At 40.8% G+C, this 45,988-nt stretch carries 46 protein-coding genes and 1 pseudogene; 19 read left to right on the top strand and 28 right to left on the bottom strand.

What is annotated here, in order from left to right; all coding sequences use genetic code 11:
• The coding region (locus tag BP621_RS01205) for a formylglycine-generating enzyme family protein (protein WP_292387469.1) at window positions 1-288 on the top strand (288 nt) is incomplete at its 5' end.
• Window positions 289-499: 211 nt separating this feature from the next.
• Here the strand turns inward: BP621_RS01205 and BP621_RS01200 are convergent.
• From BP621_RS01200 to BP621_RS01155, 10 genes are all read right to left on the bottom strand, one after another.
• Entirely contained in the window at window positions 500-1,492 is a 993-nt protein-coding gene (locus BP621_RS01200; RefSeq protein ID WP_292387466.1) for a radical SAM protein, read from the bottom strand.
• A gap of 296 nt (window positions 1,493-1,788) precedes the next feature.
• A complete protein-coding gene (gene rpl12p / locus BP621_RS01195; RefSeq protein ID WP_292387465.1) occupies window positions 1,789-2,109 on the bottom strand; it encodes a 50S ribosomal protein P1 in 321 nt (106 codons plus the stop codon).
• A 36-nt stretch (window positions 2,110-2,145) separates the two neighbouring features.
• Window positions 2,146-3,183 (bottom strand): 50S ribosomal protein L10, encoded by a 1,038-nt coding sequence (locus tag BP621_RS01190; protein ID WP_292387463.1) that lies wholly within the window; start codon window positions 3,181-3,183, stop codon window positions 2,146-2,148.
• Complete coding sequence (locus BP621_RS01185) at window positions 3,184-3,825, bottom strand: 50S ribosomal protein L1 (RefSeq protein ID WP_292387461.1); 642 nt, start codon at window positions 3,823-3,825, stop codon at window positions 3,184-3,186.
• Window positions 3,826-4,067: 242 nt separating this feature from the next.
• The gene (locus BP621_RS01180) at window positions 4,068-4,553 is read right to left on the bottom strand and encodes a 50S ribosomal protein L11 (RefSeq protein ID WP_292387459.1); all 486 of its coding nucleotides are present in this window, start codon (window positions 4,551-4,553) and stop codon (window positions 4,068-4,070) included.
• Between the two features lie 123 nt (window positions 4,554-4,676).
• Window positions 4,677-5,135, bottom strand: coding sequence for a transcription elongation factor Spt5 (locus BP621_RS01175; RefSeq protein ID WP_011305647.1), 459 nt, complete (start codon window positions 5,133-5,135; stop codon window positions 4,677-4,679).
• Window positions 5,132-5,347 (bottom strand): protein translocase SEC61 complex subunit gamma, encoded by a 216-nt coding sequence (locus BP621_RS01170; protein ID WP_292387454.1) that lies wholly within the window; start codon window positions 5,345-5,347, stop codon window positions 5,132-5,134. Before BP621_RS01170 ends, BP621_RS01175 begins: the two co-directional genes overlap by 4 nt.
• A 417-nt stretch (window positions 5,348-5,764) precedes the next feature.
• Entirely contained in the window at window positions 5,765-6,892 is a 1,128-nt protein-coding gene (gene ftsZ / locus BP621_RS01165; RefSeq protein ID WP_292387453.1) for a cell division protein FtsZ, read from the bottom strand.
• 349 nt (window positions 6,893-7,241) lie between these two features.
• Window positions 7,242-7,826: a DUF99 family protein gene (locus BP621_RS01160; protein ID WP_292387450.1), complete on the bottom strand. Its 585-nt coding sequence runs from the start codon at window positions 7,824-7,826 to the stop codon at window positions 7,242-7,244.
• 178 nt (window positions 7,827-8,004) lie between these two features.
• Window positions 8,005-9,303, bottom strand: coding sequence for a proteasome-activating nucleotidase (locus BP621_RS01155; RefSeq protein ID WP_292387449.1), 1,299 nt, complete (start codon window positions 9,301-9,303; stop codon window positions 8,005-8,007).
• Window positions 9,304-9,360: 57 nt separating this feature from the next.
• Here BP621_RS01155 and BP621_RS01150 point away from each other — a divergent pair, with 57 nt between their 5' ends.
• On the top strand, window positions 9,361-9,846 hold the full coding sequence (locus tag BP621_RS01150; RefSeq protein WP_292387447.1) for a multiprotein bridging factor aMBF1: 486 nt from the start codon (window positions 9,361-9,363) through the stop codon (window positions 9,844-9,846).
• Between the two features lie 342 nt (window positions 9,847-10,188).
• Here the strand turns inward: BP621_RS01150 and BP621_RS01145 are convergent, their stop codons facing one another.
• Entirely contained in the window at window positions 10,189-11,031 is an 843-nt protein-coding gene (locus tag BP621_RS01145) for a TatD family hydrolase (RefSeq protein WP_292387445.1), read from the bottom strand.
• Between the two features lie 286 nt (window positions 11,032-11,317).
• Here BP621_RS01145 and BP621_RS01140 point away from each other — a divergent pair, with 286 nt between their 5' ends.
• Window positions 11,318-12,346 carry an isocitrate/isopropylmalate dehydrogenase family protein gene (locus BP621_RS01140; protein ID WP_292387444.1) on the top strand — a complete coding sequence of 343 codons (1,029 nt, stop codon included), beginning with the start codon at window positions 11,318-11,320 and terminating at the stop codon, window positions 12,344-12,346.
• 22 nt (window positions 12,347-12,368) lie between these two features.
• On the opposite strand, the gene BP621_RS01135 is transcribed toward BP621_RS01140, so the two are convergent.
• A complete protein-coding gene (locus BP621_RS01135) occupies window positions 12,369-13,697 on the bottom strand; it encodes a homocitrate synthase/isopropylmalate synthase family protein (RefSeq protein WP_292387442.1) in 1,329 nt (442 codons plus the stop codon).
• Window positions 13,698-14,479: 782 nt separating this feature from the next.
• Between BP621_RS01135 and cbiT the strand changes: the two genes are divergently transcribed.
• The 7 genes from cbiT to BP621_RS01100 all read left to right on the top strand — a co-directional run bounded on the left by cbiT (window position 14,480) and on the right by BP621_RS01100 (window position 18,970).
• Window positions 14,480-15,034 (top strand): precorrin-6Y C5,15-methyltransferase (decarboxylating) subunit CbiT, encoded by a 555-nt coding sequence (cbiT, locus tag BP621_RS01130; protein WP_292387440.1) that lies wholly within the window; start codon window positions 14,480-14,482, stop codon window positions 15,032-15,034.
• Window positions 15,035-15,094: 60 nt separating this feature from the next.
• Window positions 15,095-15,703, top strand: a complete 609-nt coding sequence (locus BP621_RS01125) for a cobalt-factor II C(20)-methyltransferase (protein ID WP_292387438.1) — start codon at window positions 15,095-15,097, stop codon at window positions 15,701-15,703.
• 74 nt (window positions 15,704-15,777) lie between these two features.
• Window positions 15,778-16,506 carry a cobalt-precorrin-4/precorrin-4 C(11)-methyltransferase gene (locus BP621_RS01120; protein WP_292387437.1) on the top strand — a complete coding sequence of 243 codons (729 nt, stop codon included), beginning with the start codon at window positions 15,778-15,780 and terminating at the stop codon, window positions 16,504-16,506.
• Window positions 16,507-16,541: 35 nt separating this feature from the next.
• Window positions 16,542-17,048: a cobalamin biosynthesis protein CbiG gene (locus BP621_RS01115; protein ID WP_349682035.1), complete on the top strand. Its 507-nt coding sequence runs from the start codon at window positions 16,542-16,544 to the stop codon at window positions 17,046-17,048.
• A 78-nt stretch (window positions 17,049-17,126) separates the two neighbouring features.
• On the top strand, window positions 17,127-17,480 hold the full coding sequence (locus BP621_RS01110; protein ID WP_292387436.1) for a cobalamin biosynthesis protein: 354 nt from the start codon (window positions 17,127-17,129) through the stop codon (window positions 17,478-17,480).
• Window positions 17,449-18,249, top strand: coding sequence for a precorrin-3B C(17)-methyltransferase (gene cobJ, locus BP621_RS01105; protein ID WP_292387434.1), 801 nt, complete (start codon window positions 17,449-17,451; stop codon window positions 18,247-18,249). The genes BP621_RS01110 and cobJ overlap by 32 nt, the downstream gene beginning before the upstream one ends.
• Entirely contained in the window at window positions 18,239-18,970 is a 732-nt protein-coding gene (locus BP621_RS01100) for a precorrin-8X methylmutase (RefSeq protein WP_292387432.1), read from the top strand. Before cobJ ends, BP621_RS01100 begins: the two co-directional genes overlap by 11 nt.
• Window positions 18,971-19,721: 751 nt before the next feature.
• On the opposite strand, the gene BP621_RS01095 is transcribed toward BP621_RS01100, so the two are convergent.
• The 4 genes from BP621_RS01095 to BP621_RS01080 form a co-directional block, all read right to left on the bottom strand.
• Window positions 19,722-20,372 carry a cytochrome c biogenesis CcdA family protein gene (locus BP621_RS01095; protein ID WP_292387431.1) on the bottom strand — a complete coding sequence of 217 codons (651 nt, stop codon included), beginning with the start codon at window positions 20,370-20,372 and terminating at the stop codon, window positions 19,722-19,724.
• Window positions 20,373-20,664: 292 nt separating this feature from the next.
• Window positions 20,665-21,228 carry a thioredoxin family protein gene (locus BP621_RS01090; RefSeq protein WP_292387429.1) on the bottom strand — a complete coding sequence of 188 codons (564 nt, stop codon included), beginning with the start codon at window positions 21,226-21,228 and terminating at the stop codon, window positions 20,665-20,667.
• Window positions 21,229-21,725: 497 nt separating this feature from the next.
• Window positions 21,726-22,568 (bottom strand): Mrp/NBP35 family ATP-binding protein, encoded by an 843-nt coding sequence (locus BP621_RS01085; RefSeq protein WP_292387427.1) that lies wholly within the window; start codon window positions 22,566-22,568, stop codon window positions 21,726-21,728.
• Between the two features lie 54 nt (window positions 22,569-22,622).
• Window positions 22,623-22,961 carry a DUF134 domain-containing protein gene (locus BP621_RS01080; protein WP_292387425.1) on the bottom strand — a complete coding sequence of 113 codons (339 nt, stop codon included), beginning with the start codon at window positions 22,959-22,961 and terminating at the stop codon, window positions 22,623-22,625.
• Between the two features lie 406 nt (window positions 22,962-23,367).
• Between BP621_RS01080 and BP621_RS01075 the strand changes: the two genes are divergently transcribed.
• Entirely contained in the window at window positions 23,368-23,901 is a 534-nt protein-coding gene (locus tag BP621_RS01075) for a DUF1847 domain-containing protein (protein ID WP_292387424.1), read from the top strand.
• Window positions 23,902-23,965: 64 nt separating this feature from the next.
• Complete coding sequence (locus BP621_RS01070; RefSeq protein ID WP_292387422.1) at window positions 23,966-24,415, top strand: DUF1284 domain-containing protein; 450 nt, start codon at window positions 23,966-23,968, stop codon at window positions 24,413-24,415.
• 201 nt (window positions 24,416-24,616) lie between these two features.
• Here the strand turns inward: BP621_RS01070 and hdrB are convergent, their stop codons facing one another.
• From hdrB to BP621_RS01050, 4 genes are all read right to left on the bottom strand, one after another.
• Window positions 24,617-25,519 carry a CoB--CoM heterodisulfide reductase subunit B gene (hdrB, locus tag BP621_RS01065; RefSeq protein WP_292387420.1) on the bottom strand — a complete coding sequence of 301 codons (903 nt, stop codon included), beginning with the start codon at window positions 25,517-25,519 and terminating at the stop codon, window positions 24,617-24,619.
• An 11-nt stretch (window positions 25,520-25,530) separates the two neighbouring features.
• Entirely contained in the window at window positions 25,531-26,016 is a 486-nt protein-coding gene (gene hdrC / locus BP621_RS01060) for a CoB--CoM heterodisulfide reductase subunit C (protein WP_292387419.1), read from the bottom strand.
• A 694-nt stretch (window positions 26,017-26,710) separates the two neighbouring features.
• A complete protein-coding gene (gene npdG, locus BP621_RS01055) occupies window positions 26,711-27,418 on the bottom strand; it encodes an NADPH-dependent F420 reductase (protein WP_292387417.1) in 708 nt (235 codons plus the stop codon).
• 288 nt (window positions 27,419-27,706) lie between these two features.
• Window positions 27,707-28,246 carry a DUF2284 domain-containing protein gene (locus BP621_RS01050; RefSeq protein WP_292387416.1) on the bottom strand — a complete coding sequence of 180 codons (540 nt, stop codon included), beginning with the start codon at window positions 28,244-28,246 and terminating at the stop codon, window positions 27,707-27,709.
• 410 nt (window positions 28,247-28,656) lie between these two features.
• Here BP621_RS01050 and BP621_RS01045 point away from each other — a divergent pair, with 410 nt between their 5' ends.
• Complete coding sequence (locus tag BP621_RS01045; RefSeq protein ID WP_292387414.1) at window positions 28,657-29,790, top strand: M24 family metallopeptidase; 1,134 nt, start codon at window positions 28,657-28,659, stop codon at window positions 29,788-29,790.
• Between the two features lie 108 nt (window positions 29,791-29,898).
• On the opposite strand, the gene BP621_RS01040 is transcribed toward BP621_RS01045, so the two are convergent.
• The 6 genes from BP621_RS01040 to BP621_RS01015 all read right to left on the bottom strand — a co-directional run bounded on the left by BP621_RS01040 (window position 29,899) and on the right by BP621_RS01015 (window position 36,859).
• The gene (locus BP621_RS01040; protein ID WP_292387412.1) at window positions 29,899-30,945 is read right to left on the bottom strand and encodes a Coenzyme F420 hydrogenase/dehydrogenase, beta subunit C-terminal domain; all 1,047 of its coding nucleotides are present in this window, start codon (window positions 30,943-30,945) and stop codon (window positions 29,899-29,901) included.
• 6 nt (window positions 30,946-30,951) lie between these two features.
• Window positions 30,952-31,695 (bottom strand): hypothetical protein, encoded by a 744-nt coding sequence (locus BP621_RS01035; RefSeq protein ID WP_292387410.1) that lies wholly within the window; start codon window positions 31,693-31,695, stop codon window positions 30,952-30,954.
• Window positions 31,696-31,700: 5 nt separating this feature from the next.
• Window positions 31,701-33,212, bottom strand: a complete 1,512-nt coding sequence (locus tag BP621_RS01030) for a glutamate synthase-related protein (RefSeq protein WP_292387408.1) — start codon at window positions 33,210-33,212, stop codon at window positions 31,701-31,703.
• On the bottom strand, window positions 33,209-34,261 hold the full coding sequence (locus tag BP621_RS01025; protein ID WP_292387406.1) for a class II glutamine amidotransferase: 1,053 nt from the start codon (window positions 34,259-34,261) through the stop codon (window positions 33,209-33,211). Before BP621_RS01025 ends, BP621_RS01030 begins: the two co-directional genes overlap by 4 nt.
• Before the next feature lie 771 nt (window positions 34,262-35,032).
• Window positions 35,033-36,376, bottom strand: coding sequence for a type I glutamate--ammonia ligase (glnA, locus tag BP621_RS01020; RefSeq protein ID WP_292387405.1), 1,344 nt, complete (start codon window positions 36,374-36,376; stop codon window positions 35,033-35,035).
• A 345-nt stretch (window positions 36,377-36,721) separates the two neighbouring features.
• Window positions 36,722-36,859 (bottom strand): hypothetical protein, encoded by a 138-nt coding sequence (locus BP621_RS01015; protein ID WP_292387475.1) that lies wholly within the window; start codon window positions 36,857-36,859, stop codon window positions 36,722-36,724.
• On the opposite strand from BP621_RS01015, the pseudogene BP621_RS01010 reads away from it, so the two are divergent.
• Both BP621_RS01010 and BP621_RS17025 read left to right on the top strand, forming a co-directional pair.
• Window positions 36,801-37,172, top strand: a pseudogene (locus BP621_RS01010) (TspO/MBR family protein). The gene BP621_RS01015 and the pseudogene BP621_RS01010 sit on opposite strands and share 59 nt — an antisense overlap.
• Window positions 37,150-37,218 carry a hypothetical protein gene (locus tag BP621_RS17025; RefSeq protein ID WP_349682034.1) on the top strand — a complete coding sequence of 23 codons (69 nt, stop codon included), beginning with the start codon at window positions 37,150-37,152 and terminating at the stop codon, window positions 37,216-37,218. Before BP621_RS01010 ends, BP621_RS17025 begins: the two are co-directional and overlap by 23 nt.
• Before the next feature lie 331 nt (window positions 37,219-37,549).
• On the opposite strand, the gene BP621_RS01005 is transcribed toward BP621_RS17025, so the two are convergent.
• The gene (locus tag BP621_RS01005; RefSeq protein WP_292387403.1) at window positions 37,550-37,759 is read right to left on the bottom strand and encodes a DUF1059 domain-containing protein; all 210 of its coding nucleotides are present in this window, start codon (window positions 37,757-37,759) and stop codon (window positions 37,550-37,552) included.
• A 133-nt stretch (window positions 37,760-37,892) separates the two neighbouring features.
• Window positions 37,893-38,201 (bottom strand): Hsp20/alpha crystallin family protein, encoded by a 309-nt coding sequence (locus BP621_RS01000; protein WP_292387401.1) that lies wholly within the window; start codon window positions 38,199-38,201, stop codon window positions 37,893-37,895.
• Between the two features lie 918 nt (window positions 38,202-39,119).
• Between BP621_RS01000 and BP621_RS00990 the strand changes: the two genes are divergently transcribed.
• The 4 genes from BP621_RS00990 to BP621_RS00975 form a co-directional block, all read left to right on the top strand.
• Window positions 39,120-40,109: an ATP-binding cassette domain-containing protein gene (locus BP621_RS00990; RefSeq protein ID WP_292387398.1), complete on the top strand. Its 990-nt coding sequence runs from the start codon at window positions 39,120-39,122 to the stop codon at window positions 40,107-40,109.
• The gene (locus tag BP621_RS00985) at window positions 40,106-40,939 is read left to right on the top strand and encodes an ABC transporter permease (protein WP_292387397.1); all 834 of its coding nucleotides are present in this window, start codon (window positions 40,106-40,108) and stop codon (window positions 40,937-40,939) included. The genes BP621_RS00990 and BP621_RS00985 overlap by 4 nt, the downstream gene beginning before the upstream one ends.
• Before the next feature lie 3,977 nt (window positions 40,940-44,916).
• Window positions 44,917-45,624, top strand: a complete 708-nt coding sequence (locus BP621_RS00980) for an ABC transporter ATP-binding protein (protein ID WP_292387395.1) — start codon at window positions 44,917-44,919, stop codon at window positions 45,622-45,624.
• Between the two features lie 12 nt (window positions 45,625-45,636).
• Window positions 45,637-45,988, top strand: a 352-nt coding sequence (locus BP621_RS00975; protein WP_292387393.1) for a CARDB domain-containing protein, incomplete at its 3' end; no start/stop codon positions are given.

Raw genomic sequence — 45,988 nt, 5'->3', positions numbered from 1 at the left:
AACTCTGGAGCTGAAACTCATCCAGTTGGCCAGAAGAAATCCAATACATGGGACCTTTATGACATGAATGGGAATGTCTGGGAATGGGTTCAGGACAGATGGCACGTTAATTATGAAGGAGCTCCTTCTGATGGTAGTGCTTGGGAAGATGGAGCTAGCACTAATCGTGTGATACGTGGTGGCGGCTGGTCCGGCAATGCCAGGTACTGCCGGTCAACTTACCGCTTTAGGCACGACACCGACGGCCACAACGGCGGCATTGGCTTCCGTCTTCTGAGGAAACTGTAATTACTTTCTACTTTACCACTTAAGTTACTAGCTGAAACACGTTTGAATTCCATTGGGTGAAGCCCGAAGGCTCGAAGCGTGCGAAGCCGCTGAGCCTGAGGTACTGAGCGCCCTAAATTAAAAAAATAGTTCCCTTACCCCTCGATTTCAGCCCTCTTGAGCGAACGAAGTGAGCGAAAAGGACGGCGAGCTCCCGAATCGCATTCGGGGTTTACATCCATTCGTAATGCATCAGGACTTCAGGATTAAAGCTCTGCATCAAACTATTTTCCGTATATCCAAAAAAGAGGCAGCCACTGCAATTTTTGACAATTTCCTTCCTATGTTCTTCCGAGTTTTCCCAGACGCTTTCAAAGCCGTCCCATATCACGTTTCCAAGAGATTCGTTATGTACACGGCAGGTTTCCAAAGTGCCTTCATGCGTCACATTCATAATAATCCCGCTGGCCCTGCACCTGTAGTCCATTTCTCCGTCCCTGACCATTTTGAGGTACGTTATAGAATTGATTATCGGGTAGCGCTGCTTCTTAAGCCCGATTATGCGGTCAACTATATTGCGGAATTTTTCCATATCTCGAATTCCAATATCGTTCCAGATCTCCTCACTGATTCCGGGAAACTCGTGTACAGGCTCGAAGGAAATCTTTACTCTCAACTTTTTTGCAAGCAAAATGAGAGTCTCGATATCGTCCAGGTTTTTTCCTGTGAGCACGCAGTTCATCAGGATAGGGTTCTTCTTTTTCTGAAGTTTTCTAACCTCGATAGCTTTTTTTAAGCCCTTTAGCAGAGTTTCGAAATCCATCCTGCGGATTTCTTTATAGCTCTCTATCCCATCTACTGAGACCGAAAGGTAGTCCACATCTCCCAGCTCTTCAGCCCTTTCGTAAAGCAGCTTCCCGTTTGTGACCATGGAAGTGATCATCCCGATTCCTTTGGCATGTGCCATAATCTGAGGAAGGTCTTTTCGGAGGAGAGGTTCTACGGTCCAGGCATTGTAGACACCGATTCCGAATTCTCGAGCATCGTCCAACAATTTAAAAATCTCTTCTCTAGTTGGCTCTTCTCCGGTATTCTTCCAGTACTCACAGAACTTGCAGCGCATGTTGCAGCGGGCATTTACACCGTGGGAAAGGACAAAAGGACGCTTTCGTACTCGGATCTGCCAGAGTGCTCTTGAAGCCAGGATAGGGTCAAATCGGGACATAGGTATCATTTGTCTAATAAAACACAAGGATCATTGTCTATATTAGTAAAGAACAGTCACATTATAAATAGATTTATCCAGATTTTCTATTTTTAATTACAAGATTCTTTCCCTTAAAAGTTGAGCGATACAGTTTGCTCTAAAAGTTTAGAAATAAGAGTTATGGAAATAATTTTAAGTGATATATAGGAAAAAAGGTTTCTAAATGTCTACGCCTTCGAACTAAAACGCAAACTAAAATGTAAAAAGAGTGCTCGCCGTAAGGCGAGCCATAGGTATTAAAGTTCGATTTGCGTTTATCCGAAGAGAGCACCGAGGCCGGCCATTCCGTCTTCCTCGGAGTGGTCTTCTTCCTCTTCTTTCTCTTCTTCAGCAGGAGCTTCTTCTGCGGCAGGGGCTGCTGCACCTGCAGGGGCTGCTGCGCCGGCTGCGGGAGCTGCGAATGCTGCCTTTGCAATTGCTTCTTCGATGTCCACGCCTTCAAGGGCTGCGACAAGGGCCTTTACCCTGGCTTCGTTAACTTCGATACCTGCTGCCTGGAGAACGGCAGTGACTGCTTCTTCGGTAATTGCTTTACCAGCGTTGTGCAATAAGAGAGCTGCATATATATATTCCATAGTTAATCACCTAAGTTTCAATTATCGTAAATTTATTTATCCGAAAAGGGCACCGAGACCAGCCATTCCATCTTCTTCAGAGTGGTCTTCTTCCTCTTCTTTCTCTTCTTCCTTTACTTCTTCTTTCTTCTCGGGTGCCTTGGCTGCTGCGGCTGCTGCGCTTGCGGCTGCTCCGAGAGCTTCCCTCAGTTGGTCATCCACGGCATTTGCATCTTTGTCTGCGGCTTTGGATGCAACGGATGTCATCTGGACATGAGCTTTTGCCAGTAAGGCGTCCATGACTCCGGAATCAAACACGACAGCATTGACACCAAGGTTCTTTGACTCTGCAAAGGCTTTTGCAAGCAGGGTGCCGATTGTTGCGCTTGTCGGGTATGCAGTGTTGACAGCGAGGTTGAAAGCGTTCTGGGCTGCTCTGGTAATGTCAGAGAAGTACTGGCTTTCATCAATTGCGAGGAGTTCGGGCTCGTAAACTGTCCCATCGTCATAGGCGGCTCTTAAGTCCAGCCCTACAATGAGAGGATATATCTCAAGCTTTGTGAGCATGGTTGCGAGCTTTTGCGGGACTGCCTCACCTGCTTTACAGACAACCTTAGTTTCCTTTACTGCAACTTTTCCTGCGTCTATTGAAGCTGGAATTCCTGCACTCTGGAGTTCTCCGAGAATCGGACCAGGCGGGAAACTGGTAGGTCCCTTCTGAACAACAATGTCCACAGGAGCTATTGCGCCTCCTTTAATTGGAGAAGGGGTTTTTGTCTGTTCTAGCACCTTGTAAAGCTTGAAGGGACTTTCGTTAGTAAATACCAGAGCAGTCTGCTTGTCAAGGTATTTATTCATCTCGGGAATGCTTTCTCCGAGCTGGTTCAAAGCCAGCTCAGTAAGGGTGTTCCTTGAGACCTTGAGCACTGCAACGTCTTTAAGATCCCGGCGAATTTTCTGGATCTTGGTTGCAAGAATGCCTTCGATCCCGACCATTCCGAAAACCTTGTGGGACTGAATGAGCTCTTTTATATTCTCGATCTCATCCTTTTTCCACTCTGGGACGTGCTCCGTGTGATGTTTCTCCTCTGCCATTTACACCACCCTTTCGGATTTTCCCATAGTTGTCGTGACATAGACTGTTCTCAGGTTGTGCCTGCCCTTGTCCAGAACACGCTCCAGCCTGGACACTATAGTCTCAACGTTTTCGGCAAGGTCATCGGGATTCATATTCCTTCGGCCAACAGGCACATGGAAAGTGAGCTTGTCTTTTGACCTCAATCTGATCGCATTTTGCTTGCTCTGGATAAGTTCGCCTATGTCTTTGTTAGGTAAAAGCGGAATAGGCATTTTCCCTCTGGGTCCAAGGACAATACCCAGATTCTTACCAATTGTTGGCATAAACTGGGTTTCTGCGATAAAAAGGTCACATTCGTTTGCAAGAGTCCTGGCTCGGTTTTTATCAGCCGCCAGTTCATCGAGCTCAACATCAGAAATAACATACGCAGCACCGGCAGCCTTTGCTCTAAGGCCCACATCACCCTTTGCAAAAACGCCGATCTTCAGTTCTTTTCCGAGCCCGTGAGGAAGAATTACTTCTTCATCGACTCTGTTCTTCGGTTGGTTCATGTCAAGATTCTTTAAGTTAATCGCCAGGTCTACGCTTTCAGAGAAATTGCGTTTTGGCGATTCTTCAAGTAATTTCTTGACAGCTTCCAGTATACTTTTTTCTGCCATCTTGTTCCTCCCCGTAGTGTTTGAACTTACATGCCCAAGCAGCCTTTTCGGCTTACTACGGTTGGTCTTAGGGCTTTCCCATTAATCCGGATATTCTGCTATTCTTAACAATAAACCACTAATAACTGTCTTTTTTATATATTGCAATGATATACAAGGTTCTTGAGCTATTAGTGCTATCCAATTTAAAACTATTGGTAATGGACGAAATTCCGGATTAAATCGCAAAGGGATGGGAAGGTTTACCACTCCTCACCGGCAAGCAAATCATCGAACTTGCCCTGATCGAGTGCCTTCTGGCTGTCTCTAGGCTTAACTCCCTCTACGGTCACGCCCATAGGGACACAGGTACCTATTACCTCTTTCATTGTTGACTTGAGATCATAGGAAAGTACGTCTTCCCTCTTCATGCGGGCAATCTTTGCAACCTGCGAAATGTTGAGGTTTCCAACAACTTCGCTTCCTGCATTTCCGGACCCTTTTTGAATCCCTATCTCTTTCATAATCAGAGATGCGGTGGGTGGAGTGCCTACTTCGATCTCGACATTTTTCTTGTCGTCAACAATTACTTTTACAGGAACCTGCATACCGTTGTAGTCCCTGGTTTTCTCATTGATCTTTTCGACCACTTCTTTTATGTTGACCCCAAGAGGACCAAGCGCCGGACCTAAAGGTGGTCCTGGATTTGCTTTTCCTCCGGGGACAAGTGCTTCAACAATACTTGTCATCTGAGTCTCACCGATTTTAATAAGTATAATGTTTGTAGATCTGTTTAGATCCACTTTGAGTACTGGTGGTTTTATTTATTAATAAGCTGGAATTTTCGGTATTTTCCCCATCTCGCTGTGACTTCACTCATTCTCTTTTTTAAGTATTCTTACAGTATCGCCACGAATCGTGATGGGAATCGGAACCACGGCATCGAACAGTTCCACAGTAATTTCCTCATGTCCTTCGTCAACTCTTTTGACCCGGGCTTTCTCCCCCTTAAAGGGTCCTGAAGTGACCTCAATTATAGCTCCTTCCTTGATTCCTGTCACTGTCGGTTTGGGTTTAAGGAAGTGCTCAATTTCAGCAATTGAAGAGCTCCCTTTGACAAGAGCCCGTGCATGGGGAATAGTCTGGATTGCCAGTTCTACGATTCCGGACTTAGGAGCTTCGACGAGGACATATCCTTTTAGTTCATCAGGAGCCAGAATTGCCCTTATATCCAGCTTCTCCTTTTTCGAAACCCTGGCAAGGGCTGTTGCAACCGATCTTTCCTGATTTGCTGTGGTCTTGATTACAAATATCTGGGAATCCTCACTCATTTAGCCACCCACTGGGGCAACATTGTCAACAGTACATATACTATAAATCCTATTGCTCCCACAGCCAGAATGCCAATACCTGCAACTTTGGCAATGGTCAAGAACTCTTCCCTGGACGGTTTTTTAGTAAGTTTCAGGACTCTCAGGTGTGCCCGGATTACCTGACCAACGCTTTGTACAGCTTCTTTCGGTTCAAACGTGGATTCTACCATCAATTCACATCCAGGTTTTCTTTATTTTGCATATCCTTCTTCAATTTTTTGCCTAGAGTTCTTCCTATGGTTTTTCCATTTCCGAAATTCATTTTCTTACATCTAGAATTTCCGGATTTATATTAAGGAAGGAACGGGCGGTTTATATTATTAGTTCCTATTATATGAAGATATCACTGACACAGCTTTTAAAACGTCAAAAGATTTTGATGCTGGATTTATATTTGTTCCAAAGCTTAAATCGCGTCAGTAGAAATATTTCATTTTTGATGCCGAATTGTATCGGCACCATACGGCATTTACCATAAAAATAGTTTTCGATTGGTTTTTATTCCTATCCCTTATTTTTATTTTAAAGAGAGGAAAACAGTATTTTTCCCCAACCGAAGATTTTAATCCCTTTTATCTCTGGTTTGATCACTCTACAAAATCAATTCCATATTTAAAGGTAATATCCTTGTCGTTTCCATGACCATAAATCTGGGCGGATGTTACTCCTGTAACCACGATCATAGTACGTACGGTTTGTTCTAGATCAGGGTCAACCTGGGCACCCCAGATCAGACGTGCATTTGCGTCTATCCGGCTGTAAACTTCCTGAACCACAGATTCAGCTTCCGAAATTGTCATATCAGGACCTCCAATTACATTAACAAGGGCAGAGGTTGCACCTGAAATGTCCACATCAAGAAGCGGGCTGCGCAAGGCTTTCTGCACGGATTCGACAGCTTTGTTTTCTCCGTCGGACTCTCCAAGCCCTATCATTGCAACGCCTCCATTCTGCATAACAGTTCGGATATCTGCAAAATCAAGGTTTACAAGTCCGGGTTTTGTTATCAGTTCGGTTATGCCCTTTACGGCTCTCATAAGAATTTCGTCTGAGACTTTGAAGGCAGCCTGAAGCGGAAGCCTCGGAACAACTTCGATCAACTTGTCGTTGGGAACCACTATTACCGTGTCTGCGACGTCTCTAAGACGTTCAAGACCGGCTTCTGCATTGGTCCTGCGGACATGACCTTCCACACTGAAAGGTAGAGTGACGACTGCAATCGTAAGGGCTCCTGCGTCTCTGGCGGCCTCAGCTACTATAGGTGCCGATCCTGTGCCGGTTCCTCCTCCAAGGCCTGCGGTAATAAAGACCATGTCAGAGCCTTCGACAACGGTGTTAATTTCGTCAATGCTCTCGATTGCAGCATCTTCTCCGATCTGGGGAAGGCTGCCGGCTCCAAGTCCACGGGTTTTCTTTTTCCCGATAAGAATCTTTTTGCCGGAGCGTATATGAAGAAGGTGCTGGGCATCGGTATTCAAGGCAACGAGGTCCGCTCCCTGAATCCCTTCACCCATCATGCGCTGGATGCTATTTGAACCGCCGCCTCCGCAACCTACCACTTTGATAGTTGTTTTAAGGCTTCTGAGGATCTCTTCGAGTTCAGCATCAACATCTGAGTCTACTACGTTAGAGTAATCTAAATTTGAATACTCTTTCTGCCCGGCACGTCCTTCCAGGGTAGATCGAGCAAGGGCTTCTTCCACAATGGATCTCATGCTACTGTTTTCCTCCATCCTATGGGGTGATTTTAATGACTAGTATTAAAAAATAAACGTATTTTTAGGGGGAACATATGTATTTTAACCATCACATATACAGTTTCCAATTTAATAGTTTTCCTGTTCAAGTCTTTAAACTTATAATGTATTTGTTTAATAATTTTATTAAATTCTTCTCTTTTTCTGCTTAGCCTCAGGTTTTTCTCCTCACGGCTATTGTGATCCGGTTTCATTTGCTATAAGTTTGAATCTTCTATAATTTCTTTGGTTAAAATGTTTATTTTTTCTTATTTTATTTTTCTGAAGCCGTCCCTGTATTTTTACCTTTCCTTTTATTAAAACGCAATTACGCTTTTCCTCTGGATTCTCCCAGGACAATACCGGTTGCAATAAGGTGGGCAACCCTCAAAGGTTCAGGAATATTACTTCTGATTGAGGTGAGCCGGACGATCTTTTTCACTGTTTCCAGACCTATGCCTGCTCTCTGGATATAAATGGGACTTATTTCACCTGGAATTCTTTCAATTTTTCCGGCCCGCTTTATTATTGTCCATCGTTCCTCTCCGTCCGGGAAGTATTTGAGAGCGGATTTTATTTTCTCGAAATCCGGATAGTTCCGCATAACCACAACTACAGGAATTCCGGTTTTCATATAAAGCATCTGTATATCGACAACATTAAAGCCTCCATAAGTGATTCCGTCGAGAATAACCGTTCTTATCTGGCCGTAATGTTTACTCTTCTTTATCATTTTACAGATAACTTCAGTAGCATCAAGCCCGTCCTTTGTGATTTCTGAGCGAAGGACCCCGTCAATCCAGTCTCCTCCCCGAAAAACAGCCCCGACTATCATCACCTTTTCATTGAGGAGCGCAGAGTCATCTATACCTAAAATTCGAACTTCGGGCTTGATATGAAAATCTGAATTCACAGGTACTTTTTATGTATGGATTACAAAAATAGTTTGTCGGTTTCCCTTACAGGCCTTCTAACAAAAGCCCTGTCCAGGAAAATCCTCAATTTTTCCTGCAAAAGCCCTGATTTCTCTCAAACCAAAGATAAAAAATAAGCCCATGAGGGGCTTTCTATTCGGTTTGCCGGGGAATTTTTTACACGAACATGGTTGTTTCAGGGAGACTGGCAGGCATCATCTTTTGCGTATCTGCAGCCATAGACACCTTGTCCACTGCTTCTAGGAAATCTCCCATTTCAACAAGTTCTTTGTCTTTCCTGACCGCAAACATACCTGCTTCGGTTGCGATTGCCTTCAGGTCTGCCCCGCTCATTCCTTCGGTAGCTTTTGCAAGTCTCTTAAAGTCAATATCTCCTGCAAGAGTCATTTTCTCACAGTGGATTTTGAGAATCTTCCCTCTGGCTTCTACTCCGGGCATCGGGACATGAACAAGCCTGTCAAAGCGACCTGGCCTGAGAATTGCCGGGTCAAGGACATCAGGACGGTTTGTTGCTGCCACAATCCTGATATTTTTTCTTTTGTCAAAGCCATCCATCTCTGCCAGCAGTTGCATAAGCGTTCTCTGAACCTCACGGTCTGCGCCAGTCGTCTCGTTCAGACGTCTTGCGGCAATTGAGTCCAGCTCATCAATGAAAATAATACTGGGAGCCTTTTTCCGGGCCATCTCGAAGATTTCCCTTACTAGTTTGGAACCGTCCCCAATATATTTCTGCACGAGCTCAGAGCCTACAACCCTGATAAAGGTCGCATTGGTTCTGTGAGCCACAGCTTTCGCAAGCAGGGTTTTGCCTGTTCCCGGGAGCCCATAAAGAAGAACTCCCTTAGGAGGCTCGATACCTATCCGGGCAAAGCGTTCCGGCTCAATGAGAGGAAGTTCGACTGCTTCCTGAAGTTCCTGGATTTGATCATCAAGACCGCCGATCTGGTCATAGTCCACTTCTACGCTTTCGAGGACTTCCATTGCAGCAACAAAAGGCTCTTCCGTGGAAGGAATGACCTCGGCAATGGCAAGCGTATGCTGGTTCAGGGCAACCTTTGCCCCTGGCAGCAGTTTTTTCTCATCAATATATTGTGAGACGTTAACCAGAAACTGAGGTCCGTTGCTGCTCCGGACAATTATCCTATCGTTCTTAATTACATCAATGACCGTACCAATGATGAGCGGAGAGGTCTTCATCCGATCGAGTTCAGACTGCAGCTTTCGTATTTCCCGTTCGTACTTTATCTTTTGGTTTTCCAGATAACGTTTTTCGGATTCAATCTGGCTGCACTGCTCTTCCAGATAACTGTTTCGGCTTTCAAGTTGCCTCATTCGGTCCTGGACGCTTTCAGTTACTTCCCCCAGCTCTCCAGGCTCGATTCCGTCATACACAGGTCCGGGCTTACCAAGGTGACTGCGCATGCTTTCATCCTTACTTTTGGTACTTTCCGTCATGGAGCTCCGAATAATATTTAAGTTCATACCGTATATAGCGTTTTCGAAGTGATCAATATGCAGTGCGAAATATGTGGTGCAGAGATCCGCGGAAAGCCTATATGCATTACAATTGATAACAGCGAGCTCCAGGTCTGCCAAAAATGTGCTCCTTACGGTAAACCCGTTGATAAGAGAACTCCCGTTTCAAGAAAAGTCTCTCCGGTGGTTCGGACGGTAACACGAACCGAAAATAGGCCAAAAAAGGATTTTTTCGATATTTTGAAAGACGAACTCCTGGATAACTATGATCAGATTATCCGGGACGCTAGAGAAGCAAAAGGCTGGTCTCAGGAAGATCTGGCTGAAAATATCAAAGAAAAAGTGTCTCTGATCAAAAAAATAGAACGCAGCGAAATCGTGCCAGAAGATTCCGTCCGAAAGAAACTCGAACACGCCCTTAACATCAAACTTACTGAACGTGTGGAGGAATCAGGACAGGAAGTTTCTCACATGAAGAAAGATATGACCCTTGGAGATATCGTGAAAATAAAAAGAAAGTAAATCTCAAAGTAAATACGGAGAAAGTAAATTTCAAAGCAGATAAAGAGAAGTAAATCTCAATAAATACAGAGAAAGTGAATTTTAACTGCAGGCTCTATTCCGGCAGCAACAACTGGTTTCTGGCAGTTTTCTCCTTCCAGAAATGACAGAGGGTTCAATTCGAAGGCGTTTTCTTAATCCCTTCACCCTCTGCTTTTATGTGCTTTTTTACGGTTTCGGGTCTTTTTTGTTTTAAGCCTTCTTTTTACTGAAATGTCTTTTCTAGTCGTTATTCTCTTAAACACATGCTGTCTTTCTTATTATGTCTCTCTTTTTATATGATTTATTTTTCCCGAAAGGCCTTTAAATCTCAATTTCTATCTCATATACCTTTTCAGGATTTTCTTTATGAATGGTCCAGAAAGGTTCTTCCCCGTACGTTTCCATCAGCTTTATGGTTCTTCTTGGGATTGTTTTCGGGCCGAGTACTGCGCCAGGTCGGTCAGTGTCGTCAATGTAATCGGTTTCCATCATGAACCGTGTTCCCTCTTCAAGCGCGTGTTCGATTGCACCCTTGACCGAGATCACTCCTGGAAAAAGCCCAAGTTCTTCGCAGGTTTTCACCATAGGCGGAGAGTAATGTTTGACAACTTTATACATTTTAATTCCTGTCTTTCTCGCTCTCTCCGTTATATCCTGGAGTTCAGGCTTTCCCACACTTTCGGTATGAAGCTGGACTGCGCAATCCTGTTCTTTTCCCAGGGAAAAAGCATACTCCATAATCTCATTCGAAGCTGCCCAGACTTCAGCAGGCACAGGATAGTGAGGGCGCCCTGACTTTATCCCTACGGCGAGCCCTTTTTCCACATATCCTGAGGCAAGTTCGAGCCCTTTCTTCATGATCTCTGTAGCTTTCTGCAGTTCCATATACTCGGTAAGCCTTGAGATTTCTGCCGGATGGACACCTAGTACAGGAAAAGCTCCAACTCCCAACTCCCTGATTTTTGACGCGATTTCTATTGTTTCGTCAAAGACTTTAAGGTAATCTTCAGGTTTCTTGACTGTTATTCCAAGCGACCAGCTGGGTTTGGTGACCAGAATTAGATGAGTTCCTCCGGAGTTCTTGAAATCCTTTACTGCTTCAAGTCCCCTGGCTCTGGGATCGATATGCATATGATTATCGGTAATAGGTATTTTTGCAAGCATTTTCATTCCTCAAAGGTATGAAGTTCCGGGTAAGTCTGGAATGATATATTCTGAAAATTTGGATTCGATTTTTTAGAAATGTGCGCAGGTATCTATGTTTCGGATCGACTTCGCTTTAGAGATTGCTCAGCATATTATTAATTACCCAAAACTTGAAATATATAGTCTTACGTTGAGTACGCTGGAAGATCCAATTATTCTTACTGAATTTTTGAAAAGTTCCCCTTTTTTAGCTTTTCAGGCGCTACGGTTCTTTAAATACGAACCCTAAGATCTGGTGATAATTATGAGTAAAACCGCAGCAGTAATAAAAGGTGACGGGGTAGGCCCCGAACTTGTAGACGCAATGCTTAAAGTTACAGAAGCCGCTGGCACAGGCATCGAATTTGTTATGTGTGAGGCAGGAGCCGGCTGGTGGGAAAAGCATGGAGGCAATTCCCTTATTCCGGATGAGACCTGGGAAATTCTTGACAGTTCAGATGCCTGTTTTAAAGGGCCAACAACCACGCCCGGAGGAATAGGCTCTCCAAGAAGTGTGGCCGTATCTATAAGGACAAAATATGATCTTTATGCAAATGTTAGGCCAATCAAGACTTTCCCTAATACAAGTGCACCTCTCGGAGATGTGGAAATGGTTTGTGTGCGTGAAGGTACAGAAGGCCTCTACATTGGAGAGGAAATTCAGCTGACAGATGATGTTTCAATTGCAATCCGTAAAATTACACGCACAGCATCCAACAAGATTGCAAGCTACGCTTTCGAGGAAGCAAAGAGAAGAGGCTATGACGCTGTTGTGCCCATCCATAAGAGCAATATTCTAAAACTGACCTGTGGCTCTTTCTTAGAAGAGGTAGAAAAGGTTGGGCAGAATTATCCGGACATAGAGATCTGGCCCTATCACATCGACAATATTGCCCAGCAGTTAATAAAGAACCCGCAGATTTTCAATAAAAAGGTTCTCCTTTCTACAAACCTTTTCATGGACGTAATAAGTGAGGAATGCTCGGCCCTTGTAGGCAGTATCGGACTGATCTACTCCGCCAATATAGGAGATTCTTTCGCAATGTTTGAACCCGCTCACGGTTCAGCTCCAAAGTATGCAGGCCAGGACAAGGTTAATCCTGTGGCAACTGTACTTGCAGGAGCATGGATGCTTGATTACCTTGGCGAAAAAGAAAAATCCGAAGCGATATTTAAGGCTACGAAGCGTGTAATTTCCGAAGGTAAGTATGTAACTTACGATCTCGGAGGCAATGCAAAACTCAGTCAGATGGCTGGCGAGATTGCAAAGTATACGGCAGAAATTCTCAAATAAGAAGGTACTGAAGGAAATCCTTTCATTCCTTCAATTTTCCTTCCTCAGAATCGGCTATTTTTCCTTTATTTTTCAATTTTCCTCGACCTGAACGTCCTGGGTTGCAGATAGGCTGGTAAAGGAAATATTTTTCCACATAAGCAAGGAGTTCTTCATCCGATATACAGGAAACTCTTTCTTCATTATCATAGAGTTTCTGAATTTCGTTCTTGATTTTCAGAAGCCTGCGGTCGTCTTTTTCCACAATGGTTTCAACATCAAGAAGTTCATTTAAGGTCTCCTGAACCTTATAACGGATAACTTCCAGACCTGAAGAGTCCCCTATAAGCAGGAATCGCTTTCCTCCTACTAATTCTGGAGGGTAAGGTTCGTAATTAAAGGGATTTTTAAGGACGCCTGCGGCATGTATTCCGGATTCGTGGGCAAAAATATTTTTCCCGACAACAGCCTTGTTTCTCGGAACCCGTAAACCAAGTTCTTTTTCCATGAATGCTGCAAACCGGGTAACCGGTTCAAGGTTATACTTATCAAAACCTTCTACTCTATCTTCCAGGAAAAGCAGGATTTTTTCCATCTCACTATTTCCTGCACGTTCTCCTATACCCAGGAAAGTTACGCTTGTCCAGTTGGCCCCATGCCAGAAACCTGCAATGGAACTTGCTGACCCGAATCCATAGTCATCATGAATGTGAGTCTCTATATTTTTTACCCCTATCTCCTTTTTGAGGTGCTCCACTATCTTCGGGATTCCATAAGGTTCATCGATACTGATGAAGGGCATCCCGTATCCAACAGTGTCGCAGACCCGAATAATACAATTGGGATCAATTTCCATAATTTTTTCAACTAGCGGGAAAACAAAGCCATAATTATCCGCTCTTGTCATATCTTCAAGGTGAGCCCGTGTACGAAGTCCGTGGTCCACTGCATACTGAAGGGCATCCAGATATTTATCTTCGGCTTCTTCCCTGCCTGAGAGTTTCATCTTGGAAAAAATATGCGTGTCCGATACAGACATCAGGATTCCGGTTTCTTTAATTCCGTCTACTTCTAAAATTTTGTCGATATCGGCTCTTGAAGCTCTCGCCCAGCCTGTAATTTCGGGAAACTCATACCCTATATCAAACATTAAATCTACAGCATCTCTATCCCTTTTATTGAATACAAAGGCCTCAAGTTTTTCAATTCCTATCTCGTGCAGATACTCATAAATTTGGAGCTTGTGTTCTCTGCTCAGGACGATTCCCGGCATCTGGGAACCATCACGGATAGTGCTGTCACTTATGTACACGTCGTTTCCATAGGGCAGCTTTAGTTTGGGCAGATCTTCATATGATTCGTAAACTTTCATCATTTTTCCTCCTTTCTTTCAGGCGGCAGGGCCCTGCATCGAGAAAGCGGGCTTTCACTTTGGGGGCTTTCCTGTGAAAAAGATATATTTCAGGTATACAGTCAGAAAATAAGTCGTATTTAATCTAAGAACTCTAACTTCTTATTTAAAAAACACTCTTTTGGGGGAGCACTTATTACTGTTCTTCAAAACAGCATCTTACATTATATGTCGAGATTTATATATTACGTTGTATCCCGATATATTTAAGTTATTATATGCCATTATAGTTAAAATCTCTTTCTTTCAAAACACCCAACGTATTTTTTTTAACTATATTCACATATTTATTATATTCATAATTTGTCATATTTTACTATATATAGGATGACGGGAGACACTGCCCCTCTTTTCTTCCATAAAATTCCCGATACTTCCTGGAAAAAAGTTTGCTTAAAAGTGATGTATAGGATTCGCCTAAAGTTTTTTGCAGAAGAATTACCTGTCCTTTTTACAGGTTCATGAAAGTTTACTTTCCTATCCTGCCCTTCTTACTGATAATAAGGTATATCTACAACAAGTTATATTTATATTCGAGCGGATCAGAAAAAGTTGATTTAACTATAAATCTAATTTAATTATAAATCTGATTTAATTATGTATGTATATACCTGTAATCATCTCTGAAGAACGCATATTTTCCGGCCCTGATTAAAACTAAGCCATTAAATAAATTGAAAATTATATCGGCATATATTTATTTACATTTCATATATTTGCTTTACTTTATCCCGAGGTAAAACATGTCCGAAATAGTAAGTGTTAGCGGTGGTCCGACAAAACCTGAAATCATTGCTGTGTCCCTTTCCAAACTCGGACTGCGGGACGGAGATCGGTTTGCAGATGTAGGCTGCGGTACGGGATCGGTATCGATTGAAGCCGCAAAGCTTGCCCGGAATCTCACTATCTATGCAATAGATGCCCGAAACGAGGCTCTGCGAGCCACTGAAACGAATTTCAAAAATTTCAGTATAGAAAATGCCAGGATTTTAGCTGGTGAAGCCTCGGATCTCCTGAGTTCGGAAAGTTTTACTGATTTTATTGATTGTGCTTTTGTCGGCGGAACAAAAAATATTGGTTCTGTGCTTGAGATCCTTGTTAAGAAAAAAGCTCGAAGTATTGTGGTAAATGCCGTCCGAATAGAAACGGTTGTCAGGACAATTGAGGCCATGAAAAAACTCGGAATTTTTGATGAAGTAGTTCATATTTCGGTTTCGAGAAGTGCAACAATTGCCGGAGAAACGATGTTCAAACCTGAAAACCCGGTATACATCGTTGTCGGAAAAAAGCAAAACTGAAAATGATCTTATAATTTAAATCTGCTTTATATTTATTTTTAGAATCTACGGAGCAATAGCATGTTAATCGGAGTAGGACTTGGTCCCGGAGACCCTGAACTTCTGACCCTAAAAGCAGTGAACATTTTGAAAAACAGCGATAAGATATATGTGCCAGGTCGCCTGGCAAAAGATCTTGTGGCTCCTTATGCAGATGCTGAAATTCTTGAGTTTCCTATGATAAGGGATATTGAGGTTCTCAATTCTCTCTGGAAGGAAAATGCTGACAGAGTGGCAGAAGAGGCAAGAAAAGGCACTGTGGCTTTCGGGCTTATAGGCGACCCAAACTTTTTCTCTACATTTTCCCATCTCAAAAAAGTAATGAGTAAGCACTATCCTGACGTTGAACTTGCAACCGTGCCTGGCATAAGTTCAATCACCTCCTTTGCTGCCAGAACCGATGTTGCGGTTGAAAGTTCTTTTGAGGTCAGCGACGGTTCTGAGATAGGATATATAATTCACCTAAAGGCTACACAACCGAAATCCATAGTTAAACAGCTTGAAACTGAAGGATATACGGAGTTTATCTTTGCAGAAAGACTCTTTTCGGACAACGAGCTTATAATCCGAAAGAAAGAAGAAATCCCAGAAAAGGGGAACTACTTCAGTATCATTTACGGAAAGAAGTGAAAGTGCCCTATGTAATATTCGCGGAACTCAGTACATATTATTAAATAAAACACGAAAGCAAAGGGAATGGTCAGATGGAAAGGAAAGTATATTTTGTGGGAGCGGGCCCAGGGAACCCGAAACTTATTACCGTACTCGGGCGTGAAATGCTTGAAAAAGCCGACCTTGTAATGTATGCAGGTTCTCTAGTAAATCCTGAGGTGCTTAATTACACGCAGGGGGAAACAGTGGATAGTTATGGACTGACCCTCGAAGAAACCACTAAAATAATCGCTGACGCTGTAGATGCAGGGAAATTCGTTGTTCGTCTTCACAGCGGAGATCCATCTCTTTATGGTTCCGTCATAGAGCAGATGGAAGAACTTAGGAAATACGATATCGAAGTTGAAAGAGTTGCTGGAGTATCCTCGGTTTTTGCAAGCGCTGCCGCTCTCGATACACAGTTGACTCTTAACGGCGTTTCAGATACTCTCATTATTACTCGTCCTGCTGGAAAAACCCTGGAAAAAGACCTTATTCCCGAGCTTTCAGCTTACAATACTACTATGGCGATTTTCCTTGGTACGCAGAAAATCCGGGAGATTATGGAAAAAGTTCGCTGTCCGAAGGATACACCTGTTGCAGTAGTATTTCATGCATCCTGGGAGGATGAGGAAGTCATCACCGGAACTGTGGAAGATATCGCCGATAAGGTGAAGGACGCAGGAATTAAACGCTCGGCGATGATAATTATCGGTGGGGTTGTTGACCCTAAAAATTACAGGAGGTCCTACTTATACGGAGTCGCCCAGGAACCGTTGTAATCACTTTTGAACGAAATCGGGAGGTCGCGGCAAGGATTGCAGAATCCCTGAAAGCCGATCTGCTTCTTTATGAAAAGGGCATATTCAAAAAGGCTTTTGAAAACTATGGAGCGATAGTTGCGGTTTTTGCCACAGGCATTGTGGTAAGGGATATTGCTCCTCTTCTCGAGAATAAGTGGGCTGATCCTGCCGTGGTCGTAGTTGATTCAAACCTGAATTTCGCAATCCCCCTTCTTGGGGGACATCATGGCGCAAATGAAATTGCCCGAAAGCTTTCTGAGCTTGGAGCAGTGCCTGTGCTTACAACGGCGACCGAAGTTCACGGTAAACCCTCAGTTGAGGGTATTGCTGACCGGTTAGGCTGCAAGATCTTCAACAAAGAATCCACTATAGCTGTAAATTGCGCACTTCTTGATCAAGAAATCGAGGTTCTTGAGGTTAAAGGACCAAGAATTGTTGTTGTAGATGAAGATGTATCCGTGCTGGTAAAAAGCCAGCAGAAGACTTCAGAAGTCAAAGACAACAATAAGGGTAAACCTTAATTGAGCTGGAAGTTGATTGGGCTGCGTTTACGAAAATTAACCCGGCAAGGAACTGCGTTTCATCAGAGACGATAATGGATGATTATAGGAATTGGAACTCGCAGGGGCATTACAAAAGAAGAGGTTATTGAAGCCGTAAAACAGGCACTCGATGAGTGCGGTCTGAGCCTGGGAGAAATTACGGCTTTTGCTTCTGCGAAACTTAAGGAAAATGAACAGGGGCTTCTGGAAGCGGGAGAGACGCTCGGTATTCCAATAGACTTCTTGCCGGACGAGACGCTAAACAGCTACAATCCTCCTTCATCCTCTCAGGCTTCCCGCTTTGGATTAAAAGGAGTTGCAGAACCTGCAGCTCTAGCCCTTTCTAAAGAAAAACAATTGATTTGCAGGAAGAAAATCTATGGCAGAGTCACAATCGCAATCGCAAGATAAAGCAACAAGAGGAAAACTTTACATCGTAGGGATTGGGCCGGGGTCTGTAGAACAGATGACGGTCAAAGCCAGGGATGTAATCCTTAATGCCGATTATGTGCTAGGGAACAGTACTTACCTGGACCAGATAGCAAGCCTTCTTGGAACCCAGGAAGTAATCCGCAGCTATATGGGTAAAGAAGTGGACAGGGCAAAAAAGGCTGTGGAACTTGCAAAAGTCTCAAATGTTGCCATGGTCAGTGGCGGGGATACCAATGTCTACGGCATGGCAGGTATCGTGCTCGAGGTTGCTGAGCATGAAGGGCTTGAGGTCGATATAGAAATTCTTCCGGGAGTAACGGCAATTTTAGCCGGGGCAAGTATACTGGGCGCGCCTGTTGTAACGGACTTTGCAGTTATCAGTCTGAGCGACCTCCTTACACCATGGGATGTTATTGAAAAACGGCTTAATCTTGCTGCAGAAGCCGATTTTGTGATGGCTCTCTACAACCCTAAGAGCCGTAAGAGACAGTCTAACTTTTCCCGAGCTATTGAAATTATCCGCAAGTACAAGGTCGATTCCGTGCCTGTCGGACTTGTGAAGAATGCTCTGAGGGGAGATGGTGAGGACAGGATCGTAACCACTCTTGGAAAAGTTATGGACTACGAGGATTGGGTAGATATGAGTACCACGATCCTTATTGGAAATGGTGATTCCAGAATCTGGAGCTCTCAAAAGAAGGATTTCATAATCACTCCCAGGGGGTATCAAAAAAAGTATGACTACTGAACAGAATTCTAATGAGAAAGCTGGAAACCTCGATAATCTTGAAGAGTTTACCGAGCTTACTGTTGAAGTAGATCCCGAACTTGTAAGTATTTGTAAGGATTCTGGGGCAAGAACTGAAGAAGCCAAAGCCATTTACATGAAAAGCAGGACAATGATTCAGGAACTCATTGGAAACAAAACCCTCGAAGACCGCTTTCGCCAGCGCTGTGTTATTGCTACCGGAGATGTTTCTGTAGCAGATATCATGCGTTTTATGCATGACCCCATTACTGCAGGTGTGGATGCGATTAAAAAGGGTGCTCCGATTTTTGTAGACATCAACATGGTAAAGGCCGGAATTACAAAAGCAGGGCACAAATCCGAAATTATTTGCGTGCTTGATGAAGACCAAAATTCCGAAATCGCCAAAAAATACGGAATTACGCGTACATCAGCAGGCTTCCTGGCTGCTCGGGAGAGGCTCGATGGAAGTATTATTGCAATCGGAAATGCGCCTTCTGCGCTTATTATGGTCTGCAAACTTATAGAAAAAGGTGTGAAACCAGCTCTTATCATCGGACTTCCAGTAGGTTTCGTAAACGCAGCCGAATCCAAGGAAATTGTCAGAAACCTGAAAGTTCCTGTGCCCTCTATTAGCTGTGTCGGGACAAGAGGAGGCACTCCTATGGCGGTTGCATGCGTTAACGAGCTTGTTGCAATCGCAAGAGAAAGTAAAGACTAATACTTTCTCTAATTTTTCCATTTGGATCGTCATTTAGTTTTTTGGCTCTTCGTTGCTTTGTATGAATATCCTCATAATGTCCCCATAAAAACCGATGCGGTCTTGAATTGAAAATATCTTATCTATAGGAAAGGCGAAGAGCCAGTTTTTGTTTTCAGTATTTGTTGTTAAATGCTTTATCCCAGTGCTGACTCTGTTCAAAAATCCAGTGATTTTTGCATTTTTGATAGAAAATCTGAATCACATGAAAGTTTATATTCCAAAAATACCATCTTTGATATAATATCTTACAGTTGACTAATAAATTATCTTACATTTCAATCATTTGTGAATCTATTAACAGTCATTATTTCATTTTTGACTCTAAGCGAAAAATTTAGTTCTTTTTTAGATTACCTTTTTAATAAAAAATAAAATTCAATTTATTTAAAAAATGTAATTTTAATATATATTAATAGCTTGATAGATTCTGATAATATCACTTTTTTACTGAACCAACAACAGAGATTTTTTAATATCTTATGGGATCATCAAAATTTGATATTGATTTCGATTACAGTTGACCAACATAGTTCAAAAAAACAGAGAATAATAAAAAGTATCTGAAAAATCTACTACCTTTAGGGCATAGGCCGGTATATTCTAGCATCTATGCCCTGTCTTAGAATCAAATACTCAAATGATATAAACACTAGAAGGGAGTTTTTCTCAAAATTTAGGACGTCAGGTGAGAGGTTTAGGGAGAGGTAGTTCACATAAACCACTGATAATGATTCTGGTAGATCATCCAGAGCCCGAAGAGTACCAGTACTGTTCCCGCTCCCTTTTTGAAAACCATATCCCACTTTGATATAAGCCGGATTTTAGAGGAGGAAAAGTGGGCTGAATATGCAAGCAGGAGCATTGGAATCGCAAACCCAAGCGAATAGATTGAGAGGGTGACCGCTCCAGTAGCAGTATTCCCTGCTACAGCTACCATGGTAAGGATCGAGCCTAGAATTGGTCCGACACAAGGGATCCAGAGAACCCCGAGGGAAAGGCCAAGCAAGAAGCCTGAGACAGGTCCTTCATCATTCATTTTTCCCAGAAGGGGAAACTTTGAAAATGAATTAAAAAGGCTTATGTCAAAGAGTAGGGCGAATCCCATTATGAGAATTAAAATCTCTGCCAGAATCTTCAATTGATCAGTATATGCATTGAATACTGCCCCAAAAGCAGAGGTTGCCACCCCCATTATGGTGAAGGAGACTGACACTCCAAGCACTATTGCAAGGGGTCTCAATTTGTTTTTTCCTGCGGATGTTGCCAGGACAGCAGGCAGAAGAGGAAGGATGCAGGGGGACAGGACACTGATAATTCCTGCTCCAAATGCAGCCACAGGGGAAATAGCTTCATAATACATGGTTTCAATTTCTTTATATAATTTATTTAATACAGTATTTCCCGGAACTCCGAGTTTTACTATGAATTTGAACTTCTAATTGATGAGTTTAGAAATTAGTATTATTCATTAAGTTTATTCCCTAAGTTCCGCGTTTTTAAACGCATAAACATCTCCTGATATCTGAGTATGCGCCTAAATATAAGTACATGATCTTTGTAGCATAATCTCAAAATGGTAATCCATTGATTTCATAGAGATTTATTACTACACATATACGCTTAATATTTGGGAACTAAGATTATTTTTATTATTATGTACTTTTCCCTTCCTTAAGAAGGGCAAGGTTTATACGATCCTCATAGGCCTCTTTTTCCATTTGTCCTTGAATTCTAGCCTTGAATCTATCCTTAGTGACTGTTCCGTCCTCTTGCATGTACACATAGTCTCCGTCTTCGATACCCACGATCAAAGAGGTATCAGGGACGTATCCGATATTAAAATAAGCTTCAAGATCAGGACTCTCGGTTATATCTATGGAAGCAATAGTGGCTTTCCCGCTGTATTCTGTTGCCAGTTCCTTAAGCATGGGCCTCATAGCCTGGCATGGTCCACAGTGTTTAGACCCTATTTTCACAAGAACTGGTCCCTGTTTAAGGGATGCGTTTATCTGTTCAAGGGAGGTTACTACAACAACACTACTTCCTTCCTTAGCTTCCTGAGAGGTTGTGTTCTGCTCAGACTCATTTGTTTTGAAAACACTATTATTCTCCTGAGCTGCCTGGGTATCTGTGGAATTCCCCTGGCTTTTATCAGTACAGCCCGCAGCAAAGATTACAACTGCAAGCAGGATCAATAGTACAACTAACTCCTTCATGTTATCAACATTAGTTTTTGATTTTATAGTAGATTACATATTATTTAGTAATTATGTTAGATCGTAATAATTTTCTCTTTTCAAAATAATCTTTATTTTTAAAGATAGCCTTCGTTTTCGGTTGATTATGAGACTCGAATTTTAAATTAGAATATTAGATAGCCTTCAAACAACTAACTCAAAGGAAAGAAAAATGTATACTTAGTTTCAGAGACTTTTGGGCTGTAAAAATATATTTAAAGAGCCTTCAAGACTGAATTATAAAAGTAAATATCGAAACAATAGGAAAAATACAGTTAAGAAAGAGATCTTAAATAACTAGTTATAATTACAAGTCAGCCAATTTATGATTACCAAGCCAGCCAATTGAAGAGATGTTGTTCGATTTATAATTACTAGGTCAGTCGGTTGAATAGAGGTTAGCCGAGAGGCTAACCAATTGAGAAAAATTGTATAACTAGGGAAACGTGTCAATCTTTTCCTCTTTTTATTTAGCCTTAATCCTCTCCCAGAGTTTTTTCTACTGCTGTTACTACAGCTTCGAAGTTCTTCTGCCATTCCGTACTGTGGTCAAGCAGACCCTGGACAATAGTGCCTTTATCTTCCATTTCTGCGACTTTTGGCTCTATCGGAAGTCTGGCAAGAATCGGGACATTAAAGTCTTTTGAGGCTTTTTCCACGCCTCCAGTTCCGAACACTTCTATTGGCTTGCCGCAATGAGGGCAAATGAGCCCATGCATATTGTCAACAAGCCCTATGATAGGCACGTTAAGTTTTTCGGAGAATTTTATTGACTTTCGGACACTAATCAGAGCTACGTCCTGTGGAGTTGTAACAAGCACTGAGCCGTCGCAATTGGGAATGAGCTGGGCCACACTCAGGGGTTCATCTCCTGTGCCAGGGGGCAAGTCTATAATCAGGAAATCGAGCGCTCCCCAGCTAACATCTTCCAGGAATTGTTTGATTGCTCCCATTTTGGCAGGCCCTCTCCAAATTATAGGAGAATCTTTGTCTCCGAGCAGAAAACCGATAGACATCATAGAAAGATTGGGAAGTACCGAGATTGGAAGAATGCCTTCTTCATTAACCTCGGGCCTTTGAGACTCTAGCCCAAAAATTGTAGGAATCGTCGGGCCGTGAATATCGCAGTCCAGAAGCCCAACTTTGTATCCTCGTAGGGCTAGCCCAGCAGCCAGATTTGCTGCAACTGTACTCTTCCCTACTCCTCCCTTTCCGCTCATTACCATAATCTTGCGTTTGATGCGCCTGAGATTGACTACTATTTTTGGCTCTTCTGGTTTTTTCGACAAGCTCTCAAGTGGTTGAACCTTATCTGTCATTTTTATCGCCTGTGTAAAATTTCCGTGTTCTTTCCCGGTTTTCAGATTTCCCTTTTACGTGTTAGTATCTTCACTAATGTCAGCGTTTTCAGCGCTGATATAGTTACCGCCCTTTATCTCTATTGCTTTTCCTGTGCTAAGGGCAAAAGCGATTTTCATTCTCGCAGCTTTCAGATCTTCCCAGAAAGCCCTCCTTGAGATTCCTACCCTAATAGCTGCATCTTCCTGCTTGAGACCTTCAACATCTACAAGTCTCAGGGCTTCAACCTCTTCTACTGTGATGAATACAACCTCAAGATCCGCCAGCGGGACACCTCTGGGCTTGAAATATGTGATATCGGGCGTTTGCTCAACGCGCCTCGGGCACTTTGGTCTTCCTCTGCATTTTTTCATAGGTTACTTATGCACATTGCGGAATAAATATATAACAATTTCTCTTCTCTAGCAGAAAACTATATATATTTATGTACAAAAGAGCGAAATTGTAGTTATCTGCCACAAAGTTAGAGGAAGTTCTCATAAAGTATGCATACCTAAAGGAAATGATGCCGAGATAAAAAATTGTCTGGAAGTATATTTAGTGGTCCAAACCTATACGATAAAGGATATCAATACAGGAAAGTTATTTGATCTCTTTTTCGCATATTTCATAATTTGATTAATATTTTTTCCTGATTTCCTCCTTTTACCTGGAACTCTATTTATATATTTTTGTATTCCTTGTAGAAATATTTATACCTTCACAGCTTATTTGTGACTATAATTTCCTATTCACTTTAAAAACCCGGGAGAAAAAAGTGTGCAGTGCGCGTTATGCAGGATTAAGGAATGCATAAGAGGCAAAAATTGTTCTGTTATTAAATCTGGGCTTGAGTATACAGGCGACGATCTGAAATCAATTCAGATTTCTGCCTGGCTCGAATCCGATGATGTAAAAAGGACGAAACTGGAAGAGATAGCTATTTATGCAAAAACGCTTGGGTATACAAAAATAGGAATCGCTTTCTGTATTGAGTATGAGCGAGAAGCCAGGCTGGTTTATGATATTCTTTCAAGATATTTTGAGGTGTTTTCGGTTTGCTGTAAAGTCTGCAGCTTCGAAAAAGTCAGTCTTGGAATTAAAAAATCCGAAGACTGGGAGTTTGAAGCAGTTTGTAATCCTATAGGTCAAGCCATGCTCCTGAATGATGATCTTACAAATCTCAATATCATGCTTGGACTTAAAACGGGTTATGATATCCTTTTTGCAAAATACTCTGAGGCTCCTGCGATAACGCTGCCTGTTGAAGAGTTACCCCAGTTAGCTAATTCAAAAATTGATACTATAGAATGAATTCTCAGAGTTAATTATTAGAATTAATTCTTTAATTCTGTGAGTTGAAGTCCTGGAGAAAGATATGCTCAAAAAATCGAACACATCTGGATCGGGTTCTAAAACCGGGTCAAAATGTCTGAAGATCAGAGCTCATCACCTTTGCTGCATCCAGGGTTTTCAAGGATATGGGTATAGCCCGATTTTCGTGGCCAATTTGAAGGCCGTAATTTCAGATATTAAGGCTTTTCCTTCAAGATCTCTGGAACTGGTATCTGAGTGTGATGTAATCTGTGCCTCCTGCCCAGGCAAAAGGGAATGCACTGCTCAGGAATCAACCATCTCTCACAGGATAAGGAATATGGATCTTGTTGTTATGGAAAAATTAAAGATAAAAGAAGGAACAATCATAGAGGTAGATAAAGCCTTCAGTTTAATTAATTCACAACTGGTTAATGCGTCCGACATTGATGACGTCTGCGGGCCCTGTAAATGGAGACAGAAGTGTCTCTGGTACATGCAGGATGAAGGATAAAGGATAAAATCACGAAAGAAAAAAATCATGAAAAATAAAGTTGTGAAAGATAAACCTATATTCTGTAGTATTTTTTTGAAAATCAGTATTTTTCTTGATAGCGTTTTTAGAACGGGTCAAAGTAATTCGGCATGAAAAATGAAAATATCATCTCTCCTATTTTCGATCTTCAACTTTTGCTTGAATATTTTTTCCTAAGGTTTATCTTAAACCGGCACTGAGCTCATAGATTTTTGCAAGAAACTCGATATTCTGAACAGCATTCTGTTCTATTCCCAGTTCATATGGAGAAAAACCAAGAGCAAGACCCAGTAGCTGAGAATAGTGAAGGACAGGAATCGAGTAATCTGTTCCGAATTTTTCATTGACTGCGATCTGTCCCCTGTCAAATTGCAGGTGGCAGAAAGGACATGCATTAACAATACAGTCCACTCCTGCTTGCCGAATACAAGCTAGTTTGTGCTCAAGCATTTCAAGGGACTCGGTAGCATGCCCTGAACGGACTCCCCCTCCAGCTCCGCAGCACATCATCTTGTCAGTATAGTCTACGCTTTTTGAACCCGTAGCTTCAACGAGTTCGTCAAAGAAAACCGGAGCCTCCGTTTCTCCGAGATTTCGGTCTCTTGAAGGCTTGATAAGATGGCATCCGTAGTGTAGTGCCACTTTAAGGTCAAGCTGAGTTGTGATATACTCCTTGAGCTTTTTAGGCCCAATTTCTTTATATAGAAATTCGATTATGTGCCTTACCTCGGCAGTGCCTTTGAATTCCATGCCAATTTCTTTAAGGCAACTATTTGTGCATGCCTTTAACTCAGGATCCTTTTTCAGCTCCAAATTAGCATCTGCCAGGGATCCATAGCAGCCATTGCATACCGTAAGCAAATCTCTACCCCTCTTTTCAGAAAGAACTATATTCCGGCTAGCAAGGGCAAGCCAGGTTGCTTTATCAAAGGACTTGAAGACTCCGGGAGCAGGACAACAGGAGGCTCCTGGCAGGTCGGATATGTCTATATCAAGCTTCTGCAGGCAGAGTTTAGTTGCTTTTTCAATTCCTGGGTAACGGTTGGGTACAATGCATCCAAGAAATAGAGATAGTTTTTCCATATTCTGCCTCCTTATTTTTCAGCCGTTAGCTCGTCAAATTTGCATGCTTTGAGAAGATTCCTTATCTCTTGAAGGGCCTCAGGATACTTCTGGACGGTCTCAGGTATGGGATCGAGCCCCAGTTCCTCCCTCTTTTGCTTTGTTTCCTCATCCAGAGGGACTGCATGCCCGCATTCCATGACCATTTCCGATATCTTCCTGTGTTCTGGAAGCATGAAACCTTCTTTTACTGCAAGTCTCCTGAGCTCAAGGAGGGCATCGGTAATTGGTATATTGCGCGGACAACGTTCCTGGCAGGTATAGCAGGTAGTACAGAGCCAGAGGGCGTCATCAGAGAGAATTTCTACTCTATTCTTGCGTGCGTCCCGAAGAATTCTTCGCGTATTAAGCCCGGTATGCCGTCCTGACGGACAACTCCCTGTGCATGTGCCACACTGCATGCAGGAAAGTAAGTCAAGCCCTGCAGCCTTTAACACTTTTGGCAATTCTTCACTCATACAGATTCACTGTCTGATTTAGTCGGTTCTTCCTTTTTAGAAAAGAAAAGTAATAAAAATGATAGATCAAGAGAAAACTCCACAGTTGAAAGCGGGTTCTGAAGCTTCACGATAACAGGCTTTTTCCTGACAAATTATCTCTTAGTAAGCCTTTTTCCAGATTCTTCACTTGTCAGCTCTTTTCTAACAGAGTTCACTCATGCTGGTATTACCTTCATAATATTTAACATAAACTAAATCTATTCAGGGATTATCCCAAAACTAACTTTATTCTCAAGTCAGTAAATTCTCAGAACTATTTTTCATTGTCAGAAACTCGATTTACAATTCCAAATTAGATATTTAGAGAAGTAATTTTAGAGAAGTAATTTTGAATTTCACGATCGTCTCCAGGATTAATAGTAGAAGTAAAGAATTTGGATCAACGCTAGCAATTAGTAATTATCAGCATTTATTTATACTGATAATTTGTTAATTGATTTTTGCTGATCAGACATTAATGAATCTATTTATTATTATCTTTAGGCAGAGGTTTCTGCGTCTGAAATTCGTAAAAACCAGTGCCATAAGAGATAATATAATTTATATTATATAAAATAATATGTATTTTTTCAAAATACTCATTTACCGAAATTCAAAATATTTCCTTTGCGGGTCTTTTCCTGTATATCTGTCGCTATTTTACAAAGTTTTGTTAGGAAAAGTTTATTCCAAGATCTTTCAGTCCATTGATTTTTGCAAGGTTGATCAGCAGTGGTGTAAGCGATTCCATAGTGTTTGCCTGTTTAAGAGGGCCTCCATCCAGGGGCTTCAGGCATCCCATATGCTCTGTAAGCTTAATGACCAGCTTCTTTGCTTCTACATCATCACCACACACCAGCGCATGATGTACAGCCTTGCATTTAGCAATATCCCTCAATTTTCTTGCCGGAATATTGTGAAAAGCTGCAACAACTTTTGTTGAAGCTGGAACATTTTTCTGAATTGCAAGAGCAGCTGAACCTTCTTCTGGAGGTTTATATACAAATAAGTCTCCTTCCTTTAACATTGGGACTACAGGAGTGATAATAATCTTATTTTCAAGAGCTTCACGAGTATCATGCAGCAACGGTATAACATGGTCAAAACGAAGAGTAAGAATTATTATTTCGGCTGCCTTCGCAGCTTCAAGATTAGTGTTTCCTATAATAGTTATTCCTGAAGTATCGAATCCGCAATTTTCAAGCTCAGATAAATCTTGTTTTGCGGCTTCGTCGGCAGCTTCCTTGGATCTGGACCCTATAATTATTTCGTTCTTCACACCTTCAGCCATAAGGTTTTGAAGGGCTAGTCTGAGCACCATACCTTCCCCTATATTGCCAGTTCCTCCTAAGACAGCTATTTTTAACTTTTCAGAACTCAATTTGAAAAAACCTCCAGTTTGCTATATTTCCCATAAATTATGTCGGGGAGTTAATATAACTTCTGTCTTTGCTAATTAAACTACGATAGCTAGTTAAACTAGAATATTATGTATGAAGGTTCTAAATTTCTAATTACTTTCATTAATTTTGACATTACTCCAGAATCATAAAGTTAAAATTTGTTATTAATTTCACATTTTCATTAGTATTCCTTTTAATCTTTCGACACTTTGGAAAGGTACTGTAAAATATTTTGAATATGGATGGTTCATTTTTTACTCGAATTTTTACTCAAGCAGTAAAATTCCGACACATACAGTTTTCTCAGGTTTGCAGAACTCAAGTACAAGTCCTGCCTTTTCCATTGCCTTCTGGAGGTTTATTCCTACAGCCTCAGGTGCAAAACGCCTCAATTCCGGCTTTATGCACATTTCAAGGTTGCAGACATCACATTCATTGCAGGAGCCGGGCCTCAGGAGATGTGCAAAAGTAAAACCTTCCCTGAAAGCTTCCTGTTCAAGCTCTAACATTTTATGGAAAGAATCCTTGCGAATTTCTCCCCAGGCTTCAAGGATATCCGACACCTGTGAAGTATCGCGTTCATCGACAAGTAGAAGCGCACTATTGTATTCTTCTATGATTTTCCTAAATTCTTCAACCGACATAATATTAGGTGGACAGCTCAATCTCTTTCCGTAACCTCTGCAGCCATAAGCACATTTCAGAGCAATCCTGTTTTCAACCGAAATGTCACCTGCATCCAAGAGATAAGCCTTGAGCCCCATTTCTGAAGCTGTTTCAATAAGATCTTCAAATTTTCCTAGCATGATAGCCCCTTTTCAAAAAGCCCTTTTGTTTTTACTTTTTGTTTCTTTTCAATTTGTTTTCTTTCTAATTATTTTTTTCCATATTCAAGAATAGGCAGGAATTCAACTTCGGAGAGTCGACTTTTATTTTTTAAGAGGAGAAAAATAAAAAATAAAAATTTCATATGAGACATAAGAGTTTTTGCGTAAGAAATAAAATTTATCGAGATAAGAAATCCCAGTCATCGCTTTGAGAAGTAACAGTGTTATTATGCATAACAGATATGCATATAGCTTATAAATTTTAACTATATTCAATGCTGAGTTATACTTTTACAACTGATAACAGATTACTTAGTAAAGGAATCCCCATGATTAAAAAAGTACCTTTAACCGAACTAAAAAACCGCATGATCAATTTTAAAAAACGAATGAATATCTCAAACCCCGAATGGGAAATAGCTGTTATCTTCAGTAAAATAAATCTTTATTATTTTACAGGTACGATACAGGATGGAATGTTGATTATCCCTAAAAACGGAGAAGCAACTTTTTGGATACGCCGCAGCTATGAAAGAGCTCTGGACGAATCTTTATTTCCCAATATAGAGCCTATGAACAGTTTTCGTGATGCTGCAAAGAGTATAACCGGACTTCCGGACACGGTATATCTGGAGACTGAAGTCGTCCCACTGGCTCTTTATCAAAGGTTTCAAAAATACTTCCCTTTTAAGAATGTCAAATCTGCTGATGCTCAAATTTGCGCTGTCAGAGCAATAAAAAGCGAATATGAGCTCTCGTTAACAAGAGAAGCTGGAAGGATTCATCAGCATGTGCTGGAGGATCTGGTACCTGAAATGCTGAAAGAAGGAATGAGTGAAGTAGACCTGTCAACCGAATTATATTCAGTTATGGTTGAAGAAGGTCATCACGGATTATGCCGGTTTGGGATGTTTGATACTGAGATGGTCTTGGGAAATGTCTGTTTTGGTGAAAGCTCGATTTATCCTTCTTACTTTAATGGGCCTGGTGGAATGTACGGGATGAGTCCTGCGGTTCCCTTGATTGGAAAACGTGACAGAAAACTGAAAAAAGGAGATCTAGTATTCATCGATATTGGATGCGGGGTTGAAGGATATAACACGGATAAAACGACAACATATATGTTTGGTTCTTCGCTTCCACAATACGCCATAGATGCTCATAATAAATGTGTAGAGATACAGAACGAAGTTGCCTCAATGTTAAAACCAAGTGCTATTCCTTCGGAAATCTACAATACCATAATGAACAAGCTTGACTCTGAATTTCTGCAGAATTTCATGGGTTTTGGCAACCGTAAGGTAAGATTCCTTGGGCACGCAGTCGGACTGCTAATCGATGAGCTGCCTGTGATCGCAGAAGGTTTTGATGAACCTCTTGAAGAAGGAATGGTATTTGCCCTCGAACCTAAAAAGGGAATTGAAAAAATAGGAATGGTAGGAATTGAAAACACCTTTATAGTAACTGCTAAAAGTGGAGAGTGTATTACAGGTGACAACTCGGGCTTGATTCCTGTATATTGAGAAGTAAGCAGTAAGATTAGATATGAAGTAATAAGGAAAAAAACTAAAAAAGAAATAGAAAGAAGTAAATGATGGAGCCAGACTCCATCTAAAGCTGTTTTGAAGTAATTATTCCCGTTTTAATTCCGGTTTTCTTTTAAGCTTTTTCTTAGCAAGTTTTTCAATTATCCCAGTGTCGACTTCTCCACCTGTGCGCAGTTTCTTGTTAGCAACCGCGCTTTCAAGGACGTGCTGTCCTACAAGAGTGCGGACAACAAGAGTGGTGTAGCCATCAGGGCTTCCGACCGAGCCGGCTGAAATGTCAGCCTTTAGGGCGGTAAAGTCTGTACAAACGCCACAGCCTGGGCGGACAGTGTCCTCAAGTTCGGTAAGGGGAATTACATACTGCATCCCGTCATTGAGGGTGATTTCGAGCTTGCCCTTAACGTCAATGCGGCAGACCTTCATAGGTTCGAGGGCGTACTCGCTTTTCAGCTTGCCTGTAATAAGTTTTTCATAGTCGAAGCTTTCCGTGCAGAAAAGGCCTAAAACGAAGCGAATGGACTTCTTGTATGGGCCCACAAGCTGGTGGTCGGTTTCAAGCATCTTGCGAACGGCCTGGACAACGCAGGGAACTCCGACGACTGCAATGTTCCTGTACTTCCTGTTTACAACCGCTTCCTTGAGAGAAGAAACAAGAGGAACCCACCAGTTGTAACGGCTTCCTGCCTGACCGATAAGGGCTTCACTCTTGGTAATTACCATTGAATGTGGCTTGAGGGTCCAGGGATCTCCTGTAACCGTAACTACAGCATCTACAAGACCTGTATCCAGGGCGTTTGCAAGAATTGCTGTGACTGCTCCTCCACTCTGTTTTCTCGGGACATCAAACTCGGCTTTTCCAGTAGTGATTTCAAGATAGTCACCGAGAAGGCTTGAAGGCTGCTCATCAAGTCTCGGGCAAACCTCATAACAGGCCCCGCAAGGAACGCTGTCAACAGCGGCTTTACAGTAGCTGTTGCTTTTTGGATGTGTGGAATCGCCGCCGATTTCGAAGTACAGGGAATCAGCAGGGCAGACTGCAATGCAGGCCCCGCAGCCTGAGCAAAGGCCTTCGTCCCAGACTTTTGACTTAAGGTCAAGGTAACTTTTGCTGATTGGTTTCTGTTCTGCCATTTCTGATCACTCCCATACATATTTGCTTGCAAAAGGCCGGCTGCTTGCAGGTCCGATCTTTGTGTAGTTTGTGTCCAGGAACTCTGCGGCGTCATACCCAAACTGCTCGCAGAAACTCTTTATAATTGGGGCAATGCGTTCAAGATCACTTTCGGTAAACTTGAATTTCTTGGCTCCTGTTCCAAGCAGGTAATCATCTACTTCCCCGCGGATGATAATTTCCCCACCATGGATTCCGCTTCCGATACCCCTGTCTGTCATGGCTTTATCCTTGCCAATACCGAGCACGAGCACCAGGCCGCCTGCCATATACTCACCGAGGAAGGAGTGGGCTGTGCCGCCTACAACAAGTATAGGTCTGGCTTCCACTTCGTATTGTTTCATGTGGATGCCGCCCCTATAGCCAATATTATTTTTTACAAAAACTTTACCTCCCCGCATGCTGTGAGCAACTGCATCTCCTGCGCTTCCGTGAATCACAAGCATTCCTCTATCCATTGTGTTTCCCGGAGCATGTTCAGCATTTCCATGTACAATACAGGTCGGCCCGCTCATGAATATTCCCAGATCTCCTCCGGGAACCCCATTGACTATAATGCAGACATTGCCTCTAAGCCCGTCACCTATAAAGCGCTGTCCGAGTACGTTGTCGAGTATGATTTCCTCTGCTCCATCCGCAATCGCAGCCCTGATTTTCTGGTTTAAGGGGGTGTAATGCATACCTCTGGCATCAATTTTTACCGTCTTCATTTCAATCAGGCCCCCGCTGGCAGTACATCAAGGATTTTAAGCATTTGTTCGTCCAGCATATACCCACGCAGGCGGTCTCTATTGCCACGTAGGCTTTCTATACTGTTGATTCCCGCTGCACCCATAAGTTCACTGAGTTCGTAAGTCCAACCCTTAATAAGATTCGAGACCTGAATTGCTCCTCTTTCCGGATCAAGCCTGCTCACAAGCTCTGGGCGCTGGGTAGCAATACCCCAGGGGCAAAGGTTTCTATAACAATTGCCGCAGACCCTACAGCCCAGAGCGACAAGGGCAGCAGTCCCGATATTAACAGCATCTGCTCCGAGAGCAATTGACTTTGCAAGGTCTGCACTGCTCCTTATCCCGCCACTTGCAATAATTGATATCTCGTTTCTTACGCCCTGTTCCCTGAGTTTCTGATCAACGCTTGCGATTGCAACTTCAATTGGAATTCCCACATTGTCTCTGAAGACTTTGGGAGCTGCACCGGTACCGCCACGGAATCCATCGATTACCACCGCATCTGCAGAAGAACGGGCAATACCAGCAGCAATTGGAGCCACATTATGTACGGCTGCAATCTTAACGAAGACCGGTTTCTTCCACTCGGTTGCTTCTTTCAGGCTTCTAATAAGCTGAACAAGGTCTTCAATACTGTAAATATCATGGTGAGGAGCTGGGCTAATAGCATCACTGCCAACAGGAATCATACGGGTTCTTGAGACTTCCTCATTTACTTTTTCTCCAGGCAGGTGTCCACCTATACCCGGTTTTGCTCCCTGACCAATCTTGATCTCAATGGCAGCGCCTCTTTCAAGGTAATCAATGTTTACACCGAAACGTCCTGAAGCAACCTGGACAATCATATGGTCCTGGTAAGGGTAGAGATCTTTGTGCAACCCTCCCTCTCCTGTTCCCATATAAGTCCCGAGCTCTGTTACGGCTTTTGCCATGCTGAGTTGAGAATTGAGGCTGATAGCTCCGAAACTCATGTGCCCAATCATGATCGGGGTATTAAGCTTAAGGTTTGGGGCAAGTTTTGTTTCCAGCTCTACATCCCCACTTTCGGTCTTTTTGAACTTGAGTTTGGATGGTTTCTTTCCAATGTAAGTCCTGAGTTCCATTGGTTCTCTCAGGGGATCAATGCTCGGGTTTGTAACCTGGCAGGCGTCGAGGAGAAGGCGGTCATAGACAACTGGCAAATCTCTGGCGTTTCCCATTCCTGAAAGGATGATCTTTCCACTACGAGCCTGTTTAATAATATCCTCTCTGACCTCTCTGGTCCAGAGCGGATGGCTGCGGTAGTCTATAGGTTTCTCTGTAAGCGTGATTGCATCCCTGGGGCACATGGCAACGCAGCGAAGGCAGCCTGTACATTTCCTGGATTCTATCAGGATTTTGTCGCCTTCTCTTCTGTACACGCCGTATGAACAATTTTCAATACAGCGTCCACAGTCCATGCATTGGTCACGATCGATATTGACCTTAAATTTTGGGGGCACACTTCCGAGCGTCATTCAATAAACCTCCCTATAATTGGTTCTCCTGCCCTGGGAGTGTATACGTTCTTAACTTCTGGGTCAAGTACTCTTATTGCGGCTTCTTCGCTGGATATGTAGAGCCGGTTTCCATTCTCACCAACTACCAGAGGGCGCAGTTTAATCCTGTCAGTAAAACCGACAATACCATTCTCTGTCCCGACTACGATCGCAAAGGGCCCATTCATGAGGGCAGACCCGTAGGTAAGGCGAACTGCCTTGTTCAATTCTGCTTCTTTTGCAGGCATCCGGTCTATCTCATCCCAGAAAGGCGGAGCTAGAGCCTTGACAACCATTTCATACGAAAGTCCATGCTGTCTTCCAAGCAGGTCAAACAGATAGGCTACAACCTCTGTATCAGTAAACAGGGAGCACTTGTATCCGTATCCTTCGACATAGCGCTGGTTTGTGCCATATGAGGTAATTTCTCCGTTATGTACCACTGACCAGTTAAGCAGGTTGAAAGGATGAGCGCCTCCCCACCAGCCCGGAGAATTTGTGGGATAACGATTGTGGCCGAGCCAGATATATCCCTTGTAATCTTCAATTCTGTAAAAGTTTGCCACATCTTCAGGCCAGCCGGAAGCTTTGAAGACTCCCATATTTTTTCCGGAGGAACAGATTGTAGCCCCTTTTACGTTGGCATTTACTTCCATGACTATGTAAGTAACAACATCATTTTCAGAAGCCATCTTTCCTTCCATCAGGTCTTCTGAGGGCTTAAAGAAATATCTCCAGGGAATGTGTACTTTCTTTATGCCCGGTTGTGGGGTGGTCGGGATTTCTTCCTGGTGAACAATTTCTCCCAGTTGTTGGAGGAGTTCATCTACCTTCTTTTTTGGTTCACCTAGATTGTCAAAGAAAACATGAAGAGCATAGTAGTCTGCATACTCAGGATAAATTCCATATGCAGCATAGCCGGCCCCGTCTCCACTGCCTCTTTCATTCATGAGGCTGAGGGCGGCTTTTATGCTCGACCCGTCCATTCTGGACTTTGTTCGGTCTATAAAGCCTATTATTCCACACATTTTTATCACTCTAAAAATGGATAGGGATGAATGTAATGTAATATATTCATCAATAATTTCTGAATTATTTCCGTGGCTCATTTTTGAGAATTAGTTCAAAAAACTTGCCAGCTGAGAAACTGGATTTCAGGGGTAACTTTATATCAATTTCCATAATTTATGGATTTTTAACTAAGTTTGTTTCATGTAAATTATTGAATCAATGTGAATATATAGCAACGCTTCCACATATGGTTCTACTTCATGTCATACATCGAGAGGGTCACCACTAAGGGAAGTAAGTAATTTAGTACCTATTTGACAATATATATATGTTTCTTTTTTATGGTTAACGGTTCTTGAGGTTAATCCTACGAAGCACGATGTTTTAACCTTTTAATTTTTCATAATCCTTTTGCAATTTTATTTAATAATATTTTTTTAACAGAGTACCCTGCTCTCATCTTCGGGACCTCAGTGCTATTTCCCTGTGGTATCTATCCGAGTTAATTTCTTTGAGAAAAAGTAATAATGTTGAAGGCCCAGGTTTCCATAAGGAAAGCATTTTTATATTAATATCTATATCGGGCCTTACTCTTGGAGAATAGAAAGAAGCTTCATAGAATATAAGTAATACCAATACAAAGAGAAATTTTTACCTAATTCACTGAACTATTTTCCTAAATTGAGATACACTTCCCGGAAGGGAGTGTATCTTCTAAAACGAACTTTTTTAACTTTACCCAGGCCAATTTTTTTGGTATCTAGATGATCGAGGTATTTCTGTTATACTTACAACATGTGTAAGTATTTATCAAGTTCCCATGGGTGGACAATTGCTTTGTATTCGTTCCATTCCATCTCTTTAGCAGAGAGGTAGTGATTAAAGGCGTGCTCTCCTAGCACTTCTTTTACGAATTCACTGCCTCTCATCTCATCAATTGCCCCTTTAAGATCTGCAGGTAGGGAGCAAATACCTTTTTCTTCTCGTTCTTTTTCCGTAAGGTGGAAAATATTAGTGTTAGTTGGCTCTCCTGGATCAATCTTGTTATTTATGCCGTCAAGCCCGGCTCTAAGCATCAGGGCAAAGGCAAGATACGGATTACACGATGGGTCTGGACATCTGAGTTCAACTCTTGTCCCATTGCCACGGGTTGCAGGAATGCGGATAAGGGAACTTCTGTTCTTTGCAGACCAAGTGAGGTAAACCGGTGCTTCATATCCGGGTACAATTCTCTTATAGGAGTTAACAACAGGATTTGTAACGGCTGCGAATTCCTTAATATGTTTCAACAGACCACCAATATAATACATTGCTTCTTGAGAAAGCTGATCTGTACTCTCTGGATCATAGAATGCATTCTTGCCGTCTTTGAAAAGGGACTGATTAGTATGCATGCCTGAGCCATTTACCCCGAAGAGAGGTTTCGGCATAAAGGTGGCATAATATCCTTTGTGATATGCAATTGACTTTACCACATACTTGAAAGTTATAACATTGTCTGCGGTACTCAGTACGTCACCGAATCTAAAGTCAATCTCATGCTGAGAAGGTGCCACCTCGTGATGAGAAGCTTCGATCTGGAAGCCCATACGTTCGAGAGTATAGTCGATATCTCTACGTACATCCTGTGCACGGTCAAGAGGTGAGAAATCGAAGTATCCTCCCTGGTCAGTAAGTTCTGTGGTTGGATTTCCATTTGCGTCAAGTTTGAAGAGGAAGAATTCCAATTCAGGGCCTACATTCATTGAGTAACCCATTTTTTTGGCTTCTTCAATTGCGCTCTTAAGAACATATCTGGGGTCTCCCTCAAATGGTCGACCATCAGGAAGATACACATCTCCAAGGATCCTGGATACTGCGCCGGTTGTAGGCCTCCAAGGAAGGATCCTAAAAGTAGATGGGTCAAGCACAAGTTTCATGTCAGATTCTTCAATCTTTGTAAAGCCCTGTATTGAAGACCCATCAAACATTACCCCGCTTTCGAAGGCTTCTTCCAATTGTTCAACAGGGATTGCCCAGCTCTTGATGATGCCAAGTGTATCCGTAAACTGGGTCCGGATAAACTTCACGTCTCTCTCAACTACAGCCTCTAAAACATCTTCTTTGGTTGTACACTTTTTTATCTGCACCATTTAACTTCCATCCTAACTAGGCATTAGGTATCCTTTTACCTATTTAATAGTATATATACTTTCTTATACATTTATGAAATATAGAACTGTAAGAGTATCGATTATGTGGTAGTATCTTTGGAAATAATTTCAAATTATATCCCCACTTCGTTGAATATATTTCTAATCCCATCTATATAAAGTTCATTAAAACAGTTCCAAAAAGAGTAGTTTTTCTTAGCGCATTTTGATTTATTCTTTTGGCAAAGTGTATTTGCCAAAATGGAAGTAAAAAGTTGAGTAAAGATGTAAAGTTTTTTCAACAATAACATTCATACAGATTGAAACATAGATAGATTCTAGGTTTCATATGGCGAAAAGAGTGAATCTCTTTAAGTTTTTGGTCTGTGTGCTGCTCTGCCAGTTTGCAGGAGCAATAGGCTCGATATTTACAGCATCATCTCTTGAGAAATGGTATTTTCCGTTAGAAAAGCCAACTTTCACTCTTCAATCTTGGGTCTTCTTTCCGGTCTGAACTATTCTTTATATACTTATGGGAATCTCACTTTATCTGGTCTGGAAGAAGGGGCTACAAGAAAAGGAGATAAAAATTGGGTTGCTTATTTTTGGCATTCAGTTAAGCCTTAATGTTCTATGGTCTTTTCTCTTCTTTGAGCTAAGATCACCTTATTACACCTTTGTGGAAATTATTTTTCTATGGATTGCAATCCTGACAACATTGACTGACAATATTGAAATTCAGGGAAATTTCAAAAATAACTTTTTATCTACTATTGCCTTATATCCCGTGGGTTAGCTTCGCTAGGCTACTTAATTACTATCTCTGGGTTCTGAATTCATGACTAAGATTTGAAGCTAATTATTGAATTCCTGAGCTGTTCAAACCTATTTTCGTTAAAAAGTTTTATTAAAATTAGTTTATTCAAAACCGGTTACTTAAAAATAGTTTATTCAAAACCGGTTACTTAAAAATAGTTTATTCAAAACTGATTACTTAAGATCAGTTTATTCAAAACTTTTTTAGCCAATTTCGATTTCATTCTCTCCTAAGTATGATTTTATAGTGAAATCCTTGAATGAAATTCATAATTGTTAAAAAAAACTGTAAAGAAAGTTTGCCTAGAGGCCCAGGTTAAACTTTCGTTTTTCAAAATATTATTTCATATTATCGTATTACAGAGCTCCACAACCACAGCTTCTTCCCAAAAGAGTAGATATTCGGTGCTTCAGATGATGAATATCGTCTTCGGACATATTCTGAAGCTCTTTTTTATGTTGTTTTTCTATATGATCTAACATAGCATTTTCAACTTCTTCCAGTTCGTTGCCAGCAGCCATAAAGTTACACTTGAACCCCAAATCGCCACATTTTATTATTTTCATAAAATCTCCTCTACGCAAACGTATTAGTAGAAATGGTCTTTGTTAATTTAAATAAAAATATAATAAAGATTAATAGGATATAAAATTAAGTTTTTTAGAAATATTTTACGATAAAGCTGTTCTTTTCGTTGCCTTACTCAATCGGAACATACCTTGCACACATAAAACTCTCTTTGTAAGGAACTTTGATAGTAAGCATTCCTCTATCGTTGACTGCAATTGCTTTTTCGGGATCTACAGGCCCGTCCAGAAAAAAAGACCCTAAATACTCTACGGTTTTACTTAACGCTTTTAGAGAAAAGCTGTTTTCATGCATCATAAGCGTGATATTCTCACTATCTACATCGGGTAGTTCAACTTCTATTGTAAGATGTTGGTGTTTATCATCATGATACATTGCTAGTATTGGAGTTTTCAATATTCTGGGTACAGCACTTTCCATAGTACTCTCTCTCCTCTTAAAGAAGCCTCACGTAAAATCTCTTCCCCCTTATTCGATTTTAACATCCACTGCTTTCTCAAAAGACTGCTAATAAGGTACCTTTACTTTAAGTACACCGTTTGAATAATTAGCTACTGCTTTTTCCGGGCTTACAGGGCAGCAGACTGCGTAACTGTCTTCATACTCAACTCCTTCTTTGGTGGCTTTTACGTAAAAGCCGTCTTCTGTAATCTTAAAGGTAATATTTTTCTTTTCTATTCCGGGAAGAATTACTTTTATTTCTAGGTTTTCGAATTCATCGTCAGGATATACACTAATAACCTATGATAGTCTCAAAATATCTGCCATTACTTACCCCAAAATAACATCACAAATTAACATATTTATATGTATCTTCCTCATAAACCTGAAAATATGTAAGCTAGAACTATAATTATTCAAGTAACATTAAAAATAGAGCCGTAATTATTTTTTAGTAAAAGTCTGACTTCTAGTTTAATTAACTCTTGTTTCGAACAGGTTCCATAATATAAAGATATCTTTCTTATATTTTTTTCAATTTTTATTTACAATGTAGCAAAGAAAGAACTTTTTAATAGAAAACAAAAGCAGAAAATTATCAGGGGTATATTTCAATAAATAAAATTGAACCAGGCAATTTATCAGGTATCTTAGAAACTTCTAAACGAAAAACAAACAAGGTCTCAGAGGTTAGTTTAGAAACTTTATTTCCTATTTATATAAACCATCAGAGGCATAACTACTTGTGTAAAACTATCAAGATATTTGTTCAAACTCAATAGTTTCAATAAACTACTTACTAAATCTATATCCACTTGAAATAAGGGTCTAATATTGGGGTCAAATATAAATGACAGGAGTAATACGATACGGTAGAGGGAAGGGGTTGATTTACGAATGACCGGAAATGTCATAGAAGTAAATAATCTTGAGCATTCATACGGTTCTTTGAAGGCTGTCGATAATATCAGTTTTACTGTAAAACAGGGAGAGATTTTCTCATTTCTTGGTCCAAATGGAGCGGGAAAGAGTACCGTTATTAATATCCTCACGACACTCCGGAAACTCCAGAAAGGCGAAGCCAGAGTTAACGGGTACGATGTTGCAACGGAGCCAAACTCCGTAAGAAGGTCAATAGGTATTGTCTTCCAGATGCTTTGCCTCGATCATGAAATGACGGTATCTGAGAATCTTGAATATCACGGCAGGATTTATTCAATGAAGAAAAAAGAAAGAAATAAACGCATCGAAGAACTTCTAAAGCTGACAGATCTGGAAAGTAAAAAGGATACCCTGGGAAAAGATCTGAGCGGTGGTATGAAGCGAAGGCTTGAACTTGCAAGAGGATTGATGACAAAACCTGCAGTCCTTTTCCTTGATGAGCCAACGATAGGTTTCGATATCCAGACGAGAATGAGAATGTGGGAATATCTTAGAGAGGTTAAGAGAGAGGGCACTACCATATTCCTGACAACACACTATATGGAAGAAGCCGATCAGTTGAGTGACAGAATAAGCATAATTGATCATGGGAAAATAATCGTAACCGGAACCTCGAATGAGTTAAAGAATAAACTTGGTAGAGACCTTATTTATTTGGAAACCAGTGATAATAAACGTACTGCAGAGATTTTAAGGTCACTCAGGTCGGTGGAAAGCGTAACAGAAGATACGAAGTCCCTGAGAGTTATGATAGGGGAAGATGTCACTCACGTGCTTCCTCAAGTTATGGAGAAAATTAGGAGAGAGGGGATAGAGATTATAATAGTAAATATTAAAAAACCGTCAATGGATGATGTTTTTGTTCATTACACAGGGCACGGGTTAAGGGAAGGCGATGAAAATGAAAAACAGCAAGGAATAGAAATGGCGGTGGTTTCTGAATGAGCTTCGAATTTCTTGCCATATACTGGAGGGAGATGGTGAAGTACTTCAGATACAAATCGGTACTCATCACCTCAATGATCCAGCCTGTGATGTGGCTGGCATTTTTTGGGCTTGCCATGTCAGATAGTTTTGACAAACTAACTTCACTTGTTCCAAATGAACCCGGCGTTCCCGTAGTCGCGTATATTACCTATATGGGTGCAGGAATAATTGCAATGGATGTGCTGTTCAGTAGTTTGTTTGGAGGCACTACCCTTATGTTTGACAAAAAGTTCAGCCTTTTGCGGGAAACCCTTGCAAGTCCAGTTCCCAGATTTCATATTATTCTCGGTGTTGGACTTTCCGGTGTGACTAAAGCCCTCTTTCAAACTTTCATAATAATAGGATTCGGAAAACTTGTAGGAATGGACTTCTTTAAGGGGTATACCCTCATTGAAACTCTTATCGCAATCGTGGGTATCATGTTACTGGTGACGATTTTTACTCTGGGCTTCCTTTTCCTGTCAGGTTCCATTGCAATTACCGTTGAAAATCCGGAAGGAATGCAGTCTATTCTCACCCTGATTAGTATGCCCATTTTCTTCGTAAGTAGCGCCCTTTATCCTATTGACGGCTTTCCTACTTTCCTCAAGGTTCTATCAATGTTTAACCCGCTGACCCTTCTGGCAGGTGGAATTCGTTATTTTGCTTTGGGAACCAATTTCTCTGTGATGGGGAATCACTATATCTATACTCCAGTCGATATAGCCGTGTCTTTCTTTGGCCTAATTTTCTTTGCCCTTGTAATGCTATCTGCTGCTATGTGGAGGTTTAACAAAGTGGATATATGAGTTACTCAACTTTACTTATTTCTTTTCGATTTTTTATCCTGAAGATTATGAAAATTGCCTGTTAGACAGGCAATTTTTATTATTACTCAAATTAAACGTGAATTCATGATCCTAGTTCTTATTTAAAGAGAAAATTCTAAATATATAGCCAATTTTTTTAACGACTCTGGATTACAGCCCTGGCTTTTTAATGAGGATAACCTCATTAAAGCTTTAACAAAACACAGTAAAGTGCCTATACAATTACGTAAATAACGGTTTTCTACAGGGTTGCTTTGAATCTTTTCTTTTTCGGATCAAATTGGAAATATGGTACCGGCCTGGGAACTCCCCCTTAATTCAAGACTTCATTTTTCCGGTTTCGTTCATATAAAGGCGTCAACTACTTCTCCCCTGAGGCTTCGGATTAGAGGAAGAAACTTAGGTTACATTATTCCTGAGAATCTAAATTACTGGCTTTACAGAAGTCTATCTAAGCTTCAATTATCAAATTAATTTTAAACTCCAAAGTTTAAAGCTGTAGTTATAGTATAAACAAGAGTTCCTTTACCTAGACCTAAACCAGGGCTCCTTTACCCAGGTCTTAAACTTAGAGGTAAACCACTAAAAACATGGAAAATGGGCAAAAAAGAAGGCACGCAGTTTTAGGATCACAGGTGATTTCCTTGGTTCAGAGTTTATATTAAGTTTTTCCGTGCTCTTAAGGCTGTAAGGTATGAAGTTGTCTGAAACCAGCTACATCCTGGAAAAAGGAAATAAAAGGCAAATGGGCACAAGAGATTTCCGTGCCTTCCATACTTTCTTCAGCCAGATAGGCTCGAACTAGTTTTTTATCCCGCCGATTTTTCCACAACCGCCGGTGACAATTAAATTAATCGTATAATTTACTTTCAAAATTAAATTTAAAAATGATTCGAATGCTGTGAATTCTAGAATTTCTACAAAATCAAATTAATATCTCTTTTATGTACCTGGATTTAAAATTCAAGGATAAATGCTTATAACAGGATCTGTAAAAAGGCTTTTTATCTAATTAATCTTCCAAAATTAGTAACATTTACTTTTTAATCGAAAATTTAAAATCTTTTTCATTTTAAATATTTAAACTCTTTTCATTTTAAAAGATTAAATCCTTTTCCCCTTAAAAATTTTAATTTCCCTTTATTCTGTATAATTTTTTAATTAATTTTAAAAGTAGATTTTAAGTTTCAGTTCCTCCGCCTAAATTATCTCCTATTGGATTGATTCTCAAATACAAAAATAGAGCTGATATGTAAAGGATCCATTCGGCTGAACTCTTATGGTTGTTCGATTAATCCTTGTAGTATCTTCTCTAGAAAGAACCTAAATCCAATCACATTTACTAAGAAAAAATGATACAGGTCACATGCATGAGCATGTAGTCTAAACCTGTATTGGTACATCATTCAGATTGGTAACTGACTAGTAAACACCTGAGATCTACTTCATCTGGAGAATCTTCCAAAGCCACCAAAGCCATGGCCGTCGGTATACATCAGTTTAAACCTTATTATCTCTATAAATAGGGTGATTTTTGTATAACTCAAATAAAACATTGACATTATAAATTCCTCCATTTATCTACTTTCAAAGCTATCTTTTTTCAATTCATCTTCCTCAATTAAAATTGACGTATCTTCTGCCAATTTAACTCGGTTTATGGATCACTTCGGATAGTATGTGTTTTCGCCAAACCCCCTTAGATATCCATTTTATATCATACTCCCAAGCTTTACTCCCAGGAATTTACTTTTGGGACTACAGGTAAGTATAAATAATCTTGCAGACTTCCAGCTAAAAAATTTATGAATTTAGAGCATATTATATCGAATAGCTGGATGATTTGTAGTTGTTGGAATTGATAATACAAAAATTTCTAATTATTAGTAAACAATTGTTCCAATAATAAATTATCTAGGAGCATCAATACTAAAGTATACTTTAAGTTTAGATATAATGTAAAGAACGAAAACTCCTTACAAATAATAGTCTTTTAGTATTTATAGACAGAAGCTTTTGCTGCAACAGTTATATAAGATTTCCGAGCATCTCGTTTCTTGAATTTCCATTTTAATTTTTCGGAGATAAAGGCCCTCTCAGAGAGACCATAACATTCAAAAAATATTATATTATCCCGATTTTCGACATTTTAAAAGCAAATTTAAATTTTACACCGTTTCTTACCCCATATTTCAAAAAGTACATTTGAAACTGTAGAAGCCTCCGAAAGAGTAAATAGTTGGAAAATAGTAGGAAAATAAAAAAGAAGTAAAAAAGTGGCAGTATCACATTTCTTTTGGAAAGACGAAGTTGCCTGAAAAGCAGACAACTTCATCTGTTATTGTCATCTCTTAATTAGTATTCTTGCTTAATCGCAGTAGAAGAATTTGAAGCATTCAGCCTGATAGGCTTTGCTGACCAAAGAATAGAAAATACTGAACGTCATAATATCACTCTCTCCAATATTTTACTGAATTTTTTCGTCCCCCGTTATACCCTGGATTTCTGCAAGCGGGAAATATAAGACCTTATATTTCCCGCTTGCAGAAGCCATTTAATTTACAGCTTGATTAGCAGCAGTCTTTGTAAAAGAATTTGAAGCATTCGGCCTGATAGCAATAGCTGACTTTTGAATAGAAAATGCTGAATGTCATAACATCACTCTCTCCAATATTTTACTGAATTTGTTCATCCCCGTTATACCCTGGATTTCTGCAAGCGGGAAATATAAGACCTTATGGTCTTTCCCTGCAGAGACCGTTTAATTCACAGCTTAATTAGCATTCCTGCTTAATCGCAGTAGAAGAATTTGAAGACTTCAGCCTGATAAGCTTTGCAGACTGTTGAATAGAAAATACTGAACGTCATAATATCACTTTCCCCAATATTTTACTGAATTTGTTCATCTTCCGTTATACCCCGGCTTCTGCAGTCTGGATATATAATATCCTGGCCCTTAGCTGCAGAGACCTCTTGCACTTCTGCTTTAAAAACTCGTTTAACAGAACTGGAAGAAGAAGCCGATGTTGTTTACAAAGTTAAAGCACTGGTTAAGGCCGAAGCCAAAGACAATTTGTGGAAATGCCATGTTTATTCCCTCCATATTTTGTATTTTCGAAATCGATACTTGCATACTGTAGATAGCAATTTTATTTGCAACCGCTGTTCAATCTTGATATAATTTCTTCTATCAAGCCTCCAAATCGCACGGCTACGGTCAGCCACTTAGTAAAATTCATACGGTGGATTTCCTCTTATTTCAGGATCTACCGTTAGAAATTTTAGCTAACAGTGACTGTATATAGCTATATATACTAAATTATATAAGCTCAATAGAAAATCATCTCCTTATGAATTATACTTCTTAAATCTTTAGAGTTGAGATTTCATGAACATGTATATATTTTTTACACTTATATTAGATTAGAAAGTACAGAATTTATTTTCACTTTGATCTAAATAATTAAATGTCTTCTTAGGCTTAGTACAGAAATTTTGAAAATGATTGCTGCAGCAATTTCAACTCTGTGATCAACTTTCTGGAAAATATCCGTATAGAGAACAGTACAAGTTTGTGAAGGAAAGTTTCGAAGCGAAGTTATAAATTTTCTGGGAAAAGCCTCTCCTCTCATGAAATAAGTACAGATATCTGTTCTCACTGCCTCTATTTTAGTGGATTTCATCTACAACAGTTTTTAGTAAAGAGAAGCGTTTTATACCGAAAAGATTTGTCAAAAAGTCCAAAACAGTATATAGAGGATCAGTTTTGAAAATTTATATTTAAACTCCTATTTTCAAAGATAGAAATCAGTAGCGGCATGCCCTTAAATTGTCTCTTTAGTCGAAAATTGGGAAAGCATAAGTTAAAATGTACTGTTTTACATAATGAGTAAAAACGTTGAAATTATTCAATGTGATTCTTTCATAACATTTCAGCAACTTTGGGAAAGGGGGATGTGAATATTATCAAAAATAGTTTAATTGAGGATGGATTCCCTATTGTCGAGATTTCCAATGTCAGAAAAAGCTATGTACTCGGGAGTCTGGAAATTCCCGTGTTCTCAAACGTCAATCTCAAAATTGAGAGAGGAGAACTTCTGGCTATAATGGGCCTATCAGGCTCAGGAAAAAGTACTCTTGTGAACCTTATAGGCTGCCTTGATAAGTCTACTGAAAGGCACATTCTTGTAAGAAGTTGTGACCTCAATAGAGTGTCAGATCAAGAGCTTGCACGCCTTAGGGGGCTTGAAATTGGTTTTGTTTTTCAGACTTTTAATCTTGTTCCGCGCCTGACTGCCCTTGAGAATATTTTGCTCCCACCCTTTGCTAATTTGAGAATCAATATTGATCCAAAGAGGAGTGCAAGAGAACTTCTTAAAATTATGGGACTTTATAACCGCATGCATCATAGTCCAAGAGAACTTTCAGGAGGTCAGTCCCAAAGAGTCTCAATTGCACGTACACTTGTTAATGATCCTGCAGTCCTTCTTGCGGATGAGCCGACTGGAAACCTTGACTCCAGAACAGGAGTCGAAATCCTTCGTATATTTATGGATTTGAATAACGAAGAGAGAACAGTGGTAATCATTACACATGACCCTGAAATTGCAAAATATGCTAACAGAGTTGTCCTGGTAAGAGATGGAATAATTCAATACAATTGAAGGTGCAAGTATATGGAAATGATTAAAAAGATTACTGTAGCAACTCTTTTTTCCTTGCTTTTGATTTCTTTGCTCTTTGTAGCTCCTGCCTCTGCAGCTGTTGGAGGAGCCAATCTGAAAGTTACAATAGTCGAAACAAATCCCTATCCTGCAAAAATAGGAGAATATCTGACTTTGACCGTTCAGGTAGAAAACATCGGAGGGGATAAGGCTGACAATGTTGACATCGAAGTTGTGCCTCAATATCCTTTCTCTCTTGATTCTGAGGCAAATGCCCTACAGAACATTGGAGCCCTCAATCCTGGCAGGACTGCTACAAAGGAATTCTACCTTTTCGTAGACAAAAATGCGCAGAAAGGTATCC

Source organism: Methanosarcina sp. UBA5 (genome assembly GCF_002505485.1).
In the GTDB taxonomy this organism is placed as follows: Archaea; Halobacteriota; Methanosarcinia; order Methanosarcinales; family Methanosarcinaceae; genus Methanosarcina.
Note: the sequence above shows the minus strand (reverse complement) of the source record. Positions and strands in the feature narration are given on the sequence as shown.

Coding starts and splice junctions, on each gene's coding strand:
- BP621_RS01200 (WP_292387466.1), bottom strand. CDS start 1,492: ATGTCCCGATTTGACCCTATCCTGGCTTCAAGAGCACTCTGGCAGATC.
- rpl12p (WP_292387465.1), bottom strand. CDS start 2,109: ATGGAATATATATATGCAGCTCTCTTATTGCACAACGCTGGTAAAGCA.
- BP621_RS01190 (WP_292387463.1), bottom strand. CDS start 3,183: ATGGCAGAGGAGAAACATCACACGGAGCACGTCCCAGAGTGGAAAAAG.
- BP621_RS01185 (WP_292387461.1), bottom strand. CDS start 3,825: ATGGCAGAAAAAAGTATACTGGAAGCTGTCAAGAAATTACTTGAAGAA.
- BP621_RS01180 (WP_292387459.1), bottom strand. CDS start 4,553: ATGACAAGTATTGTTGAAGCACTTGTCCCCGGAGGAAAAGCAAATCCA.
- BP621_RS01175 (WP_011305647.1), bottom strand. CDS start 5,135: ATGAGTGAGGATTCCCAGATATTTGTAATCAAGACCACAGCAAATCAG.
- BP621_RS01170 (WP_292387454.1), bottom strand. CDS start 5,347: ATGGTAGAATCCACGTTTGAACCGAAAGAAGCTGTACAAAGCGTTGGT.
- ftsZ (WP_292387453.1), bottom strand. CDS start 6,892: ATGAGATCCATTGTGGAAGAAGCCCTTGCTCGATCTACCCTGGAAGGA.
- BP621_RS01155 (WP_292387449.1), bottom strand. CDS start 9,303: ATGACGGAAAGTACCAAAAGTAAGGATGAAAGCATGCGCAGTCACCTT.
- BP621_RS01150 (WP_292387447.1), top strand. CDS start 9,361: ATGCAGTGCGAAATATGTGGTGCAGAGATCCGCGGAAAGCCTATATGC.
- BP621_RS01145 (WP_292387445.1), bottom strand. CDS start 11,031: ATGCTTGCAAAAATACCTATTACCGATAATCATATGCATATCGATCCC.
- BP621_RS01140 (WP_292387444.1), top strand. CDS start 11,318: ATGAGTAAAACCGCAGCAGTAATAAAAGGTGACGGGGTAGGCCCCGAA.
- BP621_RS01135 (WP_292387442.1), bottom strand. CDS start 13,697: ATGAAAGTTTACGAATCATATGAAGATCTGCCCAAACTAAAGCTGCCC.
- cbiT (WP_292387440.1), top strand. CDS start 14,480: ATGTCCGAAATAGTAAGTGTTAGCGGTGGTCCGACAAAACCTGAAATC.
- BP621_RS01125 (WP_292387438.1), top strand. CDS start 15,095: ATGTTAATCGGAGTAGGACTTGGTCCCGGAGACCCTGAACTTCTGACC.
- BP621_RS01120 (WP_292387437.1), top strand. CDS start 15,778: ATGGAAAGGAAAGTATATTTTGTGGGAGCGGGCCCAGGGAACCCGAAA.
- BP621_RS01110 (WP_292387436.1), top strand. CDS start 17,127: ATGATTATAGGAATTGGAACTCGCAGGGGCATTACAAAAGAAGAGGTT.
- cobJ (WP_292387434.1), top strand. CDS start 17,449: ATGGCAGAGTCACAATCGCAATCGCAAGATAAAGCAACAAGAGGAAAA.
- BP621_RS01100 (WP_292387432.1), top strand. CDS start 18,239: ATGACTACTGAACAGAATTCTAATGAGAAAGCTGGAAACCTCGATAAT.
- BP621_RS01095 (WP_292387431.1), bottom strand. CDS start 20,372: ATGTATTATGAAGCTATTTCCCCTGTGGCTGCATTTGGAGCAGGAATT.
- BP621_RS01090 (WP_292387429.1), bottom strand. CDS start 21,228: ATGAAGGAGTTAGTTGTACTATTGATCCTGCTTGCAGTTGTAATCTTT.
- BP621_RS01085 (WP_292387427.1), bottom strand. CDS start 22,568: ATGACAGATAAGGTTCAACCACTTGAGAGCTTGTCGAAAAAACCAGAA.
- BP621_RS01080 (WP_292387425.1), bottom strand. CDS start 22,961: ATGAAAAAATGCAGAGGAAGACCAAAGTGCCCGAGGCGCGTTGAGCAA.
- BP621_RS01070 (WP_292387422.1), top strand. CDS start 23,966: ATGCTCAAAAAATCGAACACATCTGGATCGGGTTCTAAAACCGGGTCA.
- hdrB (WP_292387420.1), bottom strand. CDS start 25,519: ATGGAAAAACTATCTCTATTTCTTGGATGCATTGTACCCAACCGTTAC.
- hdrC (WP_292387419.1), bottom strand. CDS start 26,016: ATGAGTGAAGAATTGCCAAAAGTGTTAAAGGCTGCAGGGCTTGACTTA.
- BP621_RS01050 (WP_292387416.1), bottom strand. CDS start 28,246: ATGCTAGGAAAATTTGAAGATCTTATTGAAACAGCTTCAGAAATGGGG.
- BP621_RS01045 (WP_292387414.1), top strand. CDS start 28,657: ATGAATATCTCAAACCCCGAATGGGAAATAGCTGTTATCTTCAGTAAA.
- BP621_RS01040 (WP_292387412.1), bottom strand. CDS start 30,945: ATGGCAGAACAGAAACCAATCAGCAAAAGTTACCTTGACCTTAAGTCA.
- BP621_RS01035 (WP_292387410.1), bottom strand. CDS start 31,695: ATGAAGACGGTAAAAATTGATGCCAGAGGTATGCATTACACCCCCTTA.
- BP621_RS01030 (WP_292387408.1), bottom strand. CDS start 33,212: ATGACGCTCGGAAGTGTGCCCCCAAAATTTAAGGTCAATATCGATCGT.
- BP621_RS01025 (WP_292387406.1), bottom strand. CDS start 34,261: ATGTGTGGAATAATAGGCTTTATAGACCGAACAAAGTCCAGAATGGAC.
- glnA (WP_292387405.1), bottom strand. CDS start 36,376: ATGGTGCAGATAAAAAAGTGTACAACCAAAGAAGATGTTTTAGAGGCT.
- BP621_RS01005 (WP_292387403.1), bottom strand. CDS start 37,759: ATGAAAATAATAAAATGTGGCGATTTGGGGTTCAAGTGTAACTTTATG.
- BP621_RS01000 (WP_292387401.1), bottom strand. CDS start 38,201: ATGGAAAGTGCTGTACCCAGAATATTGAAAACTCCAATACTAGCAATG.
- BP621_RS00990 (WP_292387398.1), top strand. CDS start 39,120: ATGACCGGAAATGTCATAGAAGTAAATAATCTTGAGCATTCATACGGT.
- BP621_RS00985 (WP_292387397.1), top strand. CDS start 40,106: ATGAGCTTCGAATTTCTTGCCATATACTGGAGGGAGATGGTGAAGTAC.